The sequence below is a fragment of the Gordonia amicalis genome, assembly GCF_022059885.1.
In the GTDB taxonomy this organism is placed as follows: Bacteria; Actinomycetota; Actinomycetes; order Mycobacteriales; family Mycobacteriaceae; genus Gordonia; species Gordonia amicalis.
This window is the reverse complement of record NZ_CP091855.1, coordinates 2593319-2650989: the sequence shown is the minus strand read 5'-3', so window position 1 is coordinate 2650989 and position 57671 is coordinate 2593319. Positions and strand designations below refer to the sequence as shown.

General features: G+C 68.4%; 47 protein-coding genes and 1 tRNA gene (2 of these 48 running past the window's edge). 21 read left to right on the top strand and 27 right to left on the bottom strand.

Annotated features, from left to right (window positions below; translation table 11 throughout):
* Both prfA and rpmE read right to left on the bottom strand, forming a co-directional pair.
* Positions 1-527 carry the 5' end (the start) of a peptide chain release factor 1 gene (gene prfA / locus IHQ52_RS12245; RefSeq protein ID WP_006437286.1) on the bottom strand. It extends 550 nt beyond the left edge of the window, so 527 of the gene's 1077 nt are visible here — the first part of the coding sequence; its start codon is at positions 525-527; its stop codon lies off the left edge, out of view.
* A gap of 134 nt (positions 528-661) precedes the next feature.
* Positions 662-874: a 50S ribosomal protein L31 gene (rpmE, locus tag IHQ52_RS12240; protein ID WP_006360515.1), complete on the bottom strand. Its 213-nt coding sequence runs from the start codon at positions 872-874 to the stop codon at positions 662-664.
* 272 nt (positions 875-1146) lie between these two features.
* Here rpmE and IHQ52_RS12235 point away from each other — a divergent pair, with 272 nt between their 5' ends.
* Positions 1147-2370 (top strand): sulfite reductase subunit alpha, encoded by a 1224-nt coding sequence (locus IHQ52_RS12235; RefSeq protein WP_006437285.1) that lies wholly within the window; start codon positions 1147-1149, stop codon positions 2368-2370.
* Positions 2371-2392: 22 nt separating this feature from the next.
* Positions 2393-3334, top strand: coding sequence for a ChuX/HutX family heme-like substrate-binding protein (locus tag IHQ52_RS12230; protein WP_182155461.1), 942 nt, complete (start codon positions 2393-2395; stop codon positions 3332-3334).
* Positions 3335-3456: 122 nt separating this feature from the next.
* Here the strand turns inward: IHQ52_RS12230 and rho are convergent, their stop codons facing one another.
* From rho to argS, 6 genes are all read right to left on the bottom strand, one after another.
* The gene (gene rho / locus IHQ52_RS12225) at positions 3457-5457 is read right to left on the bottom strand and encodes a transcription termination factor Rho (RefSeq protein ID WP_006437283.1); all 2001 of its coding nucleotides are present in this window, start codon (positions 5455-5457) and stop codon (positions 3457-3459) included.
* A 445-nt stretch (positions 5458-5902) separates the two neighbouring features.
* Positions 5903-6907 carry a homoserine kinase gene (gene thrB, locus IHQ52_RS12220; RefSeq protein WP_238063440.1) on the bottom strand — a complete coding sequence of 335 codons (1005 nt, stop codon included), beginning with the start codon at positions 6905-6907 and terminating at the stop codon, positions 5903-5905.
* Positions 6888-7973 (bottom strand): threonine synthase, encoded by a 1086-nt coding sequence (thrC, locus tag IHQ52_RS12215; RefSeq protein WP_006437281.1) that lies wholly within the window; start codon positions 7971-7973, stop codon positions 6888-6890. The genes thrB and thrC overlap by 20 nt, the downstream gene beginning before the upstream one ends.
* Complete coding sequence (locus IHQ52_RS12210) at positions 7966-9309, bottom strand: homoserine dehydrogenase (protein WP_006437280.1); 1344 nt, start codon at positions 9307-9309, stop codon at positions 7966-7968. The genes thrC and IHQ52_RS12210 overlap by 8 nt, the downstream gene beginning before the upstream one ends.
* Positions 9306-10727 (bottom strand): diaminopimelate decarboxylase, encoded by a 1422-nt coding sequence (lysA, locus tag IHQ52_RS12205; protein ID WP_006437279.1) that lies wholly within the window; start codon positions 10725-10727, stop codon positions 9306-9308. Before lysA ends, IHQ52_RS12210 begins: the two co-directional genes overlap by 4 nt.
* Entirely contained in the window at positions 10724-12376 is a 1653-nt protein-coding gene (argS, locus tag IHQ52_RS12200; protein WP_006437278.1) for an arginine--tRNA ligase, read from the bottom strand. Before argS ends, lysA begins: the two co-directional genes overlap by 4 nt.
* A gap of 155 nt (positions 12377-12531) precedes the next feature.
* Here argS and IHQ52_RS12195 point away from each other — a divergent pair, with 155 nt between their 5' ends.
* The 3 genes from IHQ52_RS12195 to IHQ52_RS12185 all read left to right on the top strand — a co-directional run bounded on the left by IHQ52_RS12195 (position 12532) and on the right by IHQ52_RS12185 (position 14720).
* Positions 12532-13356, top strand: a complete 825-nt coding sequence (locus tag IHQ52_RS12195; RefSeq protein WP_006437277.1) for a DUF3105 domain-containing protein — start codon at positions 12532-12534, stop codon at positions 13354-13356.
* Between the two features lie 17 nt (positions 13357-13373).
* A complete protein-coding gene (locus IHQ52_RS12190; protein WP_006437276.1) occupies positions 13374-14144 on the top strand; it encodes a DUF305 domain-containing protein in 771 nt (256 codons plus the stop codon).
* Between the two features lie 162 nt (positions 14145-14306).
* Positions 14307-14720 carry a methyltransferase domain-containing protein gene (locus IHQ52_RS12185; RefSeq protein ID WP_006437275.1) on the top strand — a complete coding sequence of 138 codons (414 nt, stop codon included), beginning with the start codon at positions 14307-14309 and terminating at the stop codon, positions 14718-14720.
* A gap of 10 nt (positions 14721-14730) precedes the next feature.
* Here the strand turns inward: IHQ52_RS12185 and IHQ52_RS12180 are convergent.
* The 5 genes from IHQ52_RS12180 to IHQ52_RS12160 form a co-directional block, all read right to left on the bottom strand.
* Positions 14731-14803, bottom strand: a tRNA-Arg gene (locus IHQ52_RS12180).
* Between the two features lie 56 nt (positions 14804-14859).
* A complete protein-coding gene (locus IHQ52_RS12175) occupies positions 14860-17835 on the bottom strand; it encodes an AAA family ATPase (protein WP_006437274.1) in 2976 nt (991 codons plus the stop codon).
* Between the two features lie 13 nt (positions 17836-17848).
* Positions 17849-19048 carry an exonuclease SbcCD subunit D gene (locus IHQ52_RS12170; protein ID WP_006437273.1) on the bottom strand — a complete coding sequence of 400 codons (1200 nt, stop codon included), beginning with the start codon at positions 19046-19048 and terminating at the stop codon, positions 17849-17851.
* A 47-nt stretch (positions 19049-19095) separates the two neighbouring features.
* On the bottom strand, positions 19096-20643 hold the full coding sequence (locus IHQ52_RS12165) for a DHA2 family efflux MFS transporter permease subunit (protein WP_006437272.1): 1548 nt from the start codon (positions 20641-20643) through the stop codon (positions 19096-19098).
* 2 nt (positions 20644-20645) lie between these two features.
* Positions 20646-21329, bottom strand: coding sequence for a PadR family transcriptional regulator (locus tag IHQ52_RS12160; RefSeq protein WP_006437271.1), 684 nt, complete (start codon positions 21327-21329; stop codon positions 20646-20648).
* 118 nt (positions 21330-21447) lie between these two features.
* Here IHQ52_RS12160 and IHQ52_RS12155 point away from each other — a divergent pair, with 118 nt between their 5' ends.
* The 4 genes from IHQ52_RS12155 to IHQ52_RS12140 all read left to right on the top strand — a co-directional run bounded on the left by IHQ52_RS12155 (position 21448) and on the right by IHQ52_RS12140 (position 31153).
* Positions 21448-22524, top strand: coding sequence for a glutathione S-transferase family protein (locus tag IHQ52_RS12155; protein WP_006437270.1), 1077 nt, complete (start codon positions 21448-21450; stop codon positions 22522-22524).
* Complete coding sequence (locus tag IHQ52_RS12150) at positions 22521-23246, top strand: hypothetical protein (protein ID WP_006437269.1); 726 nt, start codon at positions 22521-22523, stop codon at positions 23244-23246. Before IHQ52_RS12155 ends, IHQ52_RS12150 begins: the two co-directional genes overlap by 4 nt.
* The gene (locus tag IHQ52_RS12145) at positions 23243-27196 is read left to right on the top strand and encodes an ABC transporter ATP-binding protein (protein ID WP_006437268.1); all 3954 of its coding nucleotides are present in this window, start codon (positions 23243-23245) and stop codon (positions 27194-27196) included. Before IHQ52_RS12150 ends, IHQ52_RS12145 begins: the two co-directional genes overlap by 4 nt.
* A gap of 192 nt (positions 27197-27388) precedes the next feature.
* A complete protein-coding gene (locus tag IHQ52_RS12140; protein ID WP_051995425.1) occupies positions 27389-31153 on the top strand; it encodes a multifunctional oxoglutarate decarboxylase/oxoglutarate dehydrogenase thiamine pyrophosphate-binding subunit/dihydrolipoyllysine-residue succinyltransferase subunit in 3765 nt (1254 codons plus the stop codon).
* 80 nt (positions 31154-31233) lie between these two features.
* Here IHQ52_RS12140 and IHQ52_RS12135 read toward each other — a convergent pair whose 3' ends face one another.
* Positions 31234-33969, bottom strand: coding sequence for a glycosyltransferase (locus IHQ52_RS12135; protein ID WP_006437266.1), 2736 nt, complete (start codon positions 33967-33969; stop codon positions 31234-31236).
* 308 nt (positions 33970-34277) lie between these two features.
* On the opposite strand from IHQ52_RS12135, the gene IHQ52_RS12130 reads away from it, so the two are divergent.
* Positions 34278-34757, top strand: a complete 480-nt coding sequence (locus IHQ52_RS12130; RefSeq protein ID WP_006437265.1) for a DUF4383 domain-containing protein — start codon at positions 34278-34280, stop codon at positions 34755-34757.
* Between the two features lie 7 nt (positions 34758-34764).
* Here IHQ52_RS12130 and IHQ52_RS12125 read toward each other — a convergent pair whose 3' ends face one another.
* The gene (locus IHQ52_RS12125; protein WP_040004858.1) at positions 34765-35421 is read right to left on the bottom strand and encodes a TetR/AcrR family transcriptional regulator; all 657 of its coding nucleotides are present in this window, start codon (positions 35419-35421) and stop codon (positions 34765-34767) included.
* Between the two features lie 75 nt (positions 35422-35496).
* Between IHQ52_RS12125 and IHQ52_RS12120 the strand changes: the two genes are divergently transcribed.
* The gene (locus tag IHQ52_RS12120; RefSeq protein ID WP_006437263.1) at positions 35497-37053 is read left to right on the top strand and encodes a flavin-containing monooxygenase; all 1557 of its coding nucleotides are present in this window, start codon (positions 35497-35499) and stop codon (positions 37051-37053) included.
* Between the two features lie 46 nt (positions 37054-37099).
* On the top strand, positions 37100-37930 hold the full coding sequence (locus IHQ52_RS12115; protein WP_006437262.1) for an SDR family NAD(P)-dependent oxidoreductase: 831 nt from the start codon (positions 37100-37102) through the stop codon (positions 37928-37930).
* Positions 37931-37934: 4 nt separating this feature from the next.
* Here the strand turns inward: IHQ52_RS12115 and IHQ52_RS12110 are convergent, their stop codons facing one another.
* Entirely contained in the window at positions 37935-38909 is a 975-nt protein-coding gene (locus tag IHQ52_RS12110) for a type 2 periplasmic-binding domain-containing protein (RefSeq protein WP_006437261.1), read from the bottom strand.
* A 107-nt stretch (positions 38910-39016) separates the two neighbouring features.
* Between IHQ52_RS12110 and IHQ52_RS12105 the strand changes: the two genes are divergently transcribed.
* The 3 genes from IHQ52_RS12105 to IHQ52_RS12095 all read left to right on the top strand — a co-directional run bounded on the left by IHQ52_RS12105 (position 39017) and on the right by IHQ52_RS12095 (position 41953).
* Positions 39017-40105: a magnesium and cobalt transport protein CorA gene (locus IHQ52_RS12105; protein WP_006437260.1), complete on the top strand. Its 1089-nt coding sequence runs from the start codon at positions 39017-39019 to the stop codon at positions 40103-40105.
* A 39-nt stretch (positions 40106-40144) separates the two neighbouring features.
* On the top strand, positions 40145-40789 hold the full coding sequence (locus IHQ52_RS12100) for an HhH-GDP family DNA glycosylase (protein ID WP_006437259.1): 645 nt from the start codon (positions 40145-40147) through the stop codon (positions 40787-40789).
* Positions 40790-40906: 117 nt separating this feature from the next.
* Positions 40907-41953: an iron-containing redox enzyme family protein gene (locus IHQ52_RS12095; RefSeq protein WP_006437258.1), complete on the top strand. Its 1047-nt coding sequence runs from the start codon at positions 40907-40909 to the stop codon at positions 41951-41953.
* 17 nt (positions 41954-41970) lie between these two features.
* Here IHQ52_RS12095 and IHQ52_RS12090 read toward each other — a convergent pair whose 3' ends face one another.
* The 3 genes from IHQ52_RS12090 to IHQ52_RS12080 are packed head-to-tail and all read right to left on the bottom strand — an operon-like array spanning position 41971 to position 43541.
* Positions 41971-42219 carry a CDGSH iron-sulfur domain-containing protein gene (locus IHQ52_RS12090; protein WP_210738349.1) on the bottom strand — a complete coding sequence of 83 codons (249 nt, stop codon included), beginning with the start codon at positions 42217-42219 and terminating at the stop codon, positions 41971-41973.
* Complete coding sequence (locus tag IHQ52_RS12085) at positions 42216-42914, bottom strand: HemK2/MTQ2 family protein methyltransferase (RefSeq protein WP_040004864.1); 699 nt, start codon at positions 42912-42914, stop codon at positions 42216-42218. Before IHQ52_RS12085 ends, IHQ52_RS12090 begins: the two co-directional genes overlap by 4 nt.
* Positions 42915-42950: 36 nt before the next feature.
* On the bottom strand, positions 42951-43541 hold the full coding sequence (locus IHQ52_RS12080) for a suppressor of fused domain protein (protein ID WP_006437255.1): 591 nt from the start codon (positions 43539-43541) through the stop codon (positions 42951-42953).
* A 58-nt stretch (positions 43542-43599) separates the two neighbouring features.
* Between IHQ52_RS12080 and IHQ52_RS12075 the strand changes: the two genes are divergently transcribed.
* Both IHQ52_RS12075 and IHQ52_RS12070 read left to right on the top strand, forming a co-directional pair.
* A complete protein-coding gene (locus IHQ52_RS12075; RefSeq protein WP_006437254.1) occupies positions 43600-44304 on the top strand; it encodes a metallophosphoesterase family protein in 705 nt (234 codons plus the stop codon).
* Entirely contained in the window at positions 44294-45151 is an 858-nt protein-coding gene (locus tag IHQ52_RS12070) for a hypothetical protein (RefSeq protein ID WP_006437253.1), read from the top strand. Before IHQ52_RS12075 ends, IHQ52_RS12070 begins: the two co-directional genes overlap by 11 nt.
* Before the next feature lie 28 nt (positions 45152-45179).
* Here IHQ52_RS12070 and IHQ52_RS12065 read toward each other — a convergent pair whose 3' ends face one another.
* From IHQ52_RS12065 to IHQ52_RS12045, 5 genes are all read right to left on the bottom strand, one after another.
* A complete protein-coding gene (locus tag IHQ52_RS12065) occupies positions 45180-46361 on the bottom strand; it encodes an ABC transporter ATP-binding protein (protein WP_006437252.1) in 1182 nt (393 codons plus the stop codon).
* Positions 46362-46364: 3 nt separating this feature from the next.
* Entirely contained in the window at positions 46365-47195 is an 831-nt protein-coding gene (locus tag IHQ52_RS12060; RefSeq protein ID WP_006437251.1) for a carbohydrate ABC transporter permease, read from the bottom strand.
* A 4-nt stretch (positions 47196-47199) separates the two neighbouring features.
* On the bottom strand, positions 47200-48438 hold the full coding sequence (locus IHQ52_RS12055) for a sugar ABC transporter permease (protein ID WP_081598251.1): 1239 nt from the start codon (positions 48436-48438) through the stop codon (positions 47200-47202).
* A complete protein-coding gene (locus tag IHQ52_RS12050) occupies positions 48435-49796 on the bottom strand; it encodes an extracellular solute-binding protein (RefSeq protein ID WP_096273807.1) in 1362 nt (453 codons plus the stop codon). Before IHQ52_RS12050 ends, IHQ52_RS12055 begins: the two co-directional genes overlap by 4 nt.
* A gap of 255 nt (positions 49797-50051) precedes the next feature.
* A complete protein-coding gene (locus IHQ52_RS12045) occupies positions 50052-50540 on the bottom strand; it encodes a YflT domain-containing protein (protein ID WP_006437248.1) in 489 nt (162 codons plus the stop codon).
* An 84-nt stretch (positions 50541-50624) separates the two neighbouring features.
* Here IHQ52_RS12045 and IHQ52_RS12040 point away from each other — a divergent pair, with 84 nt between their 5' ends.
* The 4 genes from IHQ52_RS12040 (at position 50625) to IHQ52_RS12025 (ending at position 55149) form a co-directional block, all read left to right on the top strand.
* Positions 50625-51938 (top strand): magnesium transporter MgtE N-terminal domain-containing protein, encoded by a 1314-nt coding sequence (locus IHQ52_RS12040; RefSeq protein WP_006437247.1) that lies wholly within the window; start codon positions 50625-50627, stop codon positions 51936-51938.
* The gene (locus IHQ52_RS12035; protein ID WP_006437246.1) at positions 51935-52456 is read left to right on the top strand and encodes a DUF1003 domain-containing protein; all 522 of its coding nucleotides are present in this window, start codon (positions 51935-51937) and stop codon (positions 52454-52456) included. The genes IHQ52_RS12040 and IHQ52_RS12035 overlap by 4 nt, the downstream gene beginning before the upstream one ends.
* Before the next feature lie 367 nt (positions 52457-52823).
* A complete protein-coding gene (locus tag IHQ52_RS12030) occupies positions 52824-53933 on the top strand; it encodes a lytic transglycosylase domain-containing protein (RefSeq protein ID WP_006437245.1) in 1110 nt (369 codons plus the stop codon).
* A 70-nt stretch (positions 53934-54003) separates the two neighbouring features.
* The gene (locus tag IHQ52_RS12025; RefSeq protein WP_006437244.1) at positions 54004-55149 is read left to right on the top strand and encodes an Mrp/NBP35 family ATP-binding protein; all 1146 of its coding nucleotides are present in this window, start codon (positions 54004-54006) and stop codon (positions 55147-55149) included.
* A gap of 10 nt (positions 55150-55159) precedes the next feature.
* On the opposite strand, the gene tatB is transcribed toward IHQ52_RS12025, so the two are convergent.
* The 3 genes in view from tatB to IHQ52_RS12010 are tightly spaced (at most 16 nt apart) and all read right to left on the bottom strand, a layout consistent with a single transcriptional unit that may run on beyond the window.
* Positions 55160-55624, bottom strand: a complete 465-nt coding sequence (tatB, locus tag IHQ52_RS12020) for a Sec-independent protein translocase protein TatB (RefSeq protein WP_006437243.1) — start codon at positions 55622-55624, stop codon at positions 55160-55162.
* Positions 55625-55640: 16 nt separating this feature from the next.
* A complete protein-coding gene (locus IHQ52_RS12015; RefSeq protein ID WP_040004856.1) occupies positions 55641-57179 on the bottom strand; it encodes a S1C family serine protease in 1539 nt (512 codons plus the stop codon).
* On the bottom strand, positions 57176-57671 hold the 3' portion of the coding sequence (locus IHQ52_RS12010) for a hypothetical protein (RefSeq protein ID WP_006437241.1). The gene runs 26 nt beyond the window's last position; only the last 496 of its 522 coding nucleotides appear in the window; the start codon falls outside the window, past its right edge; the stop codon is at positions 57176-57178. The genes IHQ52_RS12015 and IHQ52_RS12010 overlap by 4 nt, the downstream gene beginning before the upstream one ends.

Below are 57671 nucleotides of genomic sequence, written 5' to 3'. Positions count from 1 at the left end.
CGCGACCACACGCCGTCCCGGACCGTCTCCTTGGACTTGATCGACAGGGTCGCCTCTTTGTAGCCGCCCAGGTCGGATTCGGTGACGCCGAGGATCTGCACCTTCCAGCCGTGCCGCTCGCAGTACTTGAGGTACATGCGTGCGAGGTCGGAGGCGAACAGCGCCGATTCCTCGCCGCCGGCGCCGGACTTGATCTCGAGCACCACGTCGTCGCTGTCGTGCGGATCCCGGGGGGCGAGGAGATCGGTGAGCGTCGCGTCGAGCTCCTCGACGGTCGCCTCGAGGGCGGGGAGCTCGGCGGCGAACGACGCATCATCCGCGGCGAGTTCACGCGCCGCCTCGAGGTCCTCGCGGGCCGCCTTGAGCTTGTTGTAGGTCGCCATCACCGGGGCGAGCTCGGCGAATCGCTTCCCGACACGGCGAGCGGCGGCCGGGTCGTCGTGAAGCGAGGGGTCGGACAGCTGACGCTCGAGACCGGAGTGCTCGGCCAGGATGTCATCGATGGCCGACGGACTCTGCGTACTCACTGCGAACCTCACTTGTAGAGACGGAACTCACCGCCGAAGAGTGCTTCGGCACGAGACCTGGAAATCGGGCGATGACGACCAAACACAAACGACGCCCGTCCCGACTCGGCGTCGGGCGGGCGTCGCAGCGTGGTCTACTTGGCGCGCTTGCCGTAGCGCTTCTCGAACCGGGCGACACGGCCGCCGGTGTCGAGGATCTTCTGCTTGCCCGTGTAGAACGGGTGGCACTGCGAGCAGACTTCGACATTGATACGACCGTTGGCAGCGGTGCTGCGGGTCTCGAACGTGTTGCCGCAGCCGCAGACGACGGTGGTCGCCGCGTACTCGGGGTGGATTCCCTGCTTCATGTCTGGTGCGTCCCTTTCTGTGGTCGCCGGGTCACCGTCGCCTCTCGACGGTGTGAACCGGAACCGGACTCGACCGCTCAGTATGCCATGTGCGCGGTTCACGACGGAAATCGTGGACGCGGCGGCCGCAGGTTGGTCAACGGCATGGCCACCGGATTGATTCCCGGGCGAACATCACACCCCGAGGGGGTCGTAAGGGTGCCCTGAAGATAGTACGGTGGCCGACGGCCAACCCGCCGCGCCCCACCGTCTGCGACCACGAAGGATCCTCGATGTACGACGCCGCTCCGGCCGGTACCGGCACGCCACTGCGCACCACCCCGGATGAGTCGTCGACGTCGCGGACCGCGCCCGCACGGCGCAAGCCGGTCCGGTCGCCGTGGAACCGCCGGAACCCGTACCCCGCGACGATCCTGACCAACACCGTGCTGTCGGGTCCGGGATCGGCCAAGGAGGTGCGGCACCTCGAGATCTCCCTGGGCGACAGCGGGATCACCTACGAACCGGGCGACGGCATCGGCATCACCCCGGTCAACGACCCCGCCCTGGTGGATCTCCTCCTCGAGCGCCTGGGCGCGGCCGGCGACGAGATCATCGCCGACCGCAAGGGCACCTACAGCCTGCGTGAGTCCCTCGCCACGCGCTACGAGATCGGCTGCCCGTCGAAGTATCTCGCCAAGGCGGTGGCCGAACGTACGGGCCATGAGCAGCTGACCCGTCTGATCGAGGCCGGTGACGCACAGGCGCTCGACACGTGGCTCCGCGGCCGCGACGTCCTCGACCTGCTGAACATCGATCCCACCCTGACGTTCGCACCCGAGGAACTCCTCGAGGAGCTCAGCCCCCTCGCCCACCGCGAGTACTCGATCTCCTCCAGCCCGACGGTCCATGCGGGAACCGTGCACATCACGATGGCGACCGTGCGTTACGTCGCCGATGATCGCGAGCGCGGCGGTGTCTGCTCGACGCACCTCGCCGACCGCTGTGCACCCGGCGACACGGTGAACGTCTTCATCACCCCCAACAAGACCTTCCGGCTCCCCGACGACGAGGCGCCGGCCATCATGATCGGCCCGGGGACCGGCATCGCGCCGTTCCGCGGCTTCCTCCACCACCGTGCGGCCACCGGTTCGACCGGATCGAACTGGCTCTTCTTCGGTGACCAGCACCGCGACACCGACTACCTCTACGCCGACGAGATCGATCGGTTCGTCACCGACGGCCTGCTGGACCGCCTGGACCTGGCCTTCTCCCGGGACCAGGACCACAAGGTCTACGTGCAGGACCGGATGCGCGAGAACGGTGCGGATCTGTTCGCCTGGCTCGAGAAGGGCGCCCACGTGTACGTGTGCGGTGATGCCGCCACGATGGCCGGCGACGTCGACGCCGCCCTGCACGAGATCGTCGCCCAGCACGGCGGTGTCGACTCCGACGGCGCTCGTGACTACGTCGACGCGCTCCGCGCCGCGGGCCGCTACGCTCGCGACGTCTACTGAGCCGACGCGAGATCGACGCACCGTGCCCGACCCCACCGATCCGACACGACCGAGCGACCTCGAAACCCTGCTCGGCACACCTGGTTTCGGCGCCTCCTCGATCAGTTCAGACATCGACGGCATCGCCGCCCGACTCCCCTCGCTCGCCGAGGTCGTCGGTGTCACGGTCGCCGGACCGGTGATCATGAACGCGATCGGGGTGCACGGGGTCCCGACGTCGCCGGGCGGGCCGCTCCACGTCGGCGACGAGCAGATCTCCTTGCGGCTCAACCCCTCCCGGTTGTCCTCGACCCTTCGGACCGACCCGTCTGCGCTTGTGCCGCCCACGCTGCGACTGTTCGACTTGCTCGGCAACACCGCGCACGCGACGTACCTGACCGAGAACTCCGACCGCCTCGCCTTCGAGTCATTGTCCCTGGCCACGTCGGTATCGGCCGGCCACCGCCCGGACCCCGCTGCCGCGCCGGCGTTCGTGGGCCCGGAGTACATCCCGGACGCCCTGCCCGACCGCCACGACGACCAGATCGGGCTCTTCGACTCGATTCTGCTCGACGGCGGCACCTCCCGGCTTCGGTCGCTGACGCAGGGACATGGCGCACGTGGCATCCGTGTCGACACCCGCCGCGTCATCGGCGCGCTCGAACACGCCGCCCTGCTCGGGATGACGGTCACCGTCGCGGCCGCGGCTCCGGGATGCATGCAGATGCGCCAGGACCGGCTCGACGGCGCTCGCGAACACCGCGGGCAGATGGTGCTCGCGTCCGGCAGGTCTCGGGTGATGGTCAACTTCAACCACGTCGAGCAGTGCTGGGTCACCTGGTCGCAGGGCGCCTGCGGCCCGACCGCGGCCGTCGAGATCTACGACCGGCGCTCACGCTGCTGCCTGGTCGTCACGCACACGGGAGCCGTTCCCCGCGCAGCGTCGGAATCGTGGGATCACCTGACCGGCGATCTGGCCTCCTGACCCTTCGATACGCTCGCAAGCTCGCTACTCAGGGAGCAAGCACACACAAACCAGACGGGCCCCGTCCCGCGTGATGCGAGACGGGGCCCGTCGGTCGGTTGCTGTTCGCCGACTGCGCGTCGTCAGTCGTCGTTGCCGCCGGCTCCCGGCGCGGTCTTCTGGACCGACATCAGGAACTCGATGTTCGTCTTGGTCTTCTTGAGCTGACTGATCAGAAGGTCGATCGCCTGCTGCGAATCGAGCCCGGACAGCAGACGACGCAGCTTGTGCACGATCGCGAACTCATCCGGCGAGAGCAGGAGTTCGTCCTTGCGGGTACCCGACGGATTGACGTCGACCGCGGGGAACACACGACGCTCGGAGATCTTGCGATCGAGCTTGAGCTCGGCATTGCCGGTGCCCTTGAACTCCTCGAAGATGACCGTGTCACCGGTCGAACCGGTCTCGACCATCGCGGTGGCGATGATGGTCAGCGACCCGCCGTTCTCGATGTTGCGCGCCGCACCGAGGAACCGCTTCGGGGGATACAGGGCGGTCGAATCGACACCACCGGAGAGGATTCGGCCCGACGCCGGCGACGCGTTGTTGTACGCGCGACCCAAACGGGTGATCGAGTCCAGAAGAACCACAACGTCTTTGCCGCTCTCGACGAGACGCTTGGCGCGCTCGATGGCGAGCTCGGCGACCGAGGTGTGGTCTGACGGCGGACGATCGAAGGTCGAGGCGATGACCTCACCCTTGACCGAGCGCTGCATGTCGGTGACCTCTTCGGGACGCTCGTCGACGAGGACCACCATGAGGTGACATTCCGGATTGTTCACCGTGATCGCGTTGGCGATGTCCTGGAGGATCGTCGTCTTACCGGCCTTCGGCGGCGAGACGATCAGTGCGCGCTGTCCCTTGCCGATCGGCATGATCAGGTCGATCACACGCGTCGACAGCCGATCCGGCGTGGTCTCCAGACGCAGCCGCTGATTCGGGTACAGCGGGGTCAGCTTGTTGAACTCCGGACGCTTCTTCGCGGCCTCCACGTCACCGCCGTTGACGGTGTCGAGGCGCACCAGCGGGTTGAACTTCTGGCGCTGGTTCTGCTGGTCACCCTCCCGCGGCACCTTGACCGCACCGGTGATGGCGTCGCCGCGTCGAAGTCCGTTCTTGCGCACCAGATTCATCGACACATAGACGTCGTTGGAGCCGGCGAGGTAACCCGAGGTCCGGACGAACGCGTAGTTGTCGAGCACGTCGAGGATGCCGGCGACGGGCTGCAACACGTCGTCTTCGGAGACCTGCGGCTCGTTCTGGGTGTCGCGGTCGCGCCCACGACGACGCTCGCGGAAACGACGTCCGCGGCGGCGACCACCGCCTTCGCCGTCGTCATCGCGATCGTCGCGGTTCGGACCGCCGCCGCGGTTCTGGCCGCCCTCGCGGTTCTGGCCGCCCTCGCGGTTCTGGTTGTCGCGGTTCTGACCACTCTCGCGGCTCTGGCCGCCCTCGCGGTTCTGGTTGTCCCGGTTCTGGTTGTCCCGGTTCTGGTTCCGGTTGCGGCGGTTGCGCTGCTCACTGCCTTCGGAGTCGCCGACCTTGGCTGATTCACCCGTGGCGTCGGCCTTCTGCTCGCCGCCCTTGGGCTGGTCGGCGTTCTGCTCACCCGCCTCCGGAGCCGTGGTCTTCTTGCCCGCGGAGCGGGGTGCCCGACCGGAATCGCCGTCACCGGCGGACTCGACGATCGACAGCTGCCCGTCCTCGGACGAGGCCTTGGCGCTGCGGCGCCTGGTCTCGGTGGCCTTGGTTTCCGCCTTGGCGTCGGCTGCCTTGACGTCGGCCGCCTTGGCGTCGACGTTCTTGACTTCGGGGCTCTTGGCCTCGGCCTTGGCGTCCGCACTCTTGCCGGCGGCACCGGACTGGCGCTCCTTGATGGCGGCGATCAAGTCGCCCTTGCGCATGCCGGACGTGCCCTTGATGCCGAGTTCACCGGCTACGGTCCGCAGTTCGCTGAGCACCATGCCGGACAGGCCGGTACGGGCTGCGCGAGCGCGTGTCTTGGCCGGTTGCCCCGAGTCAGGGCCGGCCGAACCCGCGGATTCCTGCTCGGCAGGTGCGGTGATCAGGTCCGTATCTGTCACGGAAGTCCTTTCGTTCCTCCCGCAGACGGAAGCTGCGTGAGGTCTACGTTTCCCTGCTGTGTACGCGAGGGAGTCCGTCCGCGTTGGACGGTGGGGGTGAACGGTCAGAGAGATGTTCGGTCCCGCTGCGAGCGTGCTCGGGAGCCACCCGCGCTTCGGCACCGTCGACAGAGACCCACGACCCCGGCCGGATACGATCGGTGTCACCGATCGGTGATGGATGAGAAGCACGGCAGGACAAGCCCGCGCGGCTAGACCAGAATATGTTAACCCCGTTCGCATGATAGGGGCAACACGCCGAAAGCGCCAAATGAGGCTCCGAATCGGAGGCTGTGGTCCTCGGCGAGACACCGCTGAACACCTCGTTCCCAACGCGCGTTGCCCGTCAGGTATTCCCCCCGGTCCCCGGAACGAAACGCTTCGGCGTGTGACGAGCGCTGCGACCTCAGCCCGCGCTGATGTCCACGCCGCCGGCGATGGCCACCGAGTGGGTGGTGAAGCCGAGTCCCTGGGCGAGTACCCGGATGTCGGCCGGGATCGGCGCGGTACCCAGCACCAGGACCGTGGGACCGGCGCCGGAGACCGTCGCGGCGTGGCCGCGTGCACGCAGTTCGGCGACGAGGTCGCTGGTCGGGACCATCGCCGACGCACGATAGGGCTGGTGCAACCGGTCCGCGGAGGCGGCCATGAGATTGCGCGGGTCCGAGGCCAGGGCCACGACGGCGAGCGCGGCGCGGCTCAGGTTGAAGACCGCGTCGGCGCGCGGCACCGCGTCCGGCAGAAGTCCACGGGTGAATGACGTCGACGACTCGGTGTCGGGGACGAAGACGGTCGCGCACACATCGGGATGCACCGACAGCCGGTGGGCGTGATACGAGTTCACCTCGTCGGCGGTGTCCGTCCAGGTGACGATGGCCGAACCGAGGACGCTCGCGGCGGCGTTGTCGGGGTGTCCCTCGAACTCACTGGACAACTGAACCAGTTCGTCGGTGGACAGGCCCACGCCGAATCCTGCGGCAGAGATCAGGCCGGACGCGGCGGCGAGGCCGGAGACCGCGGCCGCGGCCGAGGAACCGAGGCCCCGCGAATGCGGGATCTGGTTGATGCAGCGCAACTTCAGGCCCGGGGCGGACACTCCGGCGTGCGCGAGACCGTGATTGAGGGCACGCACCACGAGATGGGACTCGTCGCGGGGAACGTCGGCGGAGCCCTCCCCCTCGACGTCGAGAACGACCCCGGCCTCGACGGTTTCCACGATCACTTCGTCGTAGATGCCCAAAGCGATGCCCAGACAGTCGAATCCCGGTCCGAGGTTGGCACTCGACGCCGGCACCCGGACGCGCGTCGAGAGACCCACGGGTAGCTGTCGCGTCGCCACCCCGGGATCGGTCATCTCGCCGTTCTGCGTCATCTCCTCGACTCCGGCGGTCTCAGCCGACACCGAGGGCATTCGCCACTGCCACCGGATCGACCGGGATCGCCTCGACCTCGGGGATACCGGCCAGAGCCGTGTCCGGGTCCTTGAGACCGTTGCCGGTCACGGTGCACACCACGGTCGAGCCGGCCTCGATCCAGCCGTCGGCGCTTGCTGCGAGAAGCCCGGCCACGCTCGCTGCGGACGCCGGCTCCACGAAGACGCCTTCCTTGCCCGCGATCAGGCGGTAGGCCTCGAGCAGCTTCTCGTCGGTGGCCGCGCGGAACTGCCCGTTCGACTCCTCCTTGGCCGCGACGGCCTGGTTCCAGCTCGCGGGCGACCCGATGCGGATCGCGGTCGCGATGGTCTCCGGCTCCTTGACGGGAGCGCCGTTCACCAGCGGAGCCGCCCCGGCGGCCTGCACACCGAGCATGCGGGGCAGCGAGGACGACACGCCGTCGGCGTGGTACTCGGTGTAGCCCTTCCAGTAGGCCGTGATGTTGCCGGCGTTGCCGACCGGCAACGCGTGTACGTCGGGTGCGCGACCGAGGACGTCGACGATCTCGAAGGCGGCCGTCTTCTGCCCCTCGATGCGGGCCGGGTTGACCGAGTTCACGAGCTCGATCTCGTCGAACTCCGCGGTGGCCTTGCGCGCGAGCTCGAGGCAGTCGTCGAAGTTGCCCTGCACCTGGATGATCTTGGCGCCGTGCATGACCGCCTGCGCGAGCTTGCCCATCGCGATCTTGCCCTGCGGGATCAGGACGGCGCAGGTGATCCCGGCGCGGGTCGCATAGGCTGCCGCCGAGGCGGAGGTGTTGCCCGTCGAGGCGCACAGCACCGCGGTCTTGCCGTTGTTGACCGCGTTGCTCACGGCCATCGTCATGCCGCGGTCCTTGAACGAACCGGTCGGGTTGAGACCCTCGACCTTGAGGTAGACCTCACAACCGGTCAGCGACGACAGGTGCGGGGCGCTGATCAGCGGGGTGCCACCCTCGAGCAGGGTGACGACCTTCCAGTCGTCGGCGACGGGCAGCCGCGAACGGTATGCCTCGATCAGGCCGGGCCACGCGCGGTGCACGGGCGCAGAAGTCGCTTCAGTCATCGGTACCTTCCAATCGCAACACACTCGACACCTTGATGACGGCGTCCATGTCTTTTAGCGCCGCAACGCAATCCGACTGCGCGCGGTCGGGGGCCCGATGGGTCACCACGATCAGGCGGGCGTCGTCGCCTGCGCCTTCCTGGCGCACGGCGGCAATGCTGACCGACCGCTTCGTGAACTCACCGGCGACCTGGGCGAGCACGCCCGGACGGTCGGACACGCGCATCGAGATGTAGTAGCGGGTGAACACGTCGTCGATCGGTGCGATCGGCAACGAAGCGTAGGTCGATTCGAGTGGGCCACGACCGCCGTGGACGCGGTTGCGCGCCGCCATCACCATGTCACCGAGCACGGCCGACGCGGTGGGCGAACCACCGGCGCCCTGCCCGTAGAACATCAGCCGGCCGGCGTTCTCCGCCTCGACCACGACCGCGTTGAAGGCCCCGTTGACGGTGGCCAGCGGGTGGGTCAGCGGGATCAGCGCCGGGTACACACGCGCCGAGATCCGCTGCGAGCCATCGACGTCGCGTACGCGCTCGCAGATCGAGAGCAGCTTGATCGTGCAGTCGAACTTCTTGGCGGCGAGCAGGTCGGCCGCGGTGACCGAGGAGATGCCCTGACGGTGCACGTCGGCAGCGGTGACCCGGGTGTGGAAGGCGATCGACGCGAGGATCGCGGCCTTGGCCGCCGCGTCGTAACCCTCGACGTCGGCCGTCGGATCGGCCTCGGCGTATCCGAGACGACCCGCCTCGGCGAGCGCATCGGCGTAGTCGGCGCCGGTCTCGTCCATCGCCGAGAGGATGAAGTTGGTGGTGCCGTTGACGATCCCGGCGACGCGCTCCACCGTGTCGCCGGCCAGCGACTGCATGAGCGGGCGGACGACCGGGATGGCACCGGCGACCGCTGCCTCGAAGTACAGGTCGACCTTCGCCTCGGCGGCCGCGGTCGCGAGCTCGCCGGTGTACTCGGCGAGCAACGCCTTGTTGGCGGTCACGACCGACTTGCCGCTCTCGAGCGCGGAACGGATCAGCTCGCGGGCCGGGTCGATGCCACCCATGAGTTCGACGACGATGTCGACGTCGTCGCGCGCGACGAGCGCCGCGGGATCGTCGGTCAGCAACTCCTGCCCGATCTTGCGCGGCCGGTTGAGATCTCGCACCGCGACGCCGCGGATCTCCACGGGCGCGCCCACGCGCGATCGCAGGTCGTCGGCGTTCTCGGTGATGATCCGCACCACCTCTGCACCGACGTTGCCCATTCCGAGTACCGCCACCCCGATGGGTCGCACGGCATTCACCTCGCTTGTGTCGCTTGCGTTCTGGACGGATCCGGTCACGAGCCCACCTCCAGGCTGAGGAAGTCTTCGATGGTCTCGCGCCGCAGCATCAGGCGGGCCTTCCCATCGGACACGGCCACGACCGGCGGCCGCATGGTCATGTTGTAGCGGCTCGACATCGAGTAACAGTAGGCACCGGTGGCGGCGACCGCGATGAGGTCACCGGGGCCCAGGTCCTCCGGCAGCCAGCAATCCTTGATCACGATATCGCCACTCTCACAGTGCTTTCCGACGACGCGACAGACCACCGCGCGTGCGTCGGAGACCCGCGAGACCAGGCGGACGTCGTATTCGGCGTCGTAGAGCACCGTACGGATGTTGTCGCTCATGCCGCCGTCGACGGAGATGTAGCGGCGCACCGCGCCGCCGCCGATCTCCACATCCTTGACCGTGCCCACCCGATACAGCGTGATGGTGCCCGGCCCGGCGATCGCCCGGCCGGGTTCGACGGCGATGACCGGCATCGGCAGGCCCACGGCGGCGGACTCGCGGCGGACGATGTCGGCAAGGGTCTCCGCAACCTTCTGCACCGGCAGCGGACGCTCTTCCTCGAGGTACGAGATACCTAATCCCCCACCGAGATCCACGATCGAGATCTGCGAGGTCTTCTCGACGCCGAACTCGTCGACGACATCGTGCAGCAGCCCGAGGACGCGATGGGCGGCCAGCTCGAAGCCGTCCATGTCGAAGATCTGCGAGCCGATGTGGCTGTGCAGACCGACGAGGCGCAGGTTGTCGGCGGTGAAGACCCGTCGGATCGCCTCCATGGCGACGCCGCCGGCGAGGGAGAAGCCGAACTTCTGGTCCTCGTGGGCGGTCGAGATGAACTCGTGGGTGTGCGCCTCGACACCGACGGTGACGCGGACGAGCACGTCGGTGACGGCGCCCCGCTCACCGGAGATGGCGTCGAGCCGGTCGATCTCGATCATCGAGTCGAGCACCACGTGGCCGACACCGGCGTCGACCGCAGCGGCCAGCTCCTCAGGGCTCTTGTTGTTGCCGTGCAACGCGATTCGTTCGGCCGGGAAACCAGCGCGCAGGGCGATGGCGAGCTCGCCGCCGGTGCACACGTCCAGCGACAGTCCCTCGTCGGCGACCCAGCGGGCCACCTCGCTGCTCAGGAAGGCCTTCGACGCGTAGTGCACCCGGCCGTAGGGGCCGAACGCCGCCATCATGTCGCGGCACCGGGACCGGAAGTCCGCCTCGTCGACGATGAACGCCGGCGTCCCGAACTCGGCGGCCAGCTCGCTCACCGGCACGCCGGCGATGCGCAGCTCACCCGAGTCGTCGCGGGCGGCGTTGCGAGGCCACACCTGGGGCGGGATGGCGGCGAGGACGGCCGGATCGTTCGGCCGCTGCGCGAGATGCGGCGCGGCCAGCAGTTCGGCGTGCCGGGGTCCGGCCGGGTGCGCGCTCACATCTGCTCCGGAGCGCTGACGCCGACGAGCCCGAGACCGTTGGCCAGGACCTGACGGGTGGCCTCACACAGGGCGAGCCGGGCGCGGTGGATGTCGGCCACCTTTTCGTCGCCCTGGGGCAGGACGCGACACTTGGCGTAGAAGCGGTGGTAGGTGCCGGCGAGGACCTCGAGGTAGCGGCACACGCGGTGCGGTTCGCGCAGGGAGGCCGCGGTGGCGACCACTTCGTCGAAATCGCCGATGGTGCGGATCAATTCACCCTCGGCCGGGTCGTCGAGCAGGTCGAGGTGATCGAGCGCGGACACCACGCCGAGGTCGGCGGCGTTGCGCGCCAGCGCCGACATCCGGGCGTGCGCGTACTGCACGTAGTACACCGGGTTGTCGTTGGACTGCTTGGTCAGCAGGTCGAGGTCGATGTCGATGTTGACGTCGACCGACGAGCGGATCAGCGAATACCGCGCACCGTCGACCCCGACGGCGTCGACGAGGTCGTCGAGCGTGATGACCGTGCCCGCGCGCTTGGACATGCGCACCGGCTTGCCGTCCTTGACGAGATTGACCATCTGGCCGATGAGCACCTCGACGGTGGCCGGGTCGTCGCCGAGCGCGGCCGCAGCTGCTTTGAGGCGGCTGATGTAGCCGTGGTGGTCGGCGCCGAGCATGTAGATGCACAGGTTGAAGCCGCGATTGCGCTTGTCGCGGTAGTAGGCGATGTCGCCGGCGATGTAGGCGGCGTTGCCGTCGCTCTTGATGACGACACGGTCCTTGTCGTCACCGAAGTCGGTGGACTTCAGCCACCAGGCGCCGTCGCTCTCGTACAGGTTGCCGTTGCCCTTGAGCTCCTCGATGCACTCGTCGACGAGGCCCGTTGCGAACATCTTGTCCTCGTGCGTGTAGACGTCGAAGTCCGTGCCGAAGTCGTGCAGGCTCTGCTTGATGTGGTCGAACATCAGGTCCACGCCGACGGCGCGGAAGGTCTCGACCCGGTCGGCCTCGGGCTTGGACAGCACGTCGGGCACCTTCTCGGTGACCTTGGCCGCGATGTCGGCGATGTAGTCGCCGGCGTAGCCGTCCTCCGGGGTCGGTTCGCCCAGCGCCGCGGCCTCGAGCGAACGCGCGAAGCGATCGATCTGGGCGCCGTGGTCGTTGAAGTAGTACTCGCGCGTCACGTCGGCGCCCCGAGCCGCCAGGACACGACCGAGTGCGTCACCGACGGCGGCCCAGCGGGTGCCGCCCAGGTGGATCGGTCCGGTCGGGTTCGCCGAGACGAACTCCAGGTTGATGATCGAGCCGGCCAGCTCCTTGCCGCGGCCGTAGCTCTCGCCCCGCTCCATCACGGTCGCGACGACGGTGTTCTGGGCGGCTGCACCGAGCCAGATGTTGACGAAGCCGGGACCCGCGACGTCGGTCTTGGCGATGCCCTCGGCGTCGGCGAAGGCGTCGGCGAGCCATCCGGCCAGCTCACGGGGCGCCACACCGAGTCGCTTCCCGAGCTGCAGGGCGACGTTGGTGGAGTAATCGCCGTGGTCAGCGTGACGGGGGCGCTCGACGACGATCAAGTCGGGCACCAGGTTCTCGTCCAGTCCGCGGTCACGGACCACGGTCAGGGTCACGGCGCGCAGCAGCGCGGCCAGGTCGGCGGGAGTCACGGGACACCATCCTATTGGCCGAGGGCCGCTCATCGATAATCGCACCCTCCCGGGGCCGGTGCCATCCATCAGTAGACTCGTGTGCGCCGAGCGCGCGCCGGGGGGTACGACCGCCCGCGCGCATGGCGACCCCCGTCGTACGAGGAAAGAAGTCAATGGCGCGCAAACCAGGGGCGAACGTCCCCAAGGCTCGTAAGAAGTCCGGGTCCGTACCCACGGCGACCGGCCGGCAGGTCGACTGGATGCTGATCGGCGCGGTCGTCGTGGTCATCGGTCTCCTCGCGGGGCTCGCGATCTACCTCGTGCCGAAGTTCAACGAGAAGCGCGCCAACGAGAAGGACGACGTCGCGGTCGAGTCGGTCTCCGAGTTCGTCCCCTCGCCGCAGACTCCGGATCCATCGGACGGCATCCAAGGTGTGACGAAGATCTACTACGAGGCCGGCAAGCACGTGAACGCGTCCCAGCGCGTCGCCTACGACCAGTCGCCGCCCTTCGGCGGGCCGCATGACGAGATCTGGGCGACCTGTACCGGCGTCGTCTACCCGAACCCGCTGCGCTCGGAGAACGCCGTCCACGCGCTCGAGCACGGCGCCGTCTGGATCACCTACAACCCCGACACGGCCTCGCCGGAGGACGTCGACTACCTCAAGCGGCTCGTGCGCGGTGAGCAGTACCTGTTCCTGTCGCCCTTCCCCGGGCAGGACAAGCCGGTCTCGGTACAGAGCTGGGGGCATCAGCTGAAGCTGGACTCGGCGAGCGACCCGCGGCTCGATCAGTTCATCACCGCCCTGCGCCGCAACATGATGCCCGGCGTCTACCAGGAGAACCCGCAGACCGCGGCGTACCCGGAGACGCAAGCCACCTGCACCGCCATCCCGGGCTTCGATCCGTCGAATCCCCCGCCGGCCGACGAGGGCGCACCCGGCGCCGGCGCCGTGCCCATGGACGGCGGCGGCACCAACCCGACGCCCGCAGGCTGATCGGACGGGGAACGAACATGAACGAGACACCTGAGGGCACCGAGCCGACCACCGGCAGCACCCCGTCACGTCGACGTCCGGCCATCCTCGCGCTCGCCGCGGTCGCGGTGCTGCTCGTGGGCGTCGGCCTCGGGCTGCTGATCCAGGCGAGCCTGGCCGACGACTCCTCCGGCGAGGACTCCCCCGCGGCGAACTCGGCCGCGGTCGGATTCGCCCAGGACATGACGCGTCACCACGAGCAGGGCGTCGAGATGGCCGCGATCGAACTCGAGCACGGCACCGATCCCCAGGTGCGGAGCATGGCCTTCGACATCCTCACCGCCCAGAGCAACGAGATCGGGCAGATGCAGTCCTGGCTGACCCGCTGGGGACAACCCGTCACCAACCCCGGCGAGGCGATGGGCTGGATGGGCCACGGATCGTCGACGGAGACGTCCGGTGACGATCACGGCGACATGGACCATGGCGACATGGATCAAGGCGGTCACGGGTCCACCCCGGCCGCCGGTGCCGAGCTACCGGCGATGCCGGGCATGGCGACGTCGGCGGAGATGGAGCGGTTCCGCGCGATGCGCGGTCCGGAGGTCGACACGACCTTCCTGCAGCTGATGCTCCGCCACCACGAGGGCGGGCTCCACATGATGGAGTACGCCGCGAACCCGGCCAACGTCTCACAGCCCTACGTCCGCGACCTCGCGTCGGCGATGGAACGCACCCAGGACAAGGAGATCGGGATCATCGAGGCCATGCTGGCCGAGCGCAACGCGCAGCCGCTGCCGATGAACTGAGCCGCACCTCCCGCACACCCGCAGGATCGCCACTTCCGCCCGGGATCGCCGGTCGCAGTCGGCGATTCGGTGTCGGAGGTGGCGATTCTGGTTCGACGGAATACCTCGACAGGGCAAGATCGGTAGGGCACCGACCACGGCCGGGCGTGAATACTCGGGTCCATGATGTCCGCGCGACTGTCCGACGCCGTCGATGCGCTGCCGCTACGGCCCGGTCTGCACGTCCTGGAAATCGGTTGCGGCCCCGGCGCGGCGAGTCGTGAGGTGGCGCGACGTGTCGGCCCGAGCGGTGTCGTGCTCGGCATCGATCGCTCTCCCCGCGCCATCGCCGCTGCCCGACGGGCGGCGGTCGGGTTCGATCCCGATCGACTGGATTTCGAGTGCACGTCCATCGAGGACTTCGTGCTCGGCGGACGGCCGCTCTTCCACATGGCGTTCGCACTCCGCGTCGGAGCTCTGGACGGTCGTCATCCGGAGGTGTACGACGCGGCCATCGCGGCCGTGACCGCCGCGTTGCACCCCGGCGGAACCCTGTACGTCGACGGCGGTGATCCGCTGCGTCGAATCGTGTGGTGAAAGTGAACTGTGCCCCCGGCAGGATTCGAACCTGCGGCCTTCTGCTCCGGAGGCAGACGCTCTATCCCCTGAGCTACGGGGGCTCAACGGGCGGAACCCAGACTAGCGCACTGTCACCGGCACATCACAATCGGGCTGCTCACGACACGCCGAGTGGACTCTGCACCCGTAGCGTCGAGCCGTGTTCGCCCCGCAGGACGTGCAGCTGGGCCGGGATTCGGGCTCGCAACTCGTCGACGTGGCTGACGACGCCGACGACGCGGCCGCCGGAGCGGAGGTCGTCGAGGACGCCCATGACGAGGTCGAGGGCCTCCGGGTCGAGGGTGCCGAAACCCTCGTCGATGAAGATCGTGTCGAGGACCCGGCCCCCGGATTCGGCGGACACGACGTCGGCGAGGCCCAGCGCGAGGGCCAGCGACGCGAAGAAGGTCTCCCCACCCGACAGCGTGGTGGTGGCGCGCAGCACGCCGGTGTACTCGTCGCGTACCTCGATCCCCAGACCGCCGCGCCGGCCACGTACGCCGGCGGCGTCGGAGTGGACGAATTCGTATCGCCCTGAGGACATCTCGCGCAGGCGGCCCGATGCCGCGACCAGCACCTCGTCGAGCCGCGCGGCCAGCACATAGGACCGCAGCGACATACGACGAGAGTTCTGTCCGCGTCCGCTCACGAGCTCGGCGAGACCCTGCAACTCGTCATGCCGCGCCTTCAGCGGCGCCAGCGCATCGAGAGCCGCCCAGAATCCCGCCACGTACTCTTCGAGGTCGGTACGGCGTTGTGCCGCCACCGCATTCACGCGGGCGGCATCGTCACGACGGGCCCGTGCGGTCACCAGATCCGCGGTGAGACGGGCGACGTCGACCTCCGGTGCCTCCAGCGCTGCGCATACGTCGGGATCGGCGAGGGTCTCCTCGGTGCCGGCGCGTATCGCCGCCGCCTCTTCGAGCAGCTTCTCCCAGTGACGGATCTGCGTGTGCGACGCGGCGGCAGCCCGCACCTCGTCCGCGCCGACGAATCCGGCGTCCGCACAGGCGACGGCGAGCCGCTCGGCGATCTCGGTGCGACGGCCACGGGCCCGGTCGAGTTCGCGTCGGGCCTCCCGCAGAGTCCTTGTGCGGCGACAGAGTTCGGCGAGCTCGCGACGGCGCTGGGCGATCCCCATCCGCCCGCCGGTCGCCTCCTGGACCTCGGCGTCGAGGGCCTTCAGGTTCTCGTGCAGAGCCGTCAGGCGTTCACGACGCCCCGCTTGAGCGGTCTCGTGGTCGGCCAGAGTCCGGCGCCGGTCGGCGATCTCGGCGTCGATCCGTTCGACGGCGTCCTGCAGAGCGGGCGTGCGCGCGGCCGCTCGCTCTGCGGACGCGAGGTCGGCGACCAGTCGGGCATGACCGGCCTCGGTCGCGGCGCGATCGGCGCCGGCGATGACGGCGTCGAGATTGGCCTGCCGTTCCCGCAGCGCGGCGACGGCGGACTGCGCGATGGCCTTGATCGCACTCGCACGTTCCTCGGCGGCCGCAGCCTCCTTCTCCTCGGCCTCACCCACGGAGGCGTCGGCGTCGCCGGCAGCCGGCGCGGGATGTCCCACCGAGCCGCAGACGACACACGGCTCCCCGTCCACGAGGGCGCCGGCCAGTTCGACGGCCATCCCGGTGAGGCGTCGCTCGCGGATGTCGAGCTGGTGTTCTCTTGCGGCAGAATGCTTCTCCCGCGCGTCGAGGAGGTCCTGCTCGGCGTCGGCCAGCTGCGCGAGCACCTCGTCGCGATCGGTGAAGGCCTGGAGGACCCGGCGGGCGTGGTCGCGTTCGGCACGCAGCTTCGGCGCCTGGACACGCAACTCGTCGGCGGCCCGAAGCGCGGCGACCGCCTCGTCGCGGCGTGCCGGCGCGGACTCGAATCGTGTACGTGTCTCCGCGGCCTGCTGTTCCGCGGCCGCGATCGTCTTCTCGAGTCCGTCGAGGTCGGCGACGAGCCGGGGACGCTCCGCGACGCGCTTCGCGAGTGGTTCCCAGCGGCCCGATTCCTCGGTCCAGCGGTCCACGGCCGCGACGAGCGCCGAATCGTCACAGTCGGTTTCGCACAGGCCCCGGCCCTCGGCGAGTTCGGCGAGGGCGGCGCGTGCGCCATCGGCCGCGGCGGACGCGTCGGCGACCTCGGTGTCGGAGCGCTCGTGGTCGTCGGCGAGCGGCGCGATGGGTGCGGCGCGCAGGGCGAGCCGACGCGACTGCTCGGCGGTCGCCAGCGTCGTCTCTCCGTCGGCGAGCCGGGCGAGTCGTTCACGCGCCTGCAGCCCACGACGACGCAACTCGTCGACGCGCCGGCCGTGCTCGTGGGCGGCTTCCGCCTGCTCGACCGCCGCCTGTGCGGCGGTCGATTCCGCCAGTGCCTGTTCCGCGGCCTGCCGGGCCGAGTCGAGACACCCCTGGGCCCAGTCGAAGTCGGGTTCCGCGGGCGCCTGGGTGCCGCTGATCGCGACGATCTGCCCGGCGATGCGGTCGAGGGTGCCGGCGTGCTCGGCCAGTGTGGCCGCGCTCTCACGGGCCCGATCGCGGAGCCACTCCTCGAGGTCGCCGAAGCGCTCGGTGTCGAAGAGCCGCTCCAGCAATTCTTCTCGTTCGTCGGAGTGTGCCCGCAGGAATCGCGCGAAGTCGCCCTGGGGCAGCAGGACCACCTGGAAGAACTGCTCGGCGCTCATGCCGAGCAGCCGGACGACCGCTTCCCCGATCTCGGGGATGCGCGTCAGGTCCGGACCCGAACCGTCGACCCAGACCAGCGATGCGCAGGCATTGATCTTCCGCATTCCGTCGCCGCGCTTCTTGGGGCGTTCGTGTTCGGGCGACCTCGTGATACGCAACCGGCGCGATCCGATGGTGGCCTCGAGTTCGACCTCCGGAACCGTCTCGGGCGCAGCATGATCCGAGTGCAGGCGACGATTGGTGTCGCGTGCGCCGGGGACCCGGCCGAACAACGCGAACGCCACCGCGTCGAGGACGGTGGTCTTGCCCGCGCCCGTCTGTCCGTGCAGGAGGAACAGGCCGTCGGCACCGAGCTCGTCGAAGTCGACGGTGACCTCATCCGCGAACGGGCCGAAGGCGCGAATCCGAATCCGGTGCAGTCTCATGCGGTTTCCGTGCTCATGCGGTCTCGGCGACGAATGCGTCGAGGGCGAACAGCGCCAACTCGCCGTCGGCGCCGGCGTCCGCCTCGGGTTCGCCGACGACAGCGCGCAGCGCGCGTTCGATGAGTACCCGCTCCCCCTTGGTCGGGCTGTCGCGGACGTCCTCCACGAAGGAGTTGATGATCTCGGCATCGCTCCGGCCGCGGACCCGCGAGCGATAGTCGACCCCGGAGCCGGTGTGCGGACGATCCCACTGCACGTGCACCGCGAACGGGAATCGCTCCCGCAGGCGGCGCATCGCGTCGAGCGGACGCACCGTATCGGTCAGCGTCGCCTCGACGTAGTGGCCCTCGGCCGTGGCGTACTCCTCGGCGGCCAGCAACTCGTCGAGAGTTCCACGCAGTGAACTCAATTCGCGCACGACGGGTAGTTCGTTACGGCGGATCTCGGTGACGCCGTCGGCGTCGAGGTCGATGACCCACACGGCTTTCCGGTGCGTGCGCTCCCCGAACGAGTACGGCAGCAGCGAGCCGCTGTAGCGCACCGTGTCGGTGACGCGCTGCGGAGAGTGCAGGTGACCGAGGGCGACATAGTCGACACCGGAGAAGGTCTCGGCGGGAACGGTTTCCACTCCGCCGACACTGATCGAACGCTCCGATCCGGAGGCCGCCGCACCGCTGACGAAGGCATGGGCGACGACGACCGATCGCGACTGTCGGGTAGCCAGGTCGGCCCGGATACGGCTCATTGCGGCGTCGAGGACCGCGGTGTGGCCGCACACCTCCTCGACGCCGAGGTGGCGTCGGGCGGTGTCGGGTTCGAGGTATGGGATGCCGTACACCGCGACCTCGCCGTACTCGTCGGACAGCACGATCGGGCAGGCGATCGCGTCGATGGAGGTCCGCAGGTGCAGACCACCGGCGGCGGCGAACGACGATCCCGCCCCGAGGCGTGTGGCCGAGTCGTGGTTACCCGGCGTCACGACGATCTGGGCACCGGCGGCGGCGATCTCGGCCAGTCCGTCGTCGTAGATCCGCACCGCGTCGGCCGAAGGCACCGAGCGGTCGTACACGTCACCGGCGACGATGACGACGTCGGCCGATTCGGCGGCCACCAGCGCGGCAAGGTGGCTCAGCGCGCGACGCTGGTCCGCCAGCAGGTCGACACCGTGGAACGTCCGGCCCAGGTGCCAGTCGGAGGTGTGCACGATCCGCATGATGACAAACCATACGGTCGGGCCCCGACAGATCGTGGGACGCGCGCTCAGGCCCCGGTCACGGGGACGGTGTGAGTCGCACTACCCGTCGCGGCATCCGCCGGGACGGCGGGCGCGCGCGAGGGCATCTGATGCGCCGGCCGTACGAAGAAGAAGGTCGCCACGACACCGACCAGCAACGCGGCGGCCGGCAGGTAGAGCGACTGTCCCATCGCGGTGGCGAAGCCCTCACGGAGGAACTCCGGCAGCTGGTTCGCGCCGGTGCTGTCCTGCGCCGCAGCGGCGTCGATCCCGGGCAACTCGGCCGCGAGGCGGGACTGCAGAAGAGCCCCGATCATCGCCGAACCCAGCACCGAGCCGATCACGCGCAGAGTGTTGTAGACACCCGCACCCGCACCCGCCTGATGCCACGGCAGATTGCGCGTGGCGGTGGCCGCCAGCGGTGCCCAGATCCCGGCGGACGCGATACCCATCAGACACAGCGGCAGGATGATCATCCAGACCGGCGTCTCCGGGCGCACGACCACGCCCAGCCAGCCGATCGCGATCGCGTTGAGCAGCAACGCGATGGAGACGATGGCGCGTGGGTGCACACGGTCGACGATGCGCCCGACGATCGGCGCGAGGACACCGGTCAGGATCGCCATCGGGACCAGCACGACCGCCGATCGGGTGGGTGTCATACCGCCCACGAGCTGCAGGAAGAAGGTCAGCGGGATCATCATGGCCGACACCGCGAAACCCATCGAGGAGATACCGACGGTGGCCAGCGAGAAATTGCGGTCGCGGAACAGCGAGAGCGGGACCAGCGGCTCGGTGCGGATGCGCGACTGCCACCAGACGAAGACCGCCAGGAACACCAGACCGCCGACGATCAGCGCCCAGATCCACGCCGCCCAGTCGAAGCTCTCGCCCTCCTGGATGCCGAACACGAGCGCGGACAGACCGATCGCCGACAGGACCACGCCGACCCAGTCGAACTGGTGGTCCTTTGTCTCGACCTTCGGAACGAGGGTCGCGGCGAGCACAAGACCTGCGATGCCGACCGGCAGGTTGATGAAGAAGATCCATTCCCAGCCGAGAGCGTCGGTGAGAATGCCGCCGAGCAGCGGGCCCACCAGAGTGGCCACACCGGCGACCGTGCCCCAGATGCCCATGGCCGCACCGCGTTTCTCCGGCGGGAAGATACGCGTGATCAGCGACATCGTCTGCGGGGTGATGAGCGCGGCGCCGATGCCCTGCAGGCCGCGTGCGGCGATGAGCTCTTCGATCGACGACGACAGGCCGCACCACACGCTCGCGAGGGTGAAGACGATCAGGCCGAGCTGATACATCGTCTTCGGGCCGTACTTGTCCCCGAGACGGCCGGTGATGAGCAGCGGCACCGCATACGTCAGGAGATAGGCACTGGTGACCCAGACGACGCCGTTGACGTCGGTGTCGAGATCGGCCTGGATACGCGGCTGGGCGACCGCCACGATCGTCATGTCGACGAGGATCATGAAGAAGCCCACGCATAGTGCCATCAGCGCAGCCCAGGGCCTCGTCGTCACCTCGGAGCCGGTGGCCCCGGTGGCGGGGGTGGAACGGGTCATCTCTACTCGACCTTCTGTGTCAGGCGTTCGGTGTCGGGGGAGGAATCCGGCACTGTGCAGGGATTCGGAGCCGGGGAGGAATTCGGCCCGGTGGGAACCCGATACGGCGAATCCGGGTCGTCGAGCCATGCGATGCGGTGCGTCCGGAGCCGGTCGACGAGGTCGTCGAGCCATGCGATCTGGGCGGTGAGTGTCGCGATCCGGCAACCCTCGTCCAGGAAGAACATCTCCGGTTTGCCGCGGGACCGGATCTCCGCAACGGCGACCTCGACGTCGGCGAGGTCGGCCCGCATCGTCGCGACCCTCCGTTCCAGGAGTTCGACGACCCGGTTCCGGGGCAGACCGTGTGCCTCGGACAGCGCGAGGTACAGCTCGGGGTACTCCTCGGGTCTCGTCTCGAGGATGCGTTCGAGGTTCTCGGTGAGTGCTCTCCGGCCCTGTTCGGTGATCGCGTACACGGTTCGCTCGGGACGGTTGCCCTCGCGGCGGATCTCGTGGACCTCGATCAGTTCGTTCGTCGCGAGCCGGTCCACCGCGTGGTACAGCGTGCCGGCCCGGAACTTCGCCAGCCGGTCCTCGCGGCGCGCGACAGTCGTCTGCACCATCTCGTAGGGGTGCATCGGACGTTCGAGGAGCAGCCCGAGCACCAGGATCGCCACCGGTCCGAGCGGGGTGGAACACGCCATGCGCGACCTCCTGGTCGACGACCCGAGGTCGTGTGATCGGCGTCGAATATTCCAGTCGGAATATACGCACATGTCCGGACCCTGCCAACTGTCACCGGCCATCACTACTGTGGTGAGCATGACTCGTGCGCCCGAGGATTCCACCGCCAGCGACCACACCGGGACAAGCGATTCCGGCGAACAGGGCAGTTATGTGATGTCCGGCCAGGAATTCGTGCGGGACACCGAATACATCGAAACCCGCATCACCGCCGACGGTCGCGACGGCTACCCCGTCGAGGCAGGTCGCTATCGTCTCGTCGCCGCGCGTGCCTGCCCGTGGGCCAACCGGACGCTGATCGTCCGCCGGCTCCTCGGGCTCGAAGACGCCATCTCTCTCGGACTCTGCGGGCCCACCCACGACAAGAACTCGTGGACCTTCGATCTCGATCCGGGCGGCCTCGACCCCGTCCTGCAGATCCCGCGACTCAAGGACGCCTACGAGAAACGGTTCCCCGGCTATCCCAAAGGGATCACCGTGCCCGCGATCGTCGACGTCCCCACCGGCGAGGTCGTGACCAACGATTTCCCCCAGATCACCATCGACTTCTCGCTGGAGTGGACGGCGTTCCACCGCGACGGCGCACCCGAGCTCTACCCCGAGCACCTGCGCGACGAGATCGACGAGGTGAGTCGAGGCGTCTACACCGAGGTCAACAACGGCGTCTACCGATGCGGGTTCGCCGGCAGTCAGGAGTCCTACGACGCCGCCTACGATCGCCTGTTCACCAAGCTCGACGAGCTCTCCGAGCGGCTGTCGACGCAGCGATACCTGGTCGGCGACACCATCACCGAGGCCGACGTCCGCCTGTTCACCACCCTGGCCCGCTTCGACCCCGTCTACCACGGCCACTTCAAGTGCAATCGCAGCAAGCTCAGCGAGATGCCGGTGCTGTGGGCGTACGCGCGTGACCTGTTCCAGACCCCGGGCTTCGGCGACACCACCGATTTCACCCAGATCAAGCAGCACTACTACGTCGTGCACACCGACGTGAACCCCACCCAGATCGTGCCGAAGGGCCCCGACCTGCGGGGATGGCTCACCCCACACCATCGTGAGGAACTCGGCGGACGCCCCTTCGGCGACGGCACACCACCTGGCCCCCCACGACCCGCCGAGGTCGTCCCCGAAGAGAATTGGGTACCGAAGTCATGACCGACACCACTCGCAAGCAGTCCGGCAAAGCCGTCGAGGTCACCGGCGGAATCCTCGACCGCGCGCAGCGGCTCCAAGGCCCCGCGGTGAAGAAGTACGTCGCCTCATTGCGCCGCAAGTACCCCGACGACTCCCCCGCGCAGATCATCGAGCGGCTCGAGAAGCGCTACCTGAACGCCGTCACCGGCTCGGGTGGGGCCGTCGGCGCGGCCGCGGCCGTGCCCGGTGTCGGAACCATGACAGCCTTCGGCGCGATGACCGGCGACACCGCCTTCTTCCTCGAGGCCTCGGCGTTGCTCGCCCTGTCCGTCGCCGAGGTTCACGGCATCGGCGTCCACGAGACCGAACGACGCAAGGCACTGGTCCTGGCGGTCGCACTCGGCGAGGAGGGCGTGCTCGCGCTCGGCCGGGTCGTCGGTACGCGCGGCGGCCCCCTTCGCCGACTCGGCGGTGCGGCCCTACCGTCGGGCGCCATCACCAGATTGAACAAGACCCTCGTCAACAAACTCGTGCGCAAGTACGCGATCCGGCGCGCACCGTTGATCTTCGGCAAGCTGATGCCGGCCGGCATCGGTGCGGTGATCGGTGGTGCGGGAAGCCGCGCACTCGGTCGCAAGATCGTGCACAACGCGCGTGAGGCGTTCGGTCCCGCGCCTGTCTTCTGGGTACTCGACGCCGAGGTGGTGGGCGAGACGAGCCCGTTGCCGCCCGGCTCGCGGTGATCCCGGGACCCTTCGCGCCTCCCGCCACCGGGAGCACCCCGACCACCTCACCGGGCTGGATCCGGAAGCTGGTCGGAGAGACGTGGCGTTACCGTCGCATCGTCGTCGTGACACTGACCGTCACGATGATCGCGGTGGCCGTCGACGTCGTGATGCCCCTGCTGGCCAAAGGGGCGGTCGACCGGGCCACCGGCGTGATCGACGACGATCTCGCCCTGTCCACCATCATCACCGGGCTGGTCGTCCTGGCTCTCGTGCGCTACGTCTGCCATTTCGGGCGGCGCGTGTTCGCGGGCAGACTCGCGATCAACGTGCAGAACAACCTGCGCCGACGCCTGCTCGACACCCTGCTCCATCTCGACGGCCGCAGTCAGCACCAGATCCGGACGGGGCAGATCGTCTCCCGTTCCATCTCCGACATCCAGGTGGTCCAGGGACTGCTCGCGATGGCTCCGCTGTCGATGGGCGCCGCGGTCCAGATGGTCGTGGCCCTCGGGATCATGGCCTATCTATCGCCGATGCTCACCGCCGTCGCGCTGGTGATCGCGCCACTCATCGCCCTCGAGGTCTTCCGTACCCGCCGAAAGCTGTTCGCCGCGACGTGGTCCGCCCAGCAATCCGCGGCCGACGTCGCCCAGCACGTGGAAGAGACGGTCACCGGCGTACGCGTCGTCAAGGGCTTCGGCCAGGAGGACCGCGCCGTCGACGGACTGGTGACGCGCTGCCGCACGCTGTTCGCCCGGCGTCTGCGCGCGGCGCGGATCAACGCCCGGTTCGGCCCGACCCTGGGCGCCATCCCGCAGCTGGGAATGGTCGGGGTGATCGTCGTCGGCGGCTACCTGACGATGACGGACGCGATCACCGCCGGCACCTTCCTCGCCTTCACCACCTACGTCACCGCGATGACGGGCATCGCCCGCCTCCTCACCAACCTCATCGTCAACGCCCAGCTGGCCCGCGCCGCGGTCGAACGCGTCTACGACGTCATCGATCACCCGCGCGACCCCGGCGAAACCGCCACCGGCACGCTGCCCGACGGGCCGCTGGGTGTCGAACTGGACGATGTCTCCTTCGCCCATCACACCCATGAGGCGGATGACCCGCCCGCCGTGCTCACCGGCATCGACCTGCGGATCGAACCGGGTGAATGCGTGGCGATCGTAGGCCCGCCCGGCTCCGGGAAGTCCACCATCGCCGATCTGGTCAGCCGCTTCGAGCGGCCCGATGCGGGCACCATCTCCCTCATCGGCTCCGACGGGCCGCACCCGGTGGACTCGCTGGCGCCCGGCGCGCTGCACGGCGCCGTGGCCGTCGTCTTCGACGAGCCCTTCCTGTTCTCCGACACGATCACCGCGAACATCGCGATGGGTCCCGCCGCCACCGTCGATCCCGACACTCTCGCCGACCGGGTCGCGGCAGCCGCCGCGGCGGCCGATGCGGCGGAGTTCATCGAGGCACTGCCCGACGGCTATGAGACCGTCGTCGGCGAGCGCGGCCTGACCCTCTCGGGCGGTCAGCGCCAGCGGGTCGCACTGGCGCGCGCCCTCTTCGCCGATCCGCGCGTCCTGGTGCTCGACGACGCGACGTCGGCGGTCGACGCGACCACCGAGGCCCGGATCCTCGGCCGCCTACGCGATGAGAACCGCACCATGCTGGTCCTGGCCCATCGGCGGTCGACGCTCGTGCTCGCCGATCGGGTGGCCGTGCTCGACGACGGCCGGATCACCGCGATCGGCACACTGGCCGAACTCGAGGCCGGGTCGGCGAGGTTCCGTGAGCTGATGACCGACGCCGTGGGCGACCTCGATGGCGCATCGGCACCCACCCCGCCCCACGTCCCTGACGACAATATCGAGAACCTTTGGCCCACAACTGATCTCCCGGACGGACAGCCACCTGCCCGGCCCGGCACAGCGGTCGGCGCCGGACCACGGGCCGGGCGTCGCGGCGGGGGTGTCGCCGGCGCCCTGGGTTCGATGCCCGCGACGCCCGAGCTCCAGGCGAGGGTCGACGCACTGCCGCCGGCCCTCGAGGACCCCGAGGTGGACGTCGCCGACGTCCGGCGCGAAAACCCGCACTTCACGCTCCGCGGACTGCTGAGACCGGTCCGATGGCTACTCGCCTTCGCGTTGGCGGCCATCGCCGTCGACACCCTCGTCGGCCTGGCGTTCCCCAGCATCGCCCGCGCCGTCATCGACGCGGCCGGAGACCACGACCAGCGCACTCTGTGGTGGGCAGCGATCGGCGGTGTGGTGCTCGTCGGCGTCGGGTGGGTCGCCGCGTCGTTGTTGACGCTGACCTCCACACGCGCAGGCGAACGTGTGCTGTTCGGGCTGCGCATCCGCAGCTACGCCCACATCCAGCGGCTCGGGCTGGACTATTACGAACGCGAACTGTCGGGTCGCATCATGACGCGGATGACGACCGACATCGACGCGTTGTCGACTTTCCTGCAGACCGGGCTCACCTCGGCGATCGTCGCACTCCTGACCCTGGTCGGGGTCACGATCGCGTTGCTGGTCACCGGCCCGTCGCTCGCACTGCTGGTCCTTCCGGTCTTCCCGCTCCTCGTCGCCGCCACGATCGTCTTCCGCCGGGTCGCGAGCGCCGCCTACACGCGGTCCCGCGAACTGATCAGCACCGTGAACGCCGACTTCCAGGAGAACATCGCCGGGATCAAGACCACTCAGAGCTACCTCCGCACCGCGGGTGCACAGGAACGATTCGCGCAGCGGTCGGCGGCGTGGGTCGAGGCGCGGATGGTGTCGCAGCGAGCGATCGCGTCGTACTTCCCGCTCATCATGCTGATGTCGGACATCGCCACCGCGATCGCGCTCGGCGTCGGCGCCGGCCAGGTGGCGGGCGGGTCGCTGTCCGCGGGCACCCTGGTCGCCTTCGTCCTCTATCTCACGATGCTGTTCGGTCCCGTCCAGCAGCTCTCGCAGGTCTTCGACGGTTACCAGCAGGCGGCGGTCGGCCTGCGCCGGATCGGCGACCTGCTGCGGACCCCGAGTTCGCTGCGGGTCAACCCGGACGCCGCGGCACCGCCGGCGACCGGCTTCGACGGCGAGGTCGAGTTCGACCGGGTCGGCTTCCGCTATCAGGGTGCGGAGTCCGACGCGCTGCACGACGTCGACCTGCACATCCCGGCCGGAACCTCGCTCGCACTCGTCGGCCGGACCGGCGCGGGCAAGTCGACGATCGTCAAACTGCTCGCCCGCTTCTACGACCCGACGACCGGACGCGTCCTCGTGGACGGCACCGACATCGGCGACCTCGTCCTCTCCGGATATCGTCGCCGCCTGGGTCTGGTCCCGCAGGAACCTCACCTGTTCACCGGGACCGTCGCGGACAACATCGCCTACGGGCGGCCGGACGCCGACCGGGCGACGATCGTCGAGGCCGCTGCCGCGGTGGGTGCTCTTCCGATGATCGCGGCTCTGCCCGGGCGCATGAATCACCCCATCGGCGAACGCGGTCAGGGTCTCAGCTCCGGCCAGCGTCAGCTGATCGCGCTGGCCCGGGCCGAACTCGTCGACCCCGATCTGCTCCTGCTCGACGAGGCCACCGCCACGCTCGACCAGGCGACCGAGGCGCAGGTCCTGAGGGCCGGCCGCGAGATGACGCGGCGCCGGACCTCGGTGATCGTCGCCCACCGCCTGGCCACCGCTGCCCGTGCCGACCTCATCGCGGTGGTCGACGGCGGCCGGATCGTCGAACTCGGAACACATGACGAACTACTGGCGTTGGACACTCTGTATCGCGGCTTCTGGGAAGCCGGTGCCGACCCCGACGAGGCCGCGGTGACGAAGCCTGACGTGACGGTGCACGCCGTGAGGACGAATGCGGTGGGCGCCGACCTCACGGGCTCGGGACAGGACGCGCAACGAGGCGCATCGCACACCGACAACCGAACCATCCGCGCCGGATCACCCGAGATGACGATCTGACTCTGTAGTAGCAGGTCGGTGGGTGTGACGCAGTCGACGACGCGTAGCATCGGCACTTGGTTCACCGATAGTCTCCACAAGGGACGACAGCGTGGCAGAGAACCCGGCACCTTAAGGGAATTGAGGCGAGATACCGCTGTGAGCAGCAGTTCGATTTCTGACTTCGGACAGAACACCTGGCTGGTCGAGGAAATGTACCAGCAGTTCAAAGAGGACCCGAGCTCGGTGGACCCGAGTTGGCACGAGCTCTTGAAGAGTTACAAGCCCGGAGACAACGGTGGCCCCGTGTCCACCGAACCGGCCTCCACCCCGTCCGCCAACGGCAGCGCCTCCGGCTCCGGCCGTGGCAGCGCCCCGGCGACACCCGCCGGCGAGACCGCACCGCGTAAGCAGGTCACCCTCGACCAGACACCGACGCGGACCGCCGCAGCTCGCAAGCCCTCCCCTGCCAAGGAGTCGACCGCGACGAAGGCCGCATCCGGCCACAGCCTCGCGAGCCGCGACGGCTCCGCCCGTTCCCAGCCGAAGTCTGCTGCCAAGGCCGGCGCCGCCAAGTCCGCCCCGTCGGACGCCAAGGACAACGCGGACGCCAACAAGGTCCTGCGCGGTCCCGCCGCCGCCATCGCGAAGAACATGGCCCTGTCGTTGGAGATCCCGACGGCCACCAGTGTTCGCGCAGTTCCCGCCAAGGCGATGATCGACAACCGCATCGTCGTCAACAACCACCTCGCCCGTACCCGCGGCGGCAAGATCAGCTTCACCCACATCTTGGGTTACGCGATCGTCCAGGCCATCAAGGCCTTCCCGAACATGAACCGGCACTACGCGGAGATCGACGGCAAACCCAACGTCGTCACCCCCGCGCACACCAACCTCGGTCTGGCCATCGATCTGGTCGGCAAGGATGGCAACCGCACACTCGTCGTCGCCGCGATCAAAGAGTGCGAGACGATGGGTTTCGCCGAGTTCTACACCGCATACCAGGACATCGTCCGACGCGCGCGTGACGGCAAGCTCGGCGCCGACGACTTCTCCGGCGTCACCATCTCGCTGACCAACCCCGGCACCATCGGCACCGTGCACTCCGTGCCCCGCCTGATGAAGGGGCAGGGCGCGATCATCGGCGCCGGTGCGATGGAGTACCCGGCCGAGTTCCAGGGTGCCAGCGACGAGCAGATCGCCGAACTCGGCGTCGGCAAGTTGATGACGCTGACCTCGACCTACGATCACCGCATCATCCAGGGCGCGGAGTCGGGCGACTTCCTGCGCACCATCCACCAGCTGCTGATCGACGACGCGTTCTACGACGAGATCTTCACCGCGTTCCATGTGCCCTACGAGCCGGTCCGCTGGCGTCGGGACATCCCGGCCGGTCTGGTCGACAAGAGCACCCGCGTGCTCGAACTCATCGCGGCCTATCGCAGCCGCGGTCACCTGATGGCCGACATCGATCCGCTGATGATGGACAGTGATGCGCGCAGCAGCCATCCGGATCTGGACATCGCGACCTACGGCCTGACCCTCTGGGATCTCGACCGCTCCTTCAAGGTCGGCGGTTTCCACGGCCAGGAGAAGATGAAGCTGCGCGATGTGCTGTCCATCCTGCGCGACGCGTATTGCCGGCACGTCGGTGTGGAGTACACCCACATCCTGGAACCGGAACAGCAGAAGTGGCTGCAGGAACGTGTGGAGGTCAAGCACGTCAAGCCCCCGGTCGGCGAGCAGAAGTACATCCTGAGCAAGCTGAACGCGGCGGAGGCCTTCGAGACCTTCCTGCAGACCAAGTACGTCGGTCAGAAGCGCTTCTCGCTCGAGGGTGCCGAGTCGGTCATCCCGATGATGGACGCGGTCATCGACCAGAGCGCCGAGCACAGCCTCACCGAGGTCGTCATCGGCATGCCGCACCGCGGCCGCCTGAACGTGCTCGCCAACATCGTCGGCAAGCCGTACTCGAAGATCTTCAGCGAGTTCGAGGGCAACCTGAACCCGTCGCAGGCCCACGGTTCGGGTGACGTGAAGTACCACCTCGGAGCCGAGGGCAAGTACTACCAGATGTTCGGCGACAACGAGATCAACGTGTCGCTGACCGCCAACCCCAGCCATCTCGAGGCCGTCGACCCGGTCCTCGAAGGTCTGGTGCGCGCCAAGCAGGATCTCCTCGACGAGGACGACCGCTTCCCGATCCTGCCGCTCATGCTGCACGGTGACGCGGCGTTCGCCGGACAGGGTGTGGTCGCCGAGACGCTGAACATGGCGATGCTGCCCGGTTACCGGACCGGCGGCACCGTACACATCGTGGTCAACAACCAGGTCGGTTTCACCACCGCACCGGAGCACTCGCGTTCCACCGAGTACTGCACCGACGTCGCGAAGATGATCGGTGCGCCGATCTTCCACGTGAACGGCGACGACCCCGAGGCATCCGTGTGGGTCGCCAAGCTCGCCGTCGACTACCGCCAGGCGTTCAACAAGGACGTCGTCATCGACCTGGTGTGCTTCCGCCGCCGCGGCCACAACGAGGGCGACGACCCCTCGATGACGCAGCCGGCGATGTACGAGGTCATCGACACCAAGCGCGGCGTCCGCAAGAGCTACACCGAGGCCCTGATCGGTCGTGGTGACATCTCGACCAAGGAGGCCGAGGACGCTCTGCGCGACTACCAGGGACAGCTCGAGAGAGTCTTCAACGAGGTCAAGGAGCTCGAGAAGTACCACGCCGAGCCCTCGCCGTCGATCCAGTCCGACCAGACCCTGCCGACCAAGCTGGTGACCGCGGTCGACAAGGAGGTCCTGCAGACGATCGGCGACGCCTTCGTCAACGTCCCGGAGGGATTCAATCCGCATCCGCGCGTCAAGCCGGTTCTGGAGCGTCGCGCCGAGGCCGCCCGTAACGGCAACATCGACTGGGCGTTCGCCGAACTCCTCGCCTTCGGTTCGCTGGTGATGGAGGGTCGCACCGTCCGTCTGTCCGGTCAGGATTCGCGCCGCGGCACGTTCACCCAGCGTCACTCGGTGCTCATCGACCGTCAGAACGGTTCGGAGTACACCCCGCTGAACCACCTGCAGCCCGCCGACGAAGAGAACAACGGCGGCCGGTTCATGGTCTACGACTCGCCGCTGTCGGAGTTCGGGGTCGTCGGCTTCGAGTACGGCTACTCCGTGGGCAACCCGGACGCACTCGTGCTGTGGGAGGCGCAGTTCGGCGACTTCGTCAACGGCGCCCAGTCGATCATCGACGAGTTCATCTCCTCCGGTGAGGCCAAGTGGGGTCAGCTCTCCGATGTCGTGCTGCTCCTGCCGCACGGTCACGAGGGTCAGGGTCCCGACCACACCTCCGGCCGCATCGAGCGTTTCCTGCAGCTGTGCGCCGAGGGCTCGATGACGGTGGCACTGCCGTCGACCCCGGCGAGTTACTTCCATCTGCTGCGCCGTCACGTGCTCGACGGCATCAGCCGTCCGCTCATCGTCTTCACCCCGAAGTCGATGCTGCGCAACAAGGCCGCCGTCAGCCCGGTGTCGGACTTCACCGACGACAAGTTCCGGTCGGTCATCGACGATCCGAAGTTCGCCAAGGGCGACGCCGACCGCAACAAGGTCAAGCGCGTCCTGCTGGTGAGCGGCAAGCTCTACTACGAGCTCGCCGCCCGCCGCGACAAGGAGGATCGCGACGACATCGCGATCGTGCGTATCGAGCAGCTCTACCCGGTGCCGCACCGGCGCCTGCGCAACACACTGGAGCAGTACGGCAACGCCAGCGAGTTCCGCTGGGTCCAGGAGGAGCCGGCCAACCAGGGTCCGTGGCCGTTCCTCGGCCTGTGGCTGCCCGAGGTCCTCCCGGACGTCCTCGGTGGCCTGCGCCGCGTGTCGCGTCGCCCGATGTCGGCCCCGTCCTCGGGTTCGAGCAAGGTGCACGCGGTCGAGCAGCAGGAGATCCTCGACGAGGCGTTCGGCGAGTAGGTCCACGACCGACGAGATCCTCGACAACGCAGCGCGGCCCCTGCCGGAATCATCCGGCAGGGGCCGCGCTGCGTTCAGACTCACCAGATATGGTGCGGGATGTCCCAGGAATCGAGTTCGCGGTCGAGCAGGTCGCGCAGCGTCCCGTCGTCCGGGAAGTGGGACTCGTCGCAGCCGAGGACGGAGAAGGTGACCTGCTCCGGGCTCCGGAGCAGCCACGACTGGACACCGTCGCCGAACCTCAGTTCCGTGGTCGGGTCGACTCCCTGCGCCATCCCGCGGAGTGCGATGCGACGCACAGGCCGGCCACCGATCTCCATCGCCTCGGCCGGGACATCGCCGAGGTTGGAGACCATCGCGTCGGGTGTCCGGCCGGCTGCGCCGGCACCGGCCACCTTCAACAGCAGAGAGGTCGGCAGGAACCAGATCAGCGGGTTCAGGTGGATGTGCGGCGCGCGCCTGCCTTCGGACAGTCGCACAAAAGCTGCCTTGCAGGCGCCGCGAATGCCGCCGAGGTCTCCGCCTGCAACCGGCTCATCGGCCAGATACACCGAGACCCCGGCGATCGCGTTGCGTCGCTCATCGTCGCCCTCACGCTGGTCGACCGGCACCCCCACCTTGATCGGCACTCCGCGGGGCGCGAAACCGCTGGACCTCAGCAGCCCGCTGACCGCGGCGATGAACATCGTGTTCGACGTCCCGCCGTGTTCGGCCGCGACCCGCTCCCACACGTCCGTCGGGACGGTCGCGGTCGCATAAGTGAACCGGGCGTTGGGTGATCGCTCGAACAACGGCGGCCGGTCCGGCCGCGGATCCGGTTCGACGTCGACGCTCCTTCGCTGTTCGACGACCGCTCGTACGAGACCTCGCGCGACTTCACCGACTTGCACGCAGGCGTCCGCCACATCGGCGAGTCGCCGGCGGCTGCGCGAGGCGGCGGTGGCGGCATCCGGGACGTTGCCGGGGCGCGGTGTGACACCGCCCGTCGCCGGGTCGAGCGGAGCGCCGGAAGCAGCCGCCGCCTCGGCTGCCGCGGCGAGCATTCCCCGACCGTCGGTGGCCACGTGGAGCGCGCACAGGGACACCACCGTGCCGCCCGACTCGGTGCGCGCCGCACGAAGCCGCCAGCATCGACCGTTCTCGACATCGAGTGGAACCGTGGCCATCTCGTCGGCAGCCCAGGTGTCGATGTCGGACTCCGCGATCGGCAAGGCGTCGATCGCCGGCGGCGGCGCGTCCGGTGCCCGTTCCCATCGCGGCCGGGCTCCGTACACATCGGTCGTCTTCAGAATCCGGTGCAGTGGTCCCCGGGAGAGGGCGGTGTTCATGGCGGTCAGCGCCTCCGGTGAGATCTCGTCGTCGAGGACCCAGACGATCTGCAGCACCACTGACCATCCCAGTGCCGGCGTCATGATCCAGTAGAGCGCATCGTCGGTCGCGAGACGTTCGAGTCGCGTGACCGACGATCCCGCACTCGCGCCACCGGCACCGCGCGCAGCCGCGTCACCGACCCGGCGTTCGATCTCGTCGACCGCGTACGTCACGGTGTCGCCGGCGCGGGTGAGTTTCTCGCTGACCCGTCGCGCCCGCTCGGCTACCCCCGGGTCGAGCAGCGAGGTGATCGCCTCCTCGATGCGGTCGGGGTCGAGGACGCCGTCGCTCGTCATCGGCATGGAGGCCCCGATGCCGAGCCGTTCGAGCTCTTCTCCCCAGAACGGTTGGTCGACCATGTACCAGCAGATCAACGACGGCGTGGCCGACCGGAGCGCGACCGCGGTCGTGCCTGCGCCGCCGTGGTGGACGACGACCGCGCACCGTGGGAACACGGTGGCGTGATCGACGTGGCTTTCGATGCGCACGTCGTCGGACTCGGCTGCCGCGCGTATCTCGGCGCTCAGGTCGGTCCAGCCCGCACAGATCAGCAGCCGGCGCCCGAGACGACGAGCGACCGTGAGAAAGGCGTCGAGGGTGGCCTTCTCCCCTCGCATCGGCATGCTGCCGAAGCCGACGTACAGCGGGTCATCACCTGCGTCCAGCCACGTCATCAGGTCGTCGCCGGGCTCCGGTTCGTCGGGCTGGGGGTCGAGGAATGGGCGGAGATCAGCCGGCAACTCGATGAATCCGACTGCCGGACGCCGGCGGATCCGGCTGTCGCCGTCCCACGTCGGGTCGTCGCGGATCGCGAACATCGGATCGTAGGCCTGTAGTTCGACCCCGGGTATGTCCTTCATCCGTGTGGCGAACTGCCGCGACACCTTGGGCAGACCCAGCTGGGCGCGCAGTCGGTTCTCCCGGCGTCGGCCGAGCAGCGAGGTGACCGCATCGAACAACAACCAGTTGGCGAGGACCGCGGCGCTGTTGCGGGCCGGCAGGCGCCCGATGAACGGAGCCACCCGACGGTTTCGTCGGACGGGCGCGTGGTGGATCGACACCAGCGGGACACCGGCAGCTTCGGCGTAGGCGAGCGCCTGGACCTCGGTGTTGTACCCGGTGACGATCACATCGGCACCGTCGACCACCGTCGCCATGTCATCGACGAGCTGATCCCAGCCGAAGACGTGCGCGGCACCGAGGTCGCGCATGCGACGGATGGGTTTCCCTTCCGTCTCCCGGCGGATGCGCCGCACTTTCTCCATATGGGCGCGCGAATCGACCCCGAGGGGCCGGACGTCGAGCGATTGCCGCATGACGTCGTTGATCGTATTCGGCGGCAACCCGATGCGGACGTCGTGTCCTCGTTCGACGAGCGCATGTGCCAGGACCAGTCCGGGTTGTGCGTCACCCCGGGTCCCGATGATGACTATGGCGACTTTCATCCTGGCACCCCGCGTCGAACCTCGGCGTTCTCCGGCATTGGCATATAGCAAGACCTTTCGTCCCGACCGTGTCAGGTGGTGGACAGCAACGTCACAGCAGCTCATCGTCGTGGATGGGCCACCTCCCGACATCGGGGGTCGGCAGGCGACCGTTCACAACGGTGAACAATCCCGGGACCGACAGTATCCGGGCGTGTGCACAACCGCAGGTTTGGAACCGATCGTGAGGGTTATTACCGGCTACACAGATCAGAGCGTGGTCGAGACCGTGCCGCGGCATCCGCAGAAATCCTCGGAGGTCGATTCTCATGTCATCCACGAATGCCCGGGTCACTCGTTCACCCATCCGGACCGCGGCGCTCGTCGTCGGCGCGGTCTTCCTGCTCGTCGGAATCCTGGGCTTCATCCCGGGTATCACCACGGACTACGACACGCTGACGTTCGCGGGTCATCATTCCGAGGCCGCTCTGCTCGGCATCTTCCAGGTGTCGATCCTGCACAACATCGTCCACCTGTTGTTCGGCGTGGCGGGGATACTCCTGGCCCGCACGGTGGCCACCGCGTTCCTCTATCTGGTTGCCGGCGGTGCCATCTACCTCGTGCTCTGGGTCTACGGTCTGGTCATCGACCAGGACAGCGGCGCCAACTTCGTCCCGGTGAACACCGCCGACAACTGGCTGCACTTCGTTCTCGGGGTCGGGATGATCGCGGTCGGCCTCCTCCTACGCAACCGCGATGTGCGGCCCGCGACGGGAACCGTCAACCCGGCCGGCGGCCCGGCCGCCTGACACGTTGCTACCCGGTGGCCCCGGTGGCTTGTTCGCCCGCAGCGGCGAGCGCCGGCAGCGCCGCGGTGATCAGGCCGAGGAGCTGCTCACGGGTGACCGTGGGCGAGGTCAGCCAGCGGATCGTCGTCTCCTCGACGAAGGCGACCCAGCCGTGGACGCTCAGCACCACCGTCGGGGTGACCTCCACACCGAAAGCCGGCGCGTGATCGAGAACGCGGCCGACCATGACCTCCCGGGTGCGGTCGAAGACGTCGCGCATCGCGGGGTCCGAGCTCGACGCCCCGCGGATGAGAGCTGTGTACGCCGAACGGTTCTCGCTGACGAAGTCCACGAAGGCCGCCATGGATGCGGTCAGGATGGCGATCGGGTCGCCGAGGGATTCGTCCGGTTCGGTGCAGGCCAGCATCCGGTCGGCCTGCGCCTGGGCGATCGCGACGTGATAGTCCTGCTTGGACGCGAAATAGTGGAACAGCAGCGCCCGCGACACCCCGGCCGCGTCGGCGATGGCGTCGATGGTGATCTCGTCGAGGGGTCGATCCCGGACCATCTCCAGACCGAACTCGAGGAGCTGATCGCGACGGGCCTCGGGACTCATCCGGGTGCGCTTGGACGCGGTCGGCTTGTCCTCGATCACCGGCGTGGCAGCCGTTCCTCTACTGGTCACCCGGTCAGACTACCCCTATTGAGGCTTGTTCAATAACTATTGACACGTGTTCAGTATCACCCCTATGGTGGCACCATGACAACGAACGATGTAGAGATCGCCATCATCGGGGCCGGCTTCTCGGGGCTGGGTGCCGCCATCCGGATGAGGCAGCACGGATTCGACGACTTCGTGCTCCTCGATCGAGGCCGCGACTTCGGCGGCACCTGGCGCGACAACACCTACCCCGGCGCCGCTTGCGACGTGCCGTCGCAGCTGTACTCCTACTCGTTCGCGAAGAACCCGACCTGGTCGCGGTCGTACTCGCACCAGCCGGAGATCCATGCGTACATCAACGATGTCGCGGCTCGTCACGACATCGCGGCCCGGTCACGCTTCGGCACCGAGGTCACCAACGCCGCGTGGAACGAGGACGAGGGACGCTGGATCATCGACACCGAGCGCGACGGCACCACCGAACAGGTCCGCGCCCGCGTCCTCATCGGCGGCGTCGGACCGCTCTGCGAGCCGAACCTCCCCGACATCGAGGGCATCGAATCCTTCGAGGGCAAGATCGTCCACTCGGCCCGCTGGGACAACGACCACGACTTCACCGGACAGCGCGTCGCGGTCATCGGCACCGGCGCCTCGGCCATCCAGCTGGTCCCGGAGCTGGCCAAGGTGACCTCGCGCCTCGACGTCTACCAGCGCACCGCACCGTGGATCGTCCCCCGTACCGAACGCGCGTACACCAAGCTCGAGCACTGGGCGTACAAGAACGTCCCGGGCTACCAGTCGGCCGTCCGCGGCGGGATCTATGCCGCCAACGAGGTCATCGCCTTCGGCCTGACCTACTCCCCCACCGCGCTCAAGCCCGTCGAACTGCTCTGCCGCGCCAACATCGCGCGGGGCATCGGTCGCGACGCCGAGCTGCGCCGTAAGGCCACCCCCACCTTCCAGGTGGGATGCAAGCGCATCCTGCGGTCCAACGACTGGTATCCCGCCCTCGCCCGCCCCAACGTCGACCTCATCACCGACGGGATCGAGCGCATCACCCCCACCGGGGTCGTCGCCAAGGACGGGACGACCCGCGAGGTCGACGTCATCGTCGTCGCCACCGGATTCCACGTCACCGACTCCCCCGTCTTCGACAAGATCGTCGGCAAGGACCAGCGCAGCCTGGCCGACGTCTGGGCCGAGATCGGCATGCAGGGCTACAAGGGCTCGTTCGTCCACGGTTTCCCGAACATGATGCTGATGGTCGGGCCGTCGACCGGCCTCGGCCACACCTCGATGGTGTACATGATCGAGTCGCAGCTGAATTACCTCGTCGACTACCTCAAAACCGTTCGGTCGCAGGGGATCACCCGCACCGAGGTGAAGCTGTCCGCACAGCAGGAGTTCAACGCGGGCATCCAGCACAAGCTGCGCAACAGCGTGTGGGTCAACGGCGGCTGCGCCTCCTGGTACAAGGACGCCAACGGCAACATCACCACGCTGTGGCCCGGATTCACCTTCGCCTTCCGCAACACGACCCGCCGGTTCGACATCGCCGCATACGATGTCACCCGCGGCGCACGACGCCCGGCGACCTCCACCCCGGACCACGGCGACGAGTCGAAGACCGACCAGCCGGCGGCCGTCAACGCCTGAGCGTTCGACCCCCCGCCACTTCGACACCATCTCGAGGAGACAACTCATGAAGGACTTTCGCGACAAGGTCGTGGTCATCACCGGCGCCGGTTCGGGCATGGGCCGCGACATCGCGGTCAAACTCGCCCGGCAGGGTGCACGCCTCGCCATCTCCGACGTCACGCCCGACGGCCTGGCCGAAACCGAGCGTCTCGTGAAAGCGGCCGGAGCAGAAGTGCATTCGCAGCTGCTCAACGTCGCCGAGCGGGAGGCCGTGCTGACCTACGCCGACACCGTCAAGGACCGTTTCGGCGTGGTCAACGTGGTCTTCAACAACGCCGGCATCGCACATCACGGCGAGATCGAACGCACCGAGTTCAAGGACATCGAGCGCGTCATGGATGTCGACTACTGGGGAGTCGTCAACGGCACCAAGGCGTTCCTGCCGTACCTCATCGCCTCCGGCGACGGCCACATCGTCAACACCTCGTCGCTGTTCGGCCTCCTCGCCGAACCCGGTCAGGCCGCGTACAACTCGGCGAAGTTCGCCGTCCGCGGCTTCACCGAGGCCCTGCGCCAGGAGATGATCATCGCCAAGCACCCGGTCCAGGTGAGCTGTGTGCACCCGGGCGGAATCAAGACCGCGATCGCCCGCAACGCCACCGTCTCCGGCGACCACGACCAGAAGGCGACCGCCGCCTTCTTCGACCGTTACCTCGCGCGCATGTCGAGTGCGGACGCCGCCGACGTGATCATCGAGGGCGTGCGGAAGAACAAGGCGCGCATCCTCGTCGGAGCCGATGCGAAGATCCTCGATCTCGCGGTGCGCATCGTCGCATCGAAGTACCAGTGGGTCTCGGCGAAGGTCACCGGCTGGGCGCTCTCGAAGGCGGACTGAGCAGCTACAGGCCGTGTTCGGCCAGCCACTCGAGCGCGACGTCCCGCGGATCGCTGCCGGTCTCGACCTCGCCCGACATCGTGGCGAGGTCGGCGGTGGTGATCTCGCCGGCGACCTTGTTCATGGTCTTGACCTGATCGCGGTTGAGTGCGGCCGACCGGAACACGGGCACGAGCACCTCGGCGCGCGGTCCGGTCTGTTCGGCGGCGGGCTCGCGCTCGGTACTCGCCTCGCCCCCGTCCGGCGCGTTGTCGGGGGTGTCGCCGCCGCCTTCCGAGTTGCGTAGTGCCTGGACGTCGGACGATGCGCCCTCGGCGTCCTCCCCGGCGATGTCGAGAGGCGTGAGGAGACCGACCGCGTTGCCGTCGGCTGCGCGCCGCAGGACCTGATCGGTGGTGTCGACCGTTTCCACGGGTCCGAGTCGGCACCCGGCCGAGGTGAACGCGTTGAGCGTCGCCGGATCGGGGTCGGAGGTGGCGACGACCGGGAGTCCGGCCGGTAGCAGTGCGCAGTCGTCGAGGCCGGTGGCGCCCACGCTGCCGGCGAGGGCCGTCGACACGAAGATCTGCGGTGCGCCGGAGACCGGCGTCTCGTCGCCCACCGAAACACCTTGCGGCAGTGATCGGTTCAGCTCCACGTAGACGTCCTCGGCGCCGACCGCGGTCGACGACGGGGCGAGCATCGTCAGCAGGTCCCCGGTGAAGGCCGGGAAGAGGTCCAGGTCGGCGCGATCCATCTCGTCGAGCAGCGTCGCGTCGTCACCGCGAAGCCGGTCGGCGGACACGACGGAACCCGCGTTGCGCAGTGCACCCGCGTACACCTCGGCCATCACCCGCATGGCCGCGTCGTCCGACGAGCCGATCACGATGCCCCGCGGTGGCGACGCGGCTTCGTCCCCGCACCCGGCGAGGACGACGGCCAGTGCCACGATCAGCCCGGTGACCACCACGAGACGCTTGCGGACGAGACGTTTACGCACGGTGCCACCGTATCTGCTGTGCGCCTCCCGGTTCAGACGCCCTCGGCGGCACGGCCGAGATCCCATAGGCGGGAACGAGGCAATCCCCGCGCGTACCATCGGCAGACGTGGCGACGATCCCCAAATCCGGTCCGCGTGGCCTCCCGCCGCGTCGGGACGCACACGCCTCGCCGAGGAAGATCCCGGTACCCGCGGCACGCGCGGTCGTCGACTGCGCGGTCTATGTCGACGGCCACCGCCGGCCGGGTCGCATCGGTTACCGCGACGCACTGGCTCAGGTTCGTGAATCGGGTGAGGGCTTCGTGTGGGTCGGGTTGCATTCCCCCGACGACTCCCAGATGGCCGATGTGGGCACGACCTTCGGTCTGCACGAGCTCGTCGTCGAGGACGCCGTGCACGCGCACCAGCGGCCGAAACTCGAGGTCTACGACGACACGCAGTTCCTGGTGCTGCGGACCGTGCAGTACGTCGAACACGAGTCGATGGCGAAGGCCAGCGAGGTCGTGGAGACCGGCGAGATCATGGTCTTCGCCGGACCCGACTTCGTCCTCACGGTGCGGCACGGCGAGCACACCGAACTGTCGGGGATGCGGCGGAATCTCGAGAGCCGCCCCGAACGGCTCGCGCTCGGCCCGACCGCCGTGCTGCACGCCGTGGCCGACAAGGTCGTCGATAGCTATCTCGCCGTGACCGAACGCATGGACGTCGACATCGTGGCGATCGAGGAGTCGGTGTTCAGCCGGCAGAATCGCTGGCTCGACATCGACCCGGTCTATCTGCTGCGGCGCGAGGTCCTCGAACTCCGACGCGCCGTCACCCCGCTGTCCGAACCATTGCGGATGTTGACCGCCGGCGGAAACCCGCTGGTGCCCAAGGAGGTTCGCCGGCACCTCCGCGACGTCGACGACCATCTCACCACCGTCATCGACCGGGTGCTTGAATACGACGATCTGCTGAACTCCCTGCTGCAGGCCGGCGCCGCGAAGGTGGGCATCCAGCAGACCACCGACATGCGCAAGATCTCCGCTTGGGTTGCGATCGCCGCGGTTCCGACGATGGTCGCCGGGATCTACGGCATGAACTTCGACCACATGCCCGAACTGCATCAGCCGTGGGGTTATCCGCTTGTCCTCGGCGTGTTGGTGGCGGTGTGCGGTTTGCTGTTCGTGGTCTTCCGGCGCAGCCACTGGCTATGAGGTGATTGCCCGATCGCCACCTCGGGTAGTCGCAAGACCATGAGCGATACCGACACCGACGACACCGTGCAGGCCCTGCTCGAGCGAGCCGGCCGCACCTACGCCGACGACGCGGGGATCACGCTGAAGGACACCCCGTCGCCACTGTTCGAGCTGCTCGTCCTGTCCCTCCTGCTGAGCACGCGGATCTCCGCCGAGATCGCGGTCGCCGCAGCTCGCGAACTGTTCTCGTCCGGGTACCGGACCCCGGAGAAGATGGCCCGGGCGTCGTGGCAGAGCCTCGTCGACGCCCTGGGCCGGGGACACTACAAGCGCTACGACGAGAGCACCGCCACCCGGCTCGGGGAGGCCGGCCGGAAGGTGCTCGACGACTATCACGGCGATCTCCGCGAACTCGCCGAGAAGGCCGACTCCGACCCGGACAAGGCCGCGAAACTGCTGCAGGAGTTCACCGGCATAGGTCCGGTCGGCGCCGAGATCTTCCTGCGCGAAGTGCAGTCCGTGTGGGGCTGGGTCGCACCGCGTTTCGACCGACGGGCCCTCGACGCCGCCAAGGACCTCGGTCTTCCCGGCGACCCCGGGCGGCTCGCCGACCTCGCCGGCGGCAGGCCCGAGGTCCTCGCCGCCGCCCTGGTGCGCGCTTCACTCGACGACGCCCTGCTCAGCGCGGTCAGATCCGGGTAGCGGCGGCCTATTCTGGGATGACGGTCACCGGCATGGCAGGTTTGGGCCAGGCCGCCCCCGGATACCCGGGGAACGATCCGCGTCCGCGCCCGGCGTCGCGGACCAGAGGAGTGAGGAGTGCTGGTGTCAGCTCAGGCGATCGCTGCGGATCCGACCACGGTCGGGGTCTTTCGCATCCCGACGCTGCCACAGGCACGCGGTCCCCTGTCCCAGGCGGTGATCGACCTGCTGCGCAGCGATCCCGATACGACACCGACCGTCGACGTCACCGCAGCACTGCACGACCCGGACCCCTACGGCGACGACCTGCAGCTCGCGCTCTACCTCTGCTATGAGATGCACTACGTCGGATTCGCCGACGCCGATGTCACGTGGGAGTGGCAGCCGGCGCTGCTGTCGTTGCGCGCCGAACTCGAACGACGATTCCTCGACGCACTCCACCGCGATGTCCCGGCCGCGGCCGAGGGTGAGACCGCGCAGGCCGAGATGGATGAACTCTGCATCGAGAATCCCGACGGCGACGGCGCGTCGTACCACCTCCGCGACAACGGCACCTGGGAGCAATATCGCCAACTGTTCGCGTTGCGGTCGCTGTATCACCTGAAAGAGGCCGACCCGCACGCCTGGGCGATCCCGCGCCTGCGCGGACATGCCAAGGCCGCTTTCGTGGCAGTCGAATTCGACGAGTTCGGCGGCGGTCGCGGCAACGCGGTCCATCAGGAACTCTTCGCCGACCTGCTCCGTGCGGCCGATCTGTCCGCCGACTATCTCGGCTATCTCGACACCGTCCCCGGCGTCGCGCTGACACCGGTGAACCTCATGTCGCTGTTCGGTCTGCACCGCCGGTACCGCGGCGCCGCGGTCGGCCACCTCGCGGCCACCGAGATCACCTCACCGCCCGGGTCTCAGCGGCTCCTGGCCGGGCTCGAGCGTCTCGATGCCCCCGAGGCGTGCCGACACTTCTACCGCGAACACGTCGAGGCCGACGCGGTTCATGAGCAGATCCTGCGCACCGACGTCGTCGGCGACCTGGTCCGTTCTGATCCCGGCGCCGAGGCCGATGTGATCTTCGGTATCCGCGCCTTCCTGTTCGTGGAGGATGCGCTCGACGCGCATGTCATGGGCGCGTGGGAACGCGGCGAGAGCGCCTTCCCCGGGATCTGAGGGGTTCGGCGTCGGAGCTAGTCGGCCGAGCGCCGGCGGCGCTTGCGGTGGCTGGTGTCGCACAGCGGGTAGTTCTTGCTACGACCGCACGCGCAGATGGCGACCATGAAGCGGTCCGACTGCACATGGCAACCGTCTGGGAGTTCGATGTCGACCGGGCCCTCCACGAGCACCGGTCCGCCACGTACCACCCGCACCGCGGTGCGGCGCTTGTCCGTCGCATCGTCTCCGCTGCTGGTCACTGTGACATCTCCTCCGACCGTCATGACGGTGCGACGGCCGCGATCCCGACCAGCCGCTCGACGCGACACCCTCGATCGAGCAGTCCGCGTTCCTCGAGCCACTCGGCGCGGGCGGTCATGACCGGACCGAACGGGATGAACCTCTCGGCGACGACCTCGGCGGTCAATCCCCCGGCACGCAGAGTGCGCAGCGACGCTTCCTCATCGGCGAACTCGGAGTGCACCAGGAGGAACGCCCCTCCGGGACGAACCAGCGTCGGGACATGTGCGCACAGCAGATCCAGCACGGCCCGACCGTCGAGGCCCGCGTCCCAGGCATGCGAGGGGCCGGCCGGGTGATACCGGGGGTCGGAGACCGGTGGCGTCGGGACGTAGGGGGGATTGCAGGTCACGACATCGTAGTGCCCCACGTGGCGGGTCAGGTCGCCGTGTTCGACGGTGATGGACACCCCCGCCGATCTCGCGGACCGACGCGCATACGCGACCGCGTCGGCGGAAGCGTCGACGGCGGTGACCTCGGCGGCGCCCCGACGAGCGGCTGCGATGGCGATCGCACCGCTGCCGGTACACAGGTCGAGGACGCGTTTGCCGTCCACACCCAGGGAGTGCACCAGGTCGATGAGCAGTTCGGTGTCCTGCTGGGGCAGATAGACCTCGCCGACCGCGGAGTCGGCGACCGTGGCTCGCGGCGATGCGGGCGATGCGGATGTCAGCGTCACCAGTGCATCGTTCCCGCCGGCGAGCCGCACGAAACCTCAGCCGGGTGTGGCCGAGGCGCGATTCGGTTCGGCGACATCGATGCCGGCCTCCTGCCAGGCGTCGCGCAAAGCGTCAGCCCCCTTCAGTCGCACCCAGGCCGCCTCGTTCGCCGTGATCGGCACCGCCCGCAACAGACGGACGGGATCCATGGGGGCGGGCAACTCGACCTCGCCGAGTTCGTCGTCGGACAGCAACACCGCGGTGCAGGTCGCGCCGTCCCAGAGCGGTTCGCCCAGGTCGACGAGGGCGTCGGCGTCGAGGATCAGCCCCTCGACGGCGGGTGCGGCCGCCAGCGTCGCCAAGCGCCTGTGCAGACCGGGGAGCGGCGAACCCGCCCGCATGCGTACCACCAGTTCGGCCCGCGGCCCCCGCACCGGGTCGGCGTGGAGGTCGGTCGGATCGGTCATCGGGTGGCGTGCACACCCCGACGTGACGTACACCAGCTCACCGGGGGCGGAGTCGCCGAGCACGAACCGCAGGACGTCGATCGGCTCCACACCGAGGAACGTCACCGACGCTCGTTGTGGTTCGGCGCCCAGCCGTTCCCTGAGATGTCGCCCGACGAGTTCGGTCACCGCTTCAGTCACGTCCGTCAGGCTACCGAGAAGACTGTGACCGATTTGAGCCCTCGTCTAGCCTGGAGCAATGGTCCGGGTTCTGGCGGTCGCCGACGAGGTGGTGGACTCTCTCACCTTCGGCATCGGGATCGAGGGGCGTCCCGACCTCATCCTCGGCGCGGGCGACCTCCCGTTCGACTATCTCGAGATCCTCGCCTCGCTGTGCGACGCACCCTGTGTCTACGTCCCCGGCAACCACGACCGTGAACTCCGCGGCTACCACCGCGGACGCACCGGGTGGACCCGTGCGGGTCTCCCCACCGTGGATCCCGGTCCGCGCGGCGGGATCAACGCCGACGGTCGGACGGTGACGGTCGCCGGACTGCGGATCAGCGGTCTCGGCGGAAGCCGGCGATACAACGGCGGCTCAAACCAGTACACCGACACCCAGCAACGACTCCGGTCAATGCGTCTGCGCTGCGGAAACGTTCTGTCGAAGCCCGTCGGTCCGGGTCGGGGCGGCACCGACATCCTGCTCACCCACAGCCCGGCGCGCGGGGTCGGCGACGGCGACGACACCCCGCATCAGGGTTTCGACTGTTTCCACCCGCTCGTGCATGCGTTGCGCCCGACGCTGCTGGTGCACGGGCACGTCCATCCCTACGGCAACAGGCCGCGCGATCTGCCGATCGGCGAGACGACGACGTCGATGAACGTCGTGGGCTTCTGCCAGTTCGACATCGATCCGGCGAGCCGGAACGTCGAGATCGTGAGACGCAGACATGGCGCGTGACACCGGATTCCCCGACGCCGACGCCGGCAACGACTTCGCCCGGCTGCGCCGCCAGGCCGAACGTGCCCGTCTCGCACAGTGGTTCATGCGTCAGCCGGCGGACGTCAACACCATCCTGCCGTTCGACGAGGTCGTCGCGGCGCTCGGGGCCACGGGCAAGACCGTACTCGGACTCCAGGTCGTCGAGGTGTCCTCGATCGTCGGAAGCGTCGACCGCACCAAGGATTTCGACCGCTACTTCCGCCCCACCTCGTCGCGGCTGCGGGAACGGTGGCAGCGGATCGCCGCCGCGCAACGCCGCGGCGAGTCGGTGCCGCCGGTTCAGCTCTACCGGGTCGGTTCGATGCACTTCGTCATCGACGGCCATCACCGTGTGTCGATCGCCATCGCCCGCAACCTGACCACCGTCGACGCCTATGTGACCGAGATCCACACACGAATCTCACCGGAGGGCATCAACGCACCGTCGGACCTGATCCTCAAGGATCACCGGCGGCTGTTCCTGTCGCGGGTGCCGCTCGAGGGTGCGCAGGCCGAGGCCATCACCCTGACCGACCCGTTCGACTACGCCGAACTCGCGGAGAGCGTGGAGGCGTGGGGTTTTCGGCTCTCTCAGGAGATCGGTGAGTTCCTGAGTCGCACCGAGGTCGCCCGGCGCTGGTTCGGCGAGGAGTTCCTGCCCGTCGTCCGCATGGCCCGCCGGGCCGGCCTCCGCGACGACCTGACCAGCGACGCCGAACTGTACATGTGGGTGGCCTGCGAACGTTATCGGCTGGTGCGCAGGCACATCTGGGACGAGAAGGTGTTCGACGAACTGCGCGACCACTCCCACCAGAGACGGCGGTAGTGGTCGCGCAACGAGTCGAGGACCGGGTTCAGTGGCGGCGCAGCGACTCTCCCGAGCTCTGATCGAACACCGCCACCTTCGAGGCGTCGTAGAACAGCTCGGCGGTCGAACCACGGCGGACCTTCGAATCCGGCGACAGGCGGGCGATGAGCTGACTGCCCCCGAGGTCGGCGCCGGAGTCGGCGGACAGCTCGGCGAGCGCGTCGCTCGACGCCCGGGTCGATCCGTCGCCGATGCCGAAGTAGGCGTAGATGTCCGAGCCCATCGATTCCAGGACTTCGATGTTCGCGGTGAACGTCGCACCATGCCGACGCGTGGTGTCGTCGACCAGTGACGCGTCCTCGAGGTGCTCGGGGCGGATGCCGATGAGAACCTCACCGCTGCTTCCGACGTCACCTGCACGCGACACCACGGCGCGGTGATCGTCGAGGGCGATCGTGCCGATCGCGGTCTCGATGCCGTCCGTGCCGAGGCGGCCGGACAGGAAGTTCATGGCCGGCGAACCGATGAACCCGGCGACGAACACGTTGGTCGGGTTGTTGTAGAGCTCCTGGGGCGTACCGATCTGCTGGACGTGCCCGCCGCGCAGGACGACCACACGATCGCCGAGGGTCATGGCCTCGGTCTGGTCGTGCGTCACGTACACGGTGGTGGTTCCCAGGCGCTGCTGCAGCTGGGCGATCTCCGTCCGCATCTGCACGCGCAGCTTGGCGTCGAGGTTCGACAGCGGCTCGTCCATGAGGAATGCCTTGGGCGAGCGCACGATCGCGCGGCCCATCGCGACGCGCTGGCGCTGGCCGCCGGACAGGTTGGCCGGCTTGCGGTCGAGGTACTGACCGAGATCGAGGATGCGCGCGGCCTCGTCGACCTTGGCGGCGATCTGATCCTTCGGCAGTTTCTGCAGGGTCAGCGGGAAGGCGATGTTGTCGCGCACCGACATGTGCGGGTAGAGCGCGTAGCTCTGGAACACCATCGCGATGTCGCGGTCCTTGGGTGCGCGCTCGTTGACGCGCTCCCCGCCGATCCGCAGCTCACCCGAGGTGATGTCCTCGAGGCCCGCGATCATGTTCAGCGTCGTCGACTTTCCGCAGCCCGACGGGCCGACGAGGATCACGAACTCGCCGTCGGCGATCTCGATGTCGACCCCGTCGACCGCGGTGGAGCCGTCCGGGTACTTCTTGGTGACCTTGTCCAGAACGATGTCTGCCATGGGTTATCCCTTCACGGCGCCGGAAGTCAGACCGGCCACGATTCGACGTTGGAAGAACAGCACGAAGATGATGATGGGGATGGTGATGACGACCGCGGCGGCCGAGATCGAACCGGTCGGCTCCTCGAACTGAGAGCTGCCGGTGAAGTTCGCGATGGCCACCGGTGCGGTGATCGCCCGTTCGGTCGAGGTCAGCGACAGGGCGAGAAGCAGGTCGTTCCAGGCGAAGATGAACACCAGGATCGCCGCGGTCACCACACCCGGCGCGGCCAGCGGCGCGATCACCTTGCGGAAGGCCTGCCACGGGGTGGCGCCGTCCATCTTGGCCGCTTTCTCGAGTTCCCAGGGGATCTCGCGGAAGAAGGCCGACAGTGTGTAGATCGCCAGCGGCAACGCGAAGGTGATGTACGGCAGGATCAGGCCCGGCCAGGTGTCGAACAGACCCAGACGCCGCTCGATGTTGAACAGCGGTGTCACCAGCGAGATCTGCGGGAACATCGCGATCAGCAGCGCGGCCCCGATGAGGACCTTCTTGCCGGGGAACTCCAGTCGCGCCACGGCGTAGGCGGCCATCGTGCCCAGGATCACCGCGATCAGCGTGGTGATCAGACCGACGCCGATCGAGTTGATCAGCGCCGAGGTGAAGGCACTGGTCTCGAAGATCGACTTGTAGTTGTCGAGGGTGAACTCGGCCGGGATGAACTTCCCGTCGGTCACGCTCGACGCCGGCTTGAACGACAGGCTGATGATCCACAGCAGCGGGATGAGTGCGTACAGGATCACCAGGATGTTGGCGATCGTCCACCACGCCTTGGACTTTCCGCTCGAATTCACCGGATTACCTCCCCTCGTCGTCGGAACCCGGTGCGGCGGTGCCGAACCCCTTGATGAACACGAACGCGATGATCGCCACGCAGATGAAGATCAGGATCGAGATCGCCGATCCGACGCCCAGGTTGAACGCGCCGAACAGGTTGTCATAGCCCAGCATCGACACCGAGTAGGTGTTGTTGGACCCGCTGGTGAGAACGTAGATGTTGTCGAACACGCGGAACGCGTCGAGGGTGCGGAACAGCAGCGCGACGAGGATGGCCGGCTTCATCAGCGGAAGGATGATGCGCCACAGTCGCGTCCACGCACCGGCACCGTCGACCTGGGCGGCCTTCAGCAGGTCGTCGGGCACCAGCGCCAGGCCCGCCAGCAACAGCAGCGCCATGAACGGGGTGGTCTTCCAGACCTCGGCGAGGACGATGATCGCCAGCGACGGCCACTGTTCGGTGAGCGGCGCACTGCCGTCGGGCAGCAGGTTCGCCAGATAGCCGGTGCCGGGCGTCCACGCGTAGTACCACGAGAACGCCGCGGCCACGGTCACGATGCCGTACGGGATCAGGACGACGGTGCGGATCGTGCCGCGTCCGAAGATGGTGCGGTGCATGACCAGTGCGATGGCCATGCCGAGGACGAGCTCGATGAGCACCGACACGACCGTGATACCCACCGTGACGCCGAAGGCCGTCCACCAGTAGTTGTCGGTCAGCACCGTCGCGTAGTTCGAGAACCACACGAACTCCCGCTCTCCGGGCGCGGACAGGCTCATCTTGTTCAGCGAGAGCCAGACCGCGTAGATGATCGGATATCCGGTCACCAGCAGCATCATCAGCGCGGCGGGCGCGATGAGCCAGAAGGCCAGCCGCCGCTCGGCCGTCTTGCCCTCACTGCGCTTGCGGGGCTTCGGTGCGGCTTCTTCGCGGGGTCGTTCGGCCACCGCGGTGGCGGCTGCCGATGACCGTGCCACGCCGACGGATCCGGGATTCGACCCGACCGGGTTCGCGGGCGCCGAACCGACCCGGGCCGAACCGGGTGGAACCTCGTGGCGTCCTCCCGGTGGCGCCTTCCACAACTCGTCGGAGTGCACGGGCGGGCTGTCCCCCACGATGGGGATCGGGCCGGTCTGGGCGGGCGCATCGTCGGGCAGCGCATGGCGGCCGGGGCGGAACGCGGACTCGTCGGCGGAGTCGTCCTCGTTCGGTGCGCGCCCGCCCGGAGTGTTCCCGCCGGGTGTGTTGTGATCGGTCACGGAACCAACCCTTCCCCGTCGATTGCCTTCTGGACGGCCTCGGCGAGTTCGTCCACCAGTGTTTCCGGATCCCACGCCCCGACCGGACTCAGCTTCGCCTGCAGCAGCGTCGAGATCGCCTGGTAGTCAGGAGACTTCGGACGAATCGCAGCATGGTCGGGTTCGAGCTGACGCTTGATCTCCCGCGCCATCGGATAGGCGAGGCGGAAATCTGCGTCGTCGTAGATGGATTCGATCACCGGGGGCGGACCCGCGTTGAGCGAGAAGTCCTTCTGCGACGCCTCGCTCGTGATGCACTCGGCCGCCCGGAAGGCCAGGTCCGGCTGCTCGGAGGTGCTGGCGACGGCGATGTTGATCCCACCGAGGGTCGTCTTGGTGGGCAGGCCCTCGAAGCCCGGGTACGGGGCGAAGTCGAAGACCTTCTGCATCTCCCGGTTGAGCGGGAGCACATCCCGGTCGGACGGCGGATTCTCGCTGTCGGCGTACAGGTCGGCGTACTTCGTCAGGTCCAGGAACGGGACGGATCCCGCGACGGCGTTCTCGCGCATGCCGGGGAACACGAAGGGCCAGTTGACCTCATAGAGCGCCTCACCGCTCTCCATGCCCAGGCGGGCGGCACCCTCGTCGGAGTTGGTCAGCGACGGGTCGGCGCCCGGTGCGGTGGCCACCGCCTTGAGTGTCCGGAGGGCGCGGACCGTGGCCGCGCGATGCTCCGGAGTGTCGTTGAGCGTGACCTTGTCGGGGTTCTCGGGGTCGACGACCTGGCCGCCGGCACTGACGAGTACCGAGTTGAACCAGACCATCAGGCCCTCATATTGCCTGCCCTGCACCATGATGTAGGTCGGTCCGCCGTTGCGGCCGCTGACCAGTGCATCCTCGAGTATCCCGTCCCACGTCGAGGCGGGACGACGGCGGTCGACCTTGTCCTTCAGCACATCCTTGCGGTACCAGAGCAACTGGGTGTTGGTGGAGAACGGGATGGCGTAGAGGCGTTCGCGCTCATCCTCATCCGTCTTCCACACCGCGGTGTCGAGCGGACCGCCGAGGGTCCGCGCGGACACCTCCGCGGCCATCGCGTCGGGCACCGGGACCATCCAGCCCGCGTCGGCGAACTCAGCGGTCCACACCACGTCCATGCCCATGAGGTCGAGCCCGGAATCGTTGCCGGCCAGGCGGCGCGCCAACTGCAGCCGCTGATCGTCGGCACCCTTCGGCAGGGGCGTCGTGACGACCTTGTACTCACCGTTGGATTCGGCGGAACACTTGTCGCCGATCGCGGCGAAGGTGTCGGCACCGTCGGCGGGTGGATAGAAATTCAGTACGCCCGCTTCATATCCCGAGCCGCACGCCGACAGCACGGGGAGCGCCGCGGCCGCGGCGACCGCCGCCGCGAGGACCTTTCGCCTTACGCGACTTGTGGTTCGATACCTGCTGACCCTGCTCCGCACGCAGCCTCCTCGATGTCGTACGCGGCGGAGTACCCGAGGTGCTCCGCCGTGAGCGTCCGAGGTGCAACGCTATACGTCACGATTCGTGACATGCAACACATTCGGCATGGGCGTGCCACTCCGTCGCCGATTGTGATCGCCCCGTGTCCGCCGACGGTCGAGACCTCACATCGTCAGGCGCGCGAGCATGTCGCGGGCTTTCTCTGCGCTTTTGGGATCGCAGAGGACGTCGTAACGGCCGGCGACGAGCTGCATGGTCGACGCGAAGTCGCGCTGGCCGCGTGTCGCAGCATACGGAATCGTCGCCGAGATCACACCGAAGACCATGCCGCCGACGAGACCGACCAGGATCGGCCCCAGGGGCGAACCGGTGAAGACGAGTGAGACCAGGATGCCGAAGAAGAGGCCGAGCCAGGCCCCCGAGACCAGACCTCCGCCGATCACCTTGCCCCACGTCAGGCGTCCGATGACACGTTCGACCTGCATGAGGTCGACGCCCACAATCGTGACGTCCTCGACGGAGAAGTTCTCGTCGGACAGATAGTCCACCGCCCGCTGCGCCTCGGCGTAGGTGCTGTAGGAGCCGATCGGCCACCCCTTGGGCGGCGTCGGCAGGCCCGGCGTCTCCCGACCCGGGCGCATGGGATTCGTCATTTCGGGACCTCCCTGTGAAGTCGAGTCTGCTGTTCCGCGCTCACCGACGGCGTTGGCCGAACCGATGGCACTACCCTTACTCCCATGTCGTCGGTGAGCAAGGTGTTCGTGGCCAGATTAGTCGGGTTGGCCGTCCTTGGTCCCGATGGTGAATCCATCGGGAGGGTCCGCGACGTGGTGATCTCGATCCGATTGTCGGGTCAACAACCACGCGCACTCGGCCTCGCGGTCGAATTGACCACCCGCCGAAGGATTTTCGTTCCCATGCTGCGCGTCACCGGCATCGAACCGCAGGCGGTGACCCTCAACACCGGCACGGTGAGCCTGCGGAAACTGCATCTTCGCCCCGGCGAGGCCCTGGCGATCGGCCAGATCCTCGACACCCGGGTCCGGGTCACCGACCCGGACCTGCCCGAACTCGCCGACGCCGACGTGACGGTGGTCGATCTCGGCATCGAACGCACCCGCACCCGGGACTGGGTCGTCTCGCGGGTCGCCATCCGCGCGGGCCGACGCGGTCTGCGCCGGCGTCACGAGACCCACGTCGTGGAATGGTCCAGCGTCCAGGGCATCACCCAGTCCGCCCTCGACCTGCCCGGCCAGGGCGTCGCCCAGGCGCTGATGCAGTTCGAGGGGATGCGCCCGGCCGACGTGGCGAACGCGCTCCGGGAGCTGCCGGCCAAACGACGTGGTGAGATCGCCTCGGCGCTCGAGGACGAGCGGCTCGCCGACGTGCTCCAGGAGCTGCCACCCGACGATCAGACGGCGATGCTCACCGCCCTGGGTCGCGATCGGGCCGTCACCATTCTCGAGGAGATGGATCCCGACGACGCGGCCGACCTCCTCGGCGAGCTCCCCGCCACCGAGGCCGAGGCGCTGCTCGAGGAGATGGACCCGGAGGAATCCGAACCGGTCCGTCGACTGCTGCTGCACTCCCCCGACACCGCCGGTGGTGTGATGACCTCCGAGCCGATCATCGTCACCGCGTCGACGACGATCGCCGAGGCACTCGCACGCGTCCGCAACCCCGATCTCACCCCCGCTTCGGCGAGCATCGTGTTCGTCGTCCGTCCCCCGACCGCGACGCCGACGGGCAAGTATCTCGGCTGTGTGCACCTGCAGGCCCTGCTGCGCGAGCCGCCGGCCCACCTGGTCGGCGGAATCCTCGACACCGACCTCGCGCAATTGCACCCGGAAGACTCACTGGAGACGATGACGCGCTATTTCGCGACCTACAACCTCGTCTGCGGCCCGGTGGTCGACGAGGCCGGCCACCTGCTCGGCGCCGTCAGCGTCGACGACCTCCTCGACGAGATCCTGCCGCGCGACTGGCGTGAGACCGAACCCGAGGACGTCGACAAGCCGACCGGCGTCGGCGCGCAGGTGAGGATCCGATGAGCGAGCGGGGCGGTCGCAAACTCGACATCCCCAGCACCCGGCGCACCATCTCGTTCAATCTCGATTCCGACATCGTCGGGATGTACAGCGAACGTGTCGCCCGGTTCCTGGGCACGGGCCGGTACCTGCTGATCCAGACCGTCATCGTGGTGGTGTGGATCGCGCTGAACCTGGTCGCGGTGACGATCCGGTGGGACCCGTATCCGTTCATCCTGCTCAACCTCGCGTTCTCCACGCAGGCGGCCTACGCCGCGCCGCTGATCCTGCTGGCCCAGAATCGTCAGGAGAACCGGGACCGCGTGGCGCTCGAGGAGGATCGGATGCGGTCGGCGCAGACCAAGGCCGACACCGAGTTCCTCGCGCGTGAGCTGGCCGCCGTCCGCCTGGCCGTCGGCGACACGGTGACGCGCGACTACCTGCGCAAAGAACTCGACGAGCTACTCGACGAGCTGACCGAACGGTTCGGTGCACGCGACCAAGCCTCGGACGACGCGGACGGCGTCGAGAAGTCCCGCTGAGCGGACCACGTCTCCAGGAGGTGCCGGCACCGCCCGACACCACTCCGTGACGTCACTCCAGTAACTTCTCTCCCATGGGTTTGCCGCCGTAACTTCTCGCGTCGCAGCGACGAAGTGAGTGACGACGAGTAAATGCGGAGTTCGCCATTGGGTCATCAGACCCAATATGTATGGTGGGTCACAGTTCGGCCGGATCCCGGTGTCGGTCACGACGCCAGACCCGGCCGGACACATCCGCTCTCGGCTCCAGGCCGTGCGGCCGGAGCGGGCAATCACTGCGTCCTCGGGGGGCAGACGTGTGGTGTTGTGACAACGGAGTAGATGTGATCGAGAAATCGGTGCGGGCGGACCGCCGGGGCGGTGGCCGATGAGCCCGCTGAACCTGGTGCGCCGCCGTCGTGGGCCGCAGCGTCCCCTGCACTTCCCGCGGCGAGCCGCGACGATCGTCGTCGGTGGCGCACTCGTCGGCACGATGGTGCTGGGCACGGCGTCATCGAGCGCGCACGGCGTGCTCGCCGCAGCGACCCCCGAACCCGAGGCCCCGGTCGTCGTCGCAGATGTCGTGCCGGGTTCGCCCGTGACGCTCCTCGGTTTCGCACCGCCGCCGGAGAAGCCAGCCGCCGCGCTTCCCGCGCCGCAGTTCCGACTCGCGAACGATCTCCCCTCCGGTCCTCTCGGCATCCCCGGCGTGGTCCTGCAGGCCTACAAGCTCGCCGCGAACCGGGTCGGCGCCGAGAGTCCACAGTGCAAGCTGCCCTGGTTCCTGCTCGCCGGCATCGGCCGCATCGAGTCCAATCATGCGAGCAACGGTTCGGTCGACCAGTACGGCACCACCATCAACCCGATCGCCGGGCCCGTGCTCGACGGTTCCCTGGCCGGCAACGCGGTCATCAAGGACACCGACGGTGGACGCATCGACGGCGACCCCGGGCACGACCGGGCCATGGGACCGATGCAGTTCATCCCCAGCACCTGGGCGTCCTGGGGCTCCGATGCCAACGGCGACGGCAAGTCCGACCCCAACAACATCTTCGACGCCACCTACTCTGCGGGACGCTACCTGTGCGCCGGGGTCAGCGACATCATGAGCGAGGGCACCCGCGTCGCGGCGGTGCTCCGGTACAACCGCTCGATGGAGTACGTCGCGAACGTACTCGGCTGGGCCGGCGCCTACGCCACCGGCGTCATGCCGACCAACCCGATCCCGGAGGCGAAACGCAAGGCGTCGAGTTCGTCGAGCAAGAGCAAGTCGAGTTCCTCCTCGTCCTCCACGCCGCCGTCGGGTCCGTCGTCCTCGTCGCCGTCGGTACGCAGGCCCGCACCGCCGCCGCAGAACTGTTTCATCGTGTGCCTGCCGACGATCACCCTGCCCGGACAGGTGCCCCCGCCGCCGCCCAAGAAGCAGGCTCCGGTGACCAAGAAGGCCCCGCCGGAGAACCGGTCGGGACCGGCGACGACACCGGTGCCCGTTCGCTGATCCGGCACCGCACGACCGCCTGCCGGGACCACCACCGTGGTCCGTCGGCGGCGCCGGTAGGCTGGACCAGATGACAACAGGAGTCGCGCCCACGGAATCGGCAGTTCGCGCCGCCCTGGGCAAGGTCAAGGATCCGGAGATCGGCAAGCCCATCACCGACATCGGGATGGTCAAGTCGGTCACCGTCAACGACGATGCCAGCGTCGACGTCGCGGTGTATCTGACGACGTCGGGGTGTCCCCTGCGCACCGAGATCGTCCAGCGGGTGGAGACCGCCGTCGCCGATGTCGCCGGAGTCGGTGCGGTGCGCGTCGAACTCGACGTGATGGACGACGAGCAGCGCACCGAGTTGCGCAAGAAGCTGCGCGGGGACAAGGCCGAGCCGGTCATCCCCTTCGCCCAGCCCGGGTCCCTGACCCGCGTCTACGCCGTCGCATCCGGTAAGGGTGGCGTCGGAAAGTCCAGCGTCACGGTCAACCTCGCGGCCGCACTGGCCGAGCGCGGACTCAGCGTGGGTGTCCTCGACGCCGACATCTACGGCCATTCCGTCCCCCGGATGCTCGGCAGTGACGCCAAGCCCACCCAGGTGGAGCGGATGATCATGCCGCCGATCAGCCACAACGTGCGATTCATCTCGATCGGCCAGTTCACCGAAGGCAACACCCCGGTCACCTGGCGCGGACCCATGCTGCACCGCGCGCTGCAGCAGTTCCTCGCCGACGTCTACTGGGGCGACCTCGACGTCCTGCTCCTCGACCTGCCCCCGGGCACCGGCGATGTCGCGATCTCCATCGCGCAGCTGATCCCGGGTGCGGAGATCCTCGTGGTCACCACACCGCAGCAGGCCGCCGCCGAGGTCGCCGAGCGCGCCGGTGCGATCGCGCTCCAGACCCGCCAGAAGATCCTGGGCGTCGTGGAGAACATGTCCTGGCTCGAGCTCCCCGACGGCACCCGCATGGAGCCGTTCGGCTCGGGTGGTGGCGAGCAGGTCGCCGAACGCCTCACCCGTGCGGTGGGCGCACCCGTGGAGCTCTTGGGTCAGGTCCCGTTGGAGACCGCACTGCGCGAGGGCGGCGACGCGGGTGTTCCGGTGGTCTTGTCGGCCCCCGACTCCCCCGCCGGCTCAGCGCTGCGGTCGATCGCCGCGAAGCTCGCCGTCCGCAAGCGCGGACTGGCCGGGATGAGCCTCGGGCTCGACACCGTCCGCCACTCCTGAGGAGTTCCGATCAGGTCGCGTCCCAGTCGGTGACGGCGGGACGGCCACCTGTACGACGCTCTGCCGGTGCACTGTCGGGCGACGGCTGTGCCGGGGTGTCGGTGTTCTTGTCGAGCGACATCGGCGCCGACACCGGCTTGATCGGTGGCGCCGGGGTGGTGCTGCGATCGACGGTGGTGGCGTCCTCCCCCAGGCGGAACAGCGAGTCGTCGCCGTCGAGAAGATGCTTGGTGACGATCGAACGCGGCGTCATCCCCCGCAGCTCGTTCAGGTCCGCGAGAGGTTTGCGCAGATCCTCGAACTCCGGACCGAGTTCGTCCTTGAGCTGGTTGGTCGCACCGGTCGCATAGTCGCGGACCTTGCGGAGCGACTGCATCGACCAGGACACCGCGCCCGGGAGTCGTTCGGGCCCGAGGATGACCAGGGCGGCCACGACCAGGATCGCGATCTCGCCCCATCCGATACTGCTGAACATCTGCCTCGTCCCGGTGTCAGTCGCTCGCCGGCGTGATGGTGCCGTTGAACGTACGCCCGTCCCGCCAGTACTGGAACGGGATCTCTTCACCGATCTTCGCGGTCCGGACCGCGACATTCAACTCGTCGGCGCTCTCGATGGGCCGGTTGTTCAACGAGGTGATGACGTCGTTCTCGCGAACCCCGGCGCGTTCGGCCGGTCCGCCGGACACCACATTGCGCACCTGGGCGCCCAGGACGCGCTCGTTGCGGACCGAGCTCGCGTTGATGCCGATCTGCGGGTGGTTGACCTTGCCGTCGCGGATGAGGGCTTCGGCGATGGGCTTGGCCTCGTCGATCGGGATGGCGAATCCGAGCCCGATCGAGCCGCCGCCGGCACCGAGCCGTCCCGCGGTGTTGATGCCGACGACCTTGGCGTCGCCGTTCACCAGCGGACCGCCGGAGTTGCCGGGGTTGATCGCCGCGTCCGTCTGGATCGCGTCGATGACCGCGTCGGTGTCGGATTCGGCGTCGGGCGTGAGCGCCACCGCGCGGTTCGTGGCACTGACGATGCCGCTCGTCACCGTCCGGTTGAGCCCGAGCGGCGATCCGAAGGCGACGACCTCCTCGCCGATCTGCAGGTCCGCGGAACTACCGAGGACCGACACGGTGGGATTCCTCACGTTCTCGACCTTGAGCACCGCGAGGTCGGTCTTGGGGTCACGTCCGACGATGCGTGCCGGGACACGCTGACGGTCGAAGAAGACGACCTCGAGCTTGGCGCTCTTGTCGTTCGCGGCCATCGAGATCACGTGGTTGTTGGTGAGGATGTACCCCGCCTTGTCGATGACGAAGCCCGAACCGGTCGAATAGGCCCCCGACGCCCGGACGTCGATGGCGACCACGGATTTCTCGACGGAACGCGCCACCTCGGCGATCGGCGAACGCGGCTCCGAACCGTTTCCGGGGTCGTCGGTGGACAGCTCCACGGAATCGGTGGTCAGCGGCGCCGCGACCTCGGCGGTCCACCGCCCCATCAGACCGCCGACGACGGCGATGAGCAGCGCGATGATCGCGAGCGCCGCGAGCGCGCTCCAGCTGATGCGGTTGCCCAGCAACACATCCCGGACGCCGAGTTTCGGGCCGGGGTCGGTGGCCGGCGTCGAGGCGCTGGTCGGCAGGGCGGGATCGACGAGCCGCGCGGGGCTCTCCGGATCACGCCAGGGGTCGTTGCGCGGCGGCTCGTCCTCGGTCTGGCCGTAGGTGGCGAGCGGATCGCGCTGGAGGGTCTCGTCAGAGCCGGGCGGACGCCCGAATGCCTCGGCGAGGACGGGGTCCGGGTCGGCGACGTGCGGTTGCGGCGCGGAATGGCTGCCGGCATCGGCGGCGAACGAACCGCGCACTCCCGAGGGCCGGCCGAAGACCTGCGCCGTTGCCGGCGATACGGGGGCGTGCCGCGGCCGCCCGGGCGTCAGCCGTTGCGAGTGTGGGGGTTCTTCGCGACGCGCGAACTCCGCGTCACCGCCGGGAGTCGAGGTGTCCTCGCCCTGGGGTCCGGTTCCGTCGGTCACGTTCACCTACCCCGACGGCGGAAGTTACGGCCGCGGCCGGTGTCGCGCATGAGCGGGTTCACGGGCGGGCGCATCGCCTCGCGGGCGCCTGGGATGCCGTCGGTCGGGGTGTCCGAGCCGAGGTCGATCTCGCGGGTCGGGATCTGAGAGAGCGCTCCGAGCAGCGAGGCGGGCACCGACACCTGGCCGGACTCGCGCAGGCGGGTACGGGCCAGGGACTGGGCGTCGACCGCCGCCACACACTCCGGGCAGAGCGCCAGATGGTGGGTGGCGCGAGCATGCGCCGACATACCGAGCTCACCGTCGACGAAAGCGGCGACCGCCTCGGGGGCGAGATGTTCGGTCGGGGCGAAACGGCGTCCACCGGCGGTGCCCGGCGCGCGATAGCCGCGGTTGGGCAGGAAGGACGACGGGGCCGGAGTCCACGAGTCGGCACCCCAGGAGGATCGCCGGCGACGAAGATTGGGGGTCGGGGGCTCGACACCGCCGCCCGGGGTC

Coding starts and splice junctions, on each gene's coding strand:
- IHQ52_RS12170 (WP_006437273.1), bottom strand. CDS start 19,048: ATGCGGATCGTGCACACCTCCGACTGGCACCTGGGCCGGACGTTCCAC.
- IHQ52_RS12235 (WP_006437285.1), top strand. CDS start 1,147: ATGTACGACGCCGCTCCGGCCGGTACCGGCACGCCACTGCGCACCACC.
- IHQ52_RS12030 (WP_006437245.1), top strand. CDS start 52,824: ATGAGCCCGCTGAACCTGGTGCGCCGCCGTCGTGGGCCGCAGCGTCCC.
- thrC (WP_006437281.1), bottom strand. CDS start 7,973: ATGACTGAAGCGACTTCTGCGCCCGTGCACCGCGCGTGGCCCGGCCTG.
- IHQ52_RS12025 (WP_006437244.1), top strand. CDS start 54,004: ATGACAACAGGAGTCGCGCCCACGGAATCGGCAGTTCGCGCCGCCCTG.
- IHQ52_RS12150 (WP_006437269.1), top strand. CDS start 22,521: ATGACCGACACCACTCGCAAGCAGTCCGGCAAAGCCGTCGAGGTCACC.
- IHQ52_RS12040 (WP_006437247.1), top strand. CDS start 50,625: ATGTCGTCGGTGAGCAAGGTGTTCGTGGCCAGATTAGTCGGGTTGGCC.
- IHQ52_RS12035 (WP_006437246.1), top strand. CDS start 51,935: ATGAGCGAGCGGGGCGGTCGCAAACTCGACATCCCCAGCACCCGGCGC.
- IHQ52_RS12065 (WP_006437252.1), bottom strand. CDS start 46,361: ATGGCAGACATCGTTCTGGACAAGGTCACCAAGAAGTACCCGGACGGC.
- IHQ52_RS12175 (WP_006437274.1), bottom strand. CDS start 17,835: ATGAGACTGCACCGGATTCGGATTCGCGCCTTCGGCCCGTTCGCGGAT.
- IHQ52_RS12195 (WP_006437277.1), top strand. CDS start 12,532: ATGGCGCGCAAACCAGGGGCGAACGTCCCCAAGGCTCGTAAGAAGTCC.
- thrB (WP_238063440.1), bottom strand. CDS start 6,907: ATGCCCTCGGTGTCGGCTGAGACCGCCGGAGTCGAGGAGATGACGCAG.
- IHQ52_RS12090 (WP_210738349.1), bottom strand. CDS start 42,219: ATGACGGTCGGAGGAGATGTCACAGTGACCAGCAGCGGAGACGATGCG.
- IHQ52_RS12140 (WP_051995425.1), top strand. CDS start 27,389: ATGTACCAGCAGTTCAAAGAGGACCCGAGCTCGGTGGACCCGAGTTGG.
- rpmE (WP_006360515.1), bottom strand. CDS start 874: ATGAAGCAGGGAATCCACCCCGAGTACGCGGCGACCACCGTCGTCTGC.
- IHQ52_RS12130 (WP_006437265.1), top strand. CDS start 34,278: ATGTCATCCACGAATGCCCGGGTCACTCGTTCACCCATCCGGACCGCG.
- IHQ52_RS12165 (WP_006437272.1), bottom strand. CDS start 20,643: ATGACCCGTTCCACCCCCGCCACCGGGGCCACCGGCTCCGAGGTGACG.
- IHQ52_RS12075 (WP_006437254.1), top strand. CDS start 43,600: ATGGTCCGGGTTCTGGCGGTCGCCGACGAGGTGGTGGACTCTCTCACC.
- tatB (WP_006437243.1), bottom strand. CDS start 55,624: ATGTTCAGCAGTATCGGATGGGGCGAGATCGCGATCCTGGTCGTGGCC.
- IHQ52_RS12155 (WP_006437270.1), top strand. CDS start 21,448: ATGACTCGTGCGCCCGAGGATTCCACCGCCAGCGACCACACCGGGACA.
- IHQ52_RS12185 (WP_006437275.1), top strand. CDS start 14,307: ATGATGTCCGCGCGACTGTCCGACGCCGTCGATGCGCTGCCGCTACGG.
- IHQ52_RS12070 (WP_006437253.1), top strand. CDS start 44,294: ATGGCGCGTGACACCGGATTCCCCGACGCCGACGCCGGCAACGACTTC.
- IHQ52_RS12115 (WP_006437262.1), top strand. CDS start 37,100: ATGAAGGACTTTCGCGACAAGGTCGTGGTCATCACCGGCGCCGGTTCG.
- IHQ52_RS12045 (WP_006437248.1), bottom strand. CDS start 50,540: ATGACGAATCCCATGCGCCCGGGTCGGGAGACGCCGGGCCTGCCGACG.
- IHQ52_RS12190 (WP_006437276.1), top strand. CDS start 13,374: ATGAACGAGACACCTGAGGGCACCGAGCCGACCACCGGCAGCACCCCG.
- IHQ52_RS12100 (WP_006437259.1), top strand. CDS start 40,145: ATGAGCGATACCGACACCGACGACACCGTGCAGGCCCTGCTCGAGCGA.
- IHQ52_RS12120 (WP_006437263.1), top strand. CDS start 35,497: ATGACAACGAACGATGTAGAGATCGCCATCATCGGGGCCGGCTTCTCG.
- IHQ52_RS12135 (WP_006437266.1), bottom strand. CDS start 33,969: ATGAAAGTCGCCATAGTCATCATCGGGACCCGGGGTGACGCACAACCC.
- IHQ52_RS12160 (WP_006437271.1), bottom strand. CDS start 21,329: ATGGCGTGTTCCACCCCGCTCGGACCGGTGGCGATCCTGGTGCTCGGG.